Source organism: Nitrosarchaeum koreense MY1, from assembly GCF_000220175.1.
Taxonomy (GTDB): domain Archaea; phylum Thermoproteota; class Nitrososphaeria; order Nitrososphaerales; family Nitrosopumilaceae; genus Nitrosarchaeum; species Nitrosarchaeum koreense.
This window is the reverse complement of sequence record NZ_AFPU01000001.1, coordinates 1549189-1606859: the sequence shown is the minus strand read 5'-3', so window position 1 is coordinate 1606859 and position 57671 is coordinate 1549189. Positions and strand designations below refer to the sequence as shown.

69 protein-coding genes (1 of these 69 running past the window's edge) are annotated in these 57671 nt (G+C 31.8%); 29 read left to right on the top strand and 40 right to left on the bottom strand.

What is annotated here, in order from left to right; translation table 11 throughout:
- The 5 genes from MY1_RS09345 to MY1_RS09325 all read right to left on the bottom strand — a co-directional run.
- Positions 1-58: the 5' end (the start) of a hypothetical protein gene (locus tag MY1_RS09345; protein ID WP_007551784.1), read on the bottom strand. The gene continues 254 nt to the left of window position 1, outside the view; the window shows 58 of its 312 coding nt (coding positions 1-58); the start codon lies at positions 56-58; its stop codon lies off the left edge, out of view.
- Between the two features lie 239 nt (positions 59-297).
- Positions 298-603 (bottom strand): hypothetical protein, encoded by a 306-nt coding sequence (locus MY1_RS09340; protein WP_007551783.1) that lies wholly within the window; start codon positions 601-603, stop codon positions 298-300.
- Positions 587-1009, bottom strand: coding sequence for a hypothetical protein (locus MY1_RS09335; RefSeq protein ID WP_007551782.1), 423 nt, complete (start codon positions 1007-1009; stop codon positions 587-589). The genes MY1_RS09340 and MY1_RS09335 overlap by 17 nt, the downstream gene beginning before the upstream one ends.
- Positions 1010-1070: 61 nt before the next feature.
- Positions 1071-1475: a hypothetical protein gene (locus MY1_RS09330; protein ID WP_007551781.1), complete on the bottom strand. Its 405-nt coding sequence runs from the start codon at positions 1473-1475 to the stop codon at positions 1071-1073.
- A 68-nt stretch (positions 1476-1543) separates the two neighbouring features.
- A complete protein-coding gene (locus MY1_RS09325) occupies positions 1544-1909 on the bottom strand; it encodes a hypothetical protein (RefSeq protein ID WP_007551779.1) in 366 nt (121 codons plus the stop codon).
- 71 nt (positions 1910-1980) lie between these two features.
- On the opposite strand from MY1_RS09325, the gene MY1_RS10135 reads away from it, so the two are divergent.
- On the top strand, positions 1981-2112 hold the full coding sequence (locus MY1_RS10135) for a hypothetical protein (RefSeq protein ID WP_007551777.1): 132 nt from the start codon (positions 1981-1983) through the stop codon (positions 2110-2112).
- Here the strand turns inward: MY1_RS10135 and MY1_RS09320 are convergent.
- The 9 genes from MY1_RS09320 to rqcH all read right to left on the bottom strand — a co-directional run bounded on the left by MY1_RS09320 (position 2107) and on the right by rqcH (position 15038).
- The gene (locus tag MY1_RS09320; protein WP_048110213.1) at positions 2107-2319 is read right to left on the bottom strand and encodes a hypothetical protein; all 213 of its coding nucleotides are present in this window, start codon (positions 2317-2319) and stop codon (positions 2107-2109) included. The two genes, MY1_RS10135 and MY1_RS09320, sit on opposite strands and share 6 nt — an antisense overlap.
- Positions 2320-2351: 32 nt before the next feature.
- Complete coding sequence (locus MY1_RS09315; protein ID WP_131255135.1) at positions 2352-2678, bottom strand: hypothetical protein; 327 nt, start codon at positions 2676-2678, stop codon at positions 2352-2354.
- A 17-nt stretch (positions 2679-2695) separates the two neighbouring features.
- Positions 2696-2878 carry a hypothetical protein gene (locus MY1_RS09310; RefSeq protein WP_007551775.1) on the bottom strand — a complete coding sequence of 61 codons (183 nt, stop codon included), beginning with the start codon at positions 2876-2878 and terminating at the stop codon, positions 2696-2698.
- Positions 2879-3207: 329 nt separating this feature from the next.
- Complete coding sequence (locus MY1_RS09305) at positions 3208-4812, bottom strand: hypothetical protein (RefSeq protein ID WP_007551774.1); 1605 nt, start codon at positions 4810-4812, stop codon at positions 3208-3210.
- A 46-nt stretch (positions 4813-4858) separates the two neighbouring features.
- Positions 4859-10600 carry a LamG-like jellyroll fold domain-containing protein gene (locus MY1_RS09300; protein ID WP_048110209.1) on the bottom strand — a complete coding sequence of 1914 codons (5742 nt, stop codon included), beginning with the start codon at positions 10598-10600 and terminating at the stop codon, positions 4859-4861.
- Positions 10536-11591, bottom strand: coding sequence for a hypothetical protein (locus tag MY1_RS09985; protein ID WP_007551772.1), 1056 nt, complete (start codon positions 11589-11591; stop codon positions 10536-10538). The genes MY1_RS09300 and MY1_RS09985 overlap by 65 nt, the downstream gene beginning before the upstream one ends.
- A gap of 484 nt (positions 11592-12075) precedes the next feature.
- Complete coding sequence (locus MY1_RS09290; protein ID WP_007551770.1) at positions 12076-12651, bottom strand: TIGR00296 family protein; 576 nt, start codon at positions 12649-12651, stop codon at positions 12076-12078.
- A complete protein-coding gene (locus MY1_RS09285; RefSeq protein ID WP_048110208.1) occupies positions 12635-13132 on the bottom strand; it encodes a Mut7-C RNAse domain-containing protein in 498 nt (165 codons plus the stop codon). The genes MY1_RS09290 and MY1_RS09285 overlap by 17 nt, the downstream gene beginning before the upstream one ends.
- Positions 13122-15038 (bottom strand): ribosome rescue protein RqcH, encoded by a 1917-nt coding sequence (gene rqcH, locus MY1_RS09280; RefSeq protein WP_007551767.1) that lies wholly within the window; start codon positions 15036-15038, stop codon positions 13122-13124. Before rqcH ends, MY1_RS09285 begins: the two co-directional genes overlap by 11 nt.
- A 104-nt stretch (positions 15039-15142) precedes the next feature.
- Here rqcH and MY1_RS09275 point away from each other — a divergent pair, with 104 nt between their 5' ends.
- Genes MY1_RS09275 through cobM form a run of 4 tightly spaced genes read left to right on the top strand, consistent with a single transcriptional unit; the run spans position 15143 to position 17739 of the window.
- Positions 15143-15616: a hypothetical protein gene (locus tag MY1_RS09275; protein ID WP_007551766.1), complete on the top strand. Its 474-nt coding sequence runs from the start codon at positions 15143-15145 to the stop codon at positions 15614-15616.
- A 19-nt stretch (positions 15617-15635) separates the two neighbouring features.
- Complete coding sequence (gene cbiT, locus MY1_RS09270) at positions 15636-16223, top strand: precorrin-6Y C5,15-methyltransferase (decarboxylating) subunit CbiT (RefSeq protein WP_007551765.1); 588 nt, start codon at positions 15636-15638, stop codon at positions 16221-16223.
- A 36-nt stretch (positions 16224-16259) separates the two neighbouring features.
- Complete coding sequence (cobI, locus tag MY1_RS09265; protein ID WP_007551764.1) at positions 16260-16982, top strand: precorrin-2 C(20)-methyltransferase; 723 nt, start codon at positions 16260-16262, stop codon at positions 16980-16982.
- Positions 16975-17739 carry a precorrin-4 C(11)-methyltransferase gene (gene cobM / locus MY1_RS09260; RefSeq protein ID WP_007551763.1) on the top strand — a complete coding sequence of 255 codons (765 nt, stop codon included), beginning with the start codon at positions 16975-16977 and terminating at the stop codon, positions 17737-17739. The genes cobI and cobM overlap by 8 nt, the downstream gene beginning before the upstream one ends.
- On the opposite strand, the gene MY1_RS09255 is transcribed toward cobM, so the two are convergent.
- Positions 17732-18493 carry a glutamate racemase gene (locus MY1_RS09255; RefSeq protein ID WP_007551762.1) on the bottom strand — a complete coding sequence of 254 codons (762 nt, stop codon included), beginning with the start codon at positions 18491-18493 and terminating at the stop codon, positions 17732-17734. The genes cobM and MY1_RS09255 overlap by 8 nt on opposite strands.
- A 104-nt stretch (positions 18494-18597) precedes the next feature.
- Here MY1_RS09255 and MY1_RS09250 point away from each other — a divergent pair, with 104 nt between their 5' ends.
- Positions 18598-19245 carry a Snf7 family protein gene (locus tag MY1_RS09250; protein ID WP_048110206.1) on the top strand — a complete coding sequence of 216 codons (648 nt, stop codon included), beginning with the start codon at positions 18598-18600 and terminating at the stop codon, positions 19243-19245.
- A gap of 83 nt (positions 19246-19328) precedes the next feature.
- On the opposite strand, the gene MY1_RS09245 is transcribed toward MY1_RS09250, so the two are convergent.
- Entirely contained in the window at positions 19329-20078 is a 750-nt protein-coding gene (locus tag MY1_RS09245; RefSeq protein WP_007551760.1) for a hypothetical protein, read from the bottom strand.
- A gap of 124 nt (positions 20079-20202) precedes the next feature.
- Here MY1_RS09245 and MY1_RS09240 point away from each other — a divergent pair, with 124 nt between their 5' ends.
- Positions 20203-20394, top strand: a complete 192-nt coding sequence (locus MY1_RS09240) for a hypothetical protein (protein ID WP_007551758.1) — start codon at positions 20203-20205, stop codon at positions 20392-20394.
- A gap of 75 nt (positions 20395-20469) precedes the next feature.
- Positions 20470-21168 carry a hypothetical protein gene (locus MY1_RS09235; protein WP_007551756.1) on the top strand — a complete coding sequence of 233 codons (699 nt, stop codon included), beginning with the start codon at positions 20470-20472 and terminating at the stop codon, positions 21166-21168.
- 37 nt (positions 21169-21205) lie between these two features.
- On the opposite strand, the gene MY1_RS09230 is transcribed toward MY1_RS09235, so the two are convergent.
- Positions 21206-21859 (bottom strand): endonuclease III domain-containing protein, encoded by a 654-nt coding sequence (locus MY1_RS09230; protein WP_007551755.1) that lies wholly within the window; start codon positions 21857-21859, stop codon positions 21206-21208.
- A gap of 48 nt (positions 21860-21907) precedes the next feature.
- Here MY1_RS09230 and MY1_RS09225 point away from each other — a divergent pair, with 48 nt between their 5' ends.
- Positions 21908-23062 (top strand): aconitase X, encoded by a 1155-nt coding sequence (locus MY1_RS09225; protein ID WP_007551754.1) that lies wholly within the window; start codon positions 21908-21910, stop codon positions 23060-23062.
- The gene (locus MY1_RS09220) at positions 23059-23448 is read left to right on the top strand and encodes an aconitase X swivel domain-containing protein (RefSeq protein WP_007551753.1); all 390 of its coding nucleotides are present in this window, start codon (positions 23059-23061) and stop codon (positions 23446-23448) included. The genes MY1_RS09225 and MY1_RS09220 overlap by 4 nt, the downstream gene beginning before the upstream one ends.
- A gap of 108 nt (positions 23449-23556) precedes the next feature.
- Here the strand turns inward: MY1_RS09220 and MY1_RS09215 are convergent, their stop codons facing one another.
- From MY1_RS09215 to MY1_RS09200, 4 genes are all read right to left on the bottom strand, one after another.
- Positions 23557-27549: an Ig-like domain-containing protein gene (locus MY1_RS09215; RefSeq protein ID WP_007551752.1), complete on the bottom strand. Its 3993-nt coding sequence runs from the start codon at positions 27547-27549 to the stop codon at positions 23557-23559.
- A 127-nt stretch (positions 27550-27676) separates the two neighbouring features.
- Positions 27677-28345: a hypothetical protein gene (locus tag MY1_RS09210; RefSeq protein ID WP_007551751.1), complete on the bottom strand. Its 669-nt coding sequence runs from the start codon at positions 28343-28345 to the stop codon at positions 27677-27679.
- 30 nt (positions 28346-28375) lie between these two features.
- Complete coding sequence (gene sat / locus MY1_RS09205; protein WP_007551750.1) at positions 28376-29512, bottom strand: sulfate adenylyltransferase; 1137 nt, start codon at positions 29510-29512, stop codon at positions 28376-28378.
- Between the two features lie 11 nt (positions 29513-29523).
- Positions 29524-30240 carry a phosphoadenylyl-sulfate reductase gene (locus tag MY1_RS09200; RefSeq protein ID WP_007551749.1) on the bottom strand — a complete coding sequence of 239 codons (717 nt, stop codon included), beginning with the start codon at positions 30238-30240 and terminating at the stop codon, positions 29524-29526.
- A gap of 86 nt (positions 30241-30326) precedes the next feature.
- On the opposite strand from MY1_RS09200, the gene MY1_RS09195 reads away from it, so the two are divergent.
- The 4 genes from MY1_RS09195 to MY1_RS09180 all read left to right on the top strand — a co-directional run bounded on the left by MY1_RS09195 (position 30327) and on the right by MY1_RS09180 (position 33635).
- Positions 30327-31439, top strand: a complete 1113-nt coding sequence (locus tag MY1_RS09195) for a THUMP domain-containing protein (protein WP_007551748.1) — start codon at positions 30327-30329, stop codon at positions 31437-31439.
- A 40-nt stretch (positions 31440-31479) separates the two neighbouring features.
- Positions 31480-32715, top strand: a complete 1236-nt coding sequence (locus tag MY1_RS09190) for a hypothetical protein (protein ID WP_007551747.1) — start codon at positions 31480-31482, stop codon at positions 32713-32715.
- Positions 32716-32870: 155 nt separating this feature from the next.
- Positions 32871-33179: a hypothetical protein gene (locus MY1_RS09185; RefSeq protein ID WP_007551746.1), complete on the top strand. Its 309-nt coding sequence runs from the start codon at positions 32871-32873 to the stop codon at positions 33177-33179.
- A gap of 12 nt (positions 33180-33191) precedes the next feature.
- Positions 33192-33635: a hypothetical protein gene (locus MY1_RS09180; protein ID WP_007551745.1), complete on the top strand. Its 444-nt coding sequence runs from the start codon at positions 33192-33194 to the stop codon at positions 33633-33635.
- A 2-nt stretch (positions 33636-33637) separates the two neighbouring features.
- On the opposite strand, the gene MY1_RS09175 is transcribed toward MY1_RS09180, so the two are convergent.
- The 3 genes from MY1_RS09175 to MY1_RS09735 all read right to left on the bottom strand — a co-directional run bounded on the left by MY1_RS09175 (position 33638) and on the right by MY1_RS09735 (position 35742).
- A complete protein-coding gene (locus tag MY1_RS09175) occupies positions 33638-34435 on the bottom strand; it encodes an SDR family NAD(P)-dependent oxidoreductase (protein WP_007551743.1) in 798 nt (265 codons plus the stop codon).
- Positions 34436-34472: 37 nt separating this feature from the next.
- Positions 34473-35486, bottom strand: coding sequence for a lysylphosphatidylglycerol synthase transmembrane domain-containing protein (locus tag MY1_RS09170; protein WP_048110597.1), 1014 nt, complete (start codon positions 35484-35486; stop codon positions 34473-34475).
- Positions 35487-35586: 100 nt separating this feature from the next.
- Positions 35587-35742, bottom strand: coding sequence for a hypothetical protein (locus MY1_RS09735; protein WP_007551741.1), 156 nt, complete (start codon positions 35740-35742; stop codon positions 35587-35589).
- 139 nt (positions 35743-35881) lie between these two features.
- Here MY1_RS09735 and MY1_RS09165 point away from each other — a divergent pair, with 139 nt between their 5' ends.
- Genes MY1_RS09165 through MY1_RS09155 form a run of 3 tightly spaced genes read left to right on the top strand, consistent with a single transcriptional unit; the run spans position 35882 to position 38250 of the window.
- Positions 35882-36640 carry an ATP/GTP-binding protein gene (locus MY1_RS09165; RefSeq protein WP_007551740.1) on the top strand — a complete coding sequence of 253 codons (759 nt, stop codon included), beginning with the start codon at positions 35882-35884 and terminating at the stop codon, positions 36638-36640.
- On the top strand, positions 36641-37564 hold the full coding sequence (locus MY1_RS09160; RefSeq protein ID WP_007551739.1) for a homoserine kinase: 924 nt from the start codon (positions 36641-36643) through the stop codon (positions 37562-37564). It begins immediately after the preceding gene.
- A gap of 11 nt (positions 37565-37575) precedes the next feature.
- Positions 37576-38250, top strand: a complete 675-nt coding sequence (locus tag MY1_RS09155) for a 7-cyano-7-deazaguanine synthase (protein WP_007551738.1) — start codon at positions 37576-37578, stop codon at positions 38248-38250.
- Positions 38251-38252: 2 nt separating this feature from the next.
- On the opposite strand, the gene MY1_RS09150 is transcribed toward MY1_RS09155, so the two are convergent.
- From MY1_RS09150 to MY1_RS09120, 7 genes are all read right to left on the bottom strand, one after another.
- On the bottom strand, positions 38253-38504 hold the full coding sequence (locus MY1_RS09150; RefSeq protein ID WP_007551737.1) for a hypothetical protein: 252 nt from the start codon (positions 38502-38504) through the stop codon (positions 38253-38255).
- A 40-nt stretch (positions 38505-38544) separates the two neighbouring features.
- Positions 38545-39102, bottom strand: a complete 558-nt coding sequence (gene folE / locus MY1_RS09145) for a GTP cyclohydrolase I FolE (protein WP_007551736.1) — start codon at positions 39100-39102, stop codon at positions 38545-38547.
- 64 nt (positions 39103-39166) lie between these two features.
- Positions 39167-39880, bottom strand: a complete 714-nt coding sequence (locus MY1_RS09140; RefSeq protein ID WP_007551735.1) for a 7-carboxy-7-deazaguanine synthase QueE — start codon at positions 39878-39880, stop codon at positions 39167-39169.
- A 44-nt stretch (positions 39881-39924) separates the two neighbouring features.
- Complete coding sequence (locus MY1_RS09135; RefSeq protein WP_007551734.1) at positions 39925-40119, bottom strand: hypothetical protein; 195 nt, start codon at positions 40117-40119, stop codon at positions 39925-39927.
- A 47-nt stretch (positions 40120-40166) separates the two neighbouring features.
- Positions 40167-41165, bottom strand: a complete 999-nt coding sequence (locus tag MY1_RS09130; RefSeq protein WP_007551733.1) for a hypothetical protein — start codon at positions 41163-41165, stop codon at positions 40167-40169.
- Positions 41162-42190: a helix-turn-helix transcriptional regulator gene (locus tag MY1_RS09125; RefSeq protein WP_007551731.1), complete on the bottom strand. Its 1029-nt coding sequence runs from the start codon at positions 42188-42190 to the stop codon at positions 41162-41164. Before MY1_RS09125 ends, MY1_RS09130 begins: the two co-directional genes overlap by 4 nt.
- Positions 42191-42192: 2 nt before the next feature.
- A complete protein-coding gene (locus MY1_RS09120; RefSeq protein WP_179365582.1) occupies positions 42193-42480 on the bottom strand; it encodes a winged helix-turn-helix domain-containing protein in 288 nt (95 codons plus the stop codon).
- 684 nt (positions 42481-43164) lie between these two features.
- Here MY1_RS09120 and MY1_RS09115 point away from each other — a divergent pair.
- Positions 43165-43638 carry an SDR family oxidoreductase gene (locus MY1_RS09115; RefSeq protein ID WP_007551728.1) on the top strand — a complete coding sequence of 158 codons (474 nt, stop codon included), beginning with the start codon at positions 43165-43167 and terminating at the stop codon, positions 43636-43638.
- Here the strand turns inward: MY1_RS09115 and MY1_RS09110 are convergent.
- On the bottom strand, positions 43635-44273 hold the full coding sequence (locus MY1_RS09110) for a Snf7 family protein (RefSeq protein ID WP_007551727.1): 639 nt from the start codon (positions 44271-44273) through the stop codon (positions 43635-43637). The genes MY1_RS09115 and MY1_RS09110 overlap by 4 nt on opposite strands.
- A 311-nt stretch (positions 44274-44584) precedes the next feature.
- Here MY1_RS09110 and MY1_RS09105 point away from each other — a divergent pair, with 311 nt between their 5' ends.
- From MY1_RS09105 to MY1_RS09085, 5 genes are all read left to right on the top strand, one after another.
- Positions 44585-45496 carry a transcription initiation factor IIB gene (locus MY1_RS09105; RefSeq protein ID WP_007551726.1) on the top strand — a complete coding sequence of 304 codons (912 nt, stop codon included), beginning with the start codon at positions 44585-44587 and terminating at the stop codon, positions 45494-45496.
- A 35-nt stretch (positions 45497-45531) separates the two neighbouring features.
- Positions 45532-45960, top strand: a complete 429-nt coding sequence (locus tag MY1_RS09100) for a hypothetical protein (RefSeq protein WP_007551725.1) — start codon at positions 45532-45534, stop codon at positions 45958-45960.
- Between the two features lie 404 nt (positions 45961-46364).
- A complete protein-coding gene (locus tag MY1_RS09095; RefSeq protein ID WP_048110198.1) occupies positions 46365-47108 on the top strand; it encodes an SDR family NAD(P)-dependent oxidoreductase in 744 nt (247 codons plus the stop codon).
- Positions 47109-47150: 42 nt separating this feature from the next.
- Positions 47151-47357 (top strand): hypothetical protein, encoded by a 207-nt coding sequence (locus tag MY1_RS09090; protein ID WP_048110196.1) that lies wholly within the window; start codon positions 47151-47153, stop codon positions 47355-47357.
- 10 nt (positions 47358-47367) lie between these two features.
- On the top strand, positions 47368-48183 hold the full coding sequence (locus MY1_RS09085; RefSeq protein WP_007551722.1) for a 3'(2'),5'-bisphosphate nucleotidase CysQ family protein: 816 nt from the start codon (positions 47368-47370) through the stop codon (positions 48181-48183).
- Here the strand turns inward: MY1_RS09085 and cysC are convergent.
- Entirely contained in the window at positions 48175-48690 is a 516-nt protein-coding gene (gene cysC / locus MY1_RS09080; RefSeq protein WP_007551719.1) for an adenylyl-sulfate kinase, read from the bottom strand. The genes MY1_RS09085 and cysC overlap by 9 nt on opposite strands.
- Positions 48691-48834: 144 nt before the next feature.
- Here cysC and MY1_RS09075 point away from each other — a divergent pair, with 144 nt between their 5' ends.
- Positions 48835-49791, top strand: coding sequence for a COG1361 family protein (locus tag MY1_RS09075; protein WP_007551718.1), 957 nt, complete (start codon positions 48835-48837; stop codon positions 49789-49791).
- On the opposite strand, the gene MY1_RS09070 is transcribed toward MY1_RS09075, so the two are convergent.
- The 3 genes from MY1_RS09070 to MY1_RS09060 form a co-directional block, all read right to left on the bottom strand.
- Positions 49788-50084, bottom strand: a complete 297-nt coding sequence (locus MY1_RS09070; protein ID WP_048110194.1) for a hypothetical protein — start codon at positions 50082-50084, stop codon at positions 49788-49790. The genes MY1_RS09075 and MY1_RS09070 overlap by 4 nt on opposite strands.
- A 193-nt stretch (positions 50085-50277) precedes the next feature.
- A complete protein-coding gene (locus tag MY1_RS09065) occupies positions 50278-50865 on the bottom strand; it encodes a hypothetical protein (RefSeq protein ID WP_007551716.1) in 588 nt (195 codons plus the stop codon).
- A 50-nt stretch (positions 50866-50915) separates the two neighbouring features.
- Positions 50916-52229 carry an ammonium transporter gene (locus MY1_RS09060; RefSeq protein ID WP_007551715.1) on the bottom strand — a complete coding sequence of 438 codons (1314 nt, stop codon included), beginning with the start codon at positions 52227-52229 and terminating at the stop codon, positions 50916-50918.
- A gap of 117 nt (positions 52230-52346) precedes the next feature.
- On the opposite strand from MY1_RS09060, the gene MY1_RS09055 reads away from it, so the two are divergent.
- Positions 52347-52676 (top strand): P-II family nitrogen regulator, encoded by a 330-nt coding sequence (locus MY1_RS09055; protein ID WP_007551714.1) that lies wholly within the window; start codon positions 52347-52349, stop codon positions 52674-52676.
- On the opposite strand, the gene MY1_RS09050 is transcribed toward MY1_RS09055, so the two are convergent.
- Positions 52677-53255 carry a P-II family nitrogen regulator gene (locus MY1_RS09050; protein ID WP_048110192.1) on the bottom strand — a complete coding sequence of 193 codons (579 nt, stop codon included), beginning with the start codon at positions 53253-53255 and terminating at the stop codon, positions 52677-52679.
- A gap of 200 nt (positions 53256-53455) precedes the next feature.
- Here MY1_RS09050 and MY1_RS09045 point away from each other — a divergent pair, with 200 nt between their 5' ends.
- Positions 53456-53728, top strand: a complete 273-nt coding sequence (locus MY1_RS09045; RefSeq protein WP_048110593.1) for a hypothetical protein — start codon at positions 53456-53458, stop codon at positions 53726-53728.
- Between the two features lie 84 nt (positions 53729-53812).
- On the opposite strand, the gene MY1_RS09040 is transcribed toward MY1_RS09045, so the two are convergent.
- Positions 53813-54979, bottom strand: coding sequence for a CBS domain-containing protein (locus MY1_RS09040; RefSeq protein ID WP_007551711.1), 1167 nt, complete (start codon positions 54977-54979; stop codon positions 53813-53815).
- A gap of 122 nt (positions 54980-55101) precedes the next feature.
- Here MY1_RS09040 and MY1_RS09035 point away from each other — a divergent pair, with 122 nt between their 5' ends.
- The 3 genes from MY1_RS09035 to MY1_RS09025 all read left to right on the top strand — a co-directional run bounded on the left by MY1_RS09035 (position 55102) and on the right by MY1_RS09025 (position 56922).
- A complete protein-coding gene (locus MY1_RS09035; RefSeq protein WP_007551710.1) occupies positions 55102-55959 on the top strand; it encodes a CBS domain-containing protein in 858 nt (285 codons plus the stop codon).
- A 64-nt stretch (positions 55960-56023) separates the two neighbouring features.
- Positions 56024-56446 carry a universal stress protein gene (locus tag MY1_RS09030; RefSeq protein ID WP_007551708.1) on the top strand — a complete coding sequence of 141 codons (423 nt, stop codon included), beginning with the start codon at positions 56024-56026 and terminating at the stop codon, positions 56444-56446.
- Between the two features lie 20 nt (positions 56447-56466).
- Positions 56467-56922: a universal stress protein gene (locus MY1_RS09025; RefSeq protein WP_237698831.1), complete on the top strand. Its 456-nt coding sequence runs from the start codon at positions 56467-56469 to the stop codon at positions 56920-56922.
- 3 nt (positions 56923-56925) lie between these two features.
- Here MY1_RS09025 and MY1_RS09020 read toward each other — a convergent pair whose 3' ends face one another.
- Together MY1_RS09020 and MY1_RS09015 are read right to left on the bottom strand one after the other, a co-directional pair.
- Complete coding sequence (locus tag MY1_RS09020) at positions 56926-57156, bottom strand: hypothetical protein (RefSeq protein ID WP_007551705.1); 231 nt, start codon at positions 57154-57156, stop codon at positions 56926-56928.
- An 8-nt stretch (positions 57157-57164) separates the two neighbouring features.
- Positions 57165-57608 carry a CBS domain-containing protein gene (locus MY1_RS09015; protein ID WP_048110591.1) on the bottom strand — a complete coding sequence of 148 codons (444 nt, stop codon included), beginning with the start codon at positions 57606-57608 and terminating at the stop codon, positions 57165-57167.
- Between the last annotated feature and the right edge of the window lie 63 nt (positions 57609-57671).

Genomic DNA, 57671 nt, shown 5'->3' with positions numbered 1-57671 from the left:
CAGTAAACTCCCAAGTTCCACAGATAAAGTTCTCACCAAATAATGTGCCAGATGTCATTGGGAAGAATTGCGTATTATCAGAGAGAGACAGTGATTCTGCAAGGGAGACTGAAGCTGTCTTGGTTATGTTGTCATCAATAGATAGATTCTCTGTGAGCGATACTGTAGCAGCTTGGATAGTGTTTACAGTGTCATCAAGTGATAGTGATTCTGTGAGCGATATTGAAGTTTTTTCTATTAATGTTGTCTTGTAGTGAAAGGTTTTCTGTGAGTGATGAGAAAAATAGTACAGGCACTCTAAAAATGAATTCTCATCTGCACATGATCAATAGCATCATCATCGTTACCACCTCCAGTCATAGCAAATGTTAGTCTAGCACCAAAATCAGGATCAGTAACAGTTGATACAGTTAATCCATCAAAACCATGAAGCGATGTTGAGCCACCAAAGATATGAACTGTTCCAGGTGTGGAATTAAAAATAACATGGGATGTTGTGTTTCCACTTGAATGCAAGTTTCCAAGATCATTATATAGAGTTACATCTGTAACTCCGCCAGCTGGTGCACCATCATTTAAGAATCCTTCAATTTTTAAATTCAATTCCTTCAATGTAAGCATCAGATGGAATTTGTAAACCACCACCAGTGCCAGTTGTAAAGCCAAAATTCTTTAGTACAAGTATTTGATTATCTATACAAGCAGCATTTGAGCCATCATCAGCTGTTACAAGAGTAGGATTTGAACATGTACTACCAGTAGTTGATGAAGGAAATGCATATGCAGTAATATATTGAGATGCAAAACCTGCATCTATTGTTCCATCATTAAATGATAAAGATTCAGTTAAAGAGATCACACTAGGCAAAGCATTTACGGAATCAACAAGAGATAGGGATTCACTTAAAGAAATTCCATTAAATATGTTAGTAAATACTGTTCCATCATTAATCGTAAATGATTCTTTTAATGTGACTTTGTATGCTGCTTTGTCTGTTCTAAAGTCCATGTTTTGTGCAACAAATGATGTTCTGTTGCTAATTGTTAATGCAACATCGTTAGCAGTGTCACTAGTTTTTGTAATTTTTGAGCTTTAGAGTATCGCCGGATTTGAGATCAACATAGCAGCTAGACTCTGCAGCGCTTTCTAGGACGTCATTTCCACCTTGAGCACCTCTTGCATATCCAGATCCAATACAGACTTTCTTTGGTACATCATTGACTAGAATTTCGGATGCAAATTCAAATCTATTATCAACTGCTGCCCTTTCTACAAATGTTGTATATGCAACGTGATAAAGACCATCAGTGTTGATAGTAATGGTATCACTTACTGGCGTAAATGTAAAGTCGCTATCTACTAGATCTGCAGTGTCCCAGAATTGGTTGATATTGGAAAATTCAGCACCAACATCAAGATCATCTCCACCTTCTGCGTCATGTACAATTAATGCTTGAACATCACTGGTGCCCAAAAAATTCTATGTCAAAGTGCATAGCACCGCCATTAACAGTTCTATCAGATGTTGGATTTTGATCAGTATCAATTAAGACAAGTTTGATAGTATCTTGTGCATTTTAGATTCAAGATAGTTGATGCTGCTAGTGCTGCAAAAGTACCACCTGTGGTGGTTCTAAGATATGCAGAACTCCATCCGCTAGTAGCGTTGGTAAATGAACCGCCTTCTGGCTGTATTTGGATTGCACCGCCAGTACCTGTTCTTTGATTAGTACTAGTGTTATGCTCTACGCTGTATGAAACTCTGTACAGTCCATCAAATAGAACTTTGACATCTGATGAGCCAGACTGGTGTTCAAATGGTGTGTCTTTTCTGTCCTCAGTGTCCCATGTAAGGTCAAGTGTTCCACCTTCAGTAGAAAGTGTGTCTCCGCCTGTTGCTTCGTGCAAGATTATTACATTTTGGATTTGTTATTTGCTGTATTTGGAACCAGCTTGATGCTGCATTTAGTTGCGGATTCATGCCAGTTGCTGTTGATGTCCTTCTTGCAGCAATGCTTACAGTATCACCCTCAGAAAGATCCAGCAGACACTCTGCTTTTAGGGCTACATCAAAGGAGCTTGATGCACCTCTAGCATATCCAGAATCATAACATGAACCTGAATTGCCACCGTTTACATTCACATGTGAAAATTGCAGTATATCTGTCTGTACCTGTTGTAGTTATTGAAAGACCATAAGATACCCTGTAAACACCGTCAGCTGGAACGATGATGTCTTTGGTTCCAACTGTATGTTCAAATCCATTTGTTCTGTTTTGTACATTCCATAAAAATGTCAACATCAGAAGTGCTATCAATGTCTACACCTACCTCAGCAGTGTCTGCACCACTAAGGAAAACAAGTTTTTGTAGTATATTTATCAGAGTTGACTGTTCCATCATTAATTAATAATGATTCTTCTAGTAATGCTTTACTAACTAAATTTCTTGCAATAACATCATCATTAAGCGATAGCGATTCATCCAAAAATACATTAAATTCGCCACCAGCTCCAATAATCGTTATAGTAATAATATCATTAAGTGATAGTGATTCTTCTAATAATGCAAATGAATCTCTATCTACAGCAACTGTTCCATCATTAATCGTAAATGATTCTTTTAATGTGACTTTGTATGCTGCTTTGTCTGTTCTAAAGTCCATGTTTTTGTGCAACAAAGGATGTTCTGTTGCTAATTGTTAATGCAACATTTGTTACTTGTGTCACTGGTCTTTGTGATTCTTAGCTTTAAAGTATCGCCTGACTTGAGATCAACATAGCAGCTAGACTCTGCAGCGCTTTCTAGGACATCATTTCCACCTTGAGCACCTCTTGCATATCCAGATCCAATACAGTACTTTCTTTGGTACATCATTAACTAGAATTTCGGATGCAAAATTCAAATCTATTGGCAACTGCTGCTCTTTCTACAAAATGTTGTATATGCAACGTGATAAAGACCATCAGTGTTGATAGTAATGGTATCACTTACTGGCGTAAAATGTAAAGTCGCTATCTACTAGATCTGCAGTGTCCCAGAATTGGTTGATATTGGAAAAATTCAGCACCAACATCAAGATCATCTCCACCTTCTGCGTCATGTACAATTAATGCTTGAACGTTCGCTGGTGCCCAAAAATTCTATGTCAAAGTGCATAGCACCGCCATCAGCAGTTCTAGTAGACCCAATTAGATTGATCAGTATCAATTAAGACAAGTTTGATGGTATCTTTTGAATTTTAGATTCAAGATAGTAGATGCTGCCAGTGCTGCTTCATCTATTCCGCTAGCCATTCGAAGATATGCAGAACTCCATCCGCTAGTAGCGTTTGTAAATGAACCGCCTTCTGGTTGTATTTGGATTGCACCGCCAGTACCTGTTCTAATACTGCCAGAGGCACTATGCTTTACGCTGTATGAAACTCTGTACAGTCCATCAAAGAGAACTTTGACATCTGATGAGCCAGACTGGTGTTCAAATGGTGTGTCTTTTCTGTCCTCAGTGTCCCATGTAAGGTCAAGTGTTCCACCTTCAGTAGAAAGTGTGTCTCCGCCTGTTGCTTCGTGCAAGATTATTACATTTGGATTTGTTATTTGCTGTATTTGGAACCAGCTTGATGCTGCGTTTAATTGCGGATTCATGCCAGTTGCTGTTGATGTTCTTCTTGCGGCAATGCTTACAGTGTCACCCTCAGAAAGATCCAGTAGACATTCTGCTTTTACAGTTGAATCAAAGGAGCTTGATGTACCTCGGTTAAAGCCAGAATCATAACATGAACCTGAATTACTATCATTAACGTTTACGTGTGAAATTGCAGTGTATCTGTCTGTACCTGTTGTCGTTATTGAAAGACCATAAGATACTCTGTAAACACCGTCAGCTGGAACGATGATATCTTTGGTTCCAACTGTATGTTCAAATCCATTTGTTCTGTTTTGTACATTCCATAAAATGTCAACATCAGAAGTGCTATCAATGTCTACACCTACCTCAGCAGTGTCTGCACCGCTAAGGAAAACAAGTTTTGTAGTATATTTATCAGAGTTGACTGTTCCGTCATTAATTAATAATGATTCTTCTAGTAATGCTTTACTAACTAAATTTCTTGCAATAACATCATCATTAAGCGATAGTGATTCATCCAAAAATACATTAAATTCACCAGAAGCTCCAATAATCGTTATAGCAATAACATCATTAAGTGATAGTGATTCTTCTAATAATGCAAATGAGACTCTATCTGCAGTTACTGTTCCATCGTTGATTGGTAAAGTTTCTTTTAGTGTGACTTTGTACGCAGCTTTCTCTGTTCTAAAGTCCATGTTTTGTGCAACAAAGGATGTTCTGTTGCTAATTGTTAATGCAACATTGTTACTTGTGTCACTGGTCTTTGTGATTCTTAGCTTTAAAGTATCGCCTGACTTGAGATCAACATAGCAGCTAGACTCTGCAGCGCTTTCTAGGACATCATTTCCACCTTGAGCACCTCGTGCAAAGCCAGATCCAATACAGACTTTCTTTGGTACATCATTAACTAGAATTTCGGATGCAAATTCAAATCTATTGGCAACTGCTGCCCTTTCTACAAATGTTGTATATGCAACGTGATAAAGACCATCAGTGTTGATAGTAATGGTATCACTTACTGGCGTAAATGTAAAGTCGCTATCTACTAGATCTGCAGTGTCCCAGAATTGGTTGACGTTAGAAAACTCTGTGCCAACATCAAGATCATCTCCACCTTCTGCGTCATGTACAATTAATGCTTGAACGTCGCTGGTGCCCAAAAATTCTATGTCAAAGTGCATAGCACCGCCATCAGCAGTTCTAGTAGACCCAATAGATTGATCAGTATCAATTAAGACAAGTTTGATGGTATCTTTTGAATTTTAGATTCAAGATAGTAGATGCTGCCAGTGCTGCTTCATCTATTCCGCTAGCCATTCGAAGATATGCAGAACTCCATCCGCTAGTAGCGTTTGTAAATGAACCGCCTTCTGGTTGTATTTGGATTGCACCGCCAGTACCTGTTCTAATACTGCCAGAGGCACTATGCTTTACGCTGTATGAAACTCTGTACAGTCCATCAAAGAGAACTTTGACATCTGATGAGCCAGACTGGTGTTCAAATGGTGTGTCTTTTCTGTCCTCAGTGTCCCATGTAAGGTCAAGTGTTCCACCTTCAGTAGAAAGTGTGTCTCCGCCTGTTGCTTCGTGCAAGATTATTACATTTGGATTTGTTATTTGCTGTATTTGGAACCAGCTTGATGCTGCATTTAGTTGCGGATTCATGCCAGTAACGGTAGATTCTCTTCTTGCAGCAATGCTTACAGTATCACCCTGAGAAAGATCCAGTAGACATTCTGCTTTTAGGGCTACATCAAATGAGCTATCTGCACCTCTAGCATATCCAGAGTCATAACATGAACCTGAATTGCCACCGTTTACATTCACATGTGAAATTGCTTCGTATCTGTTTGCACCTGTTGTAGTTATTGAAAGACCATAAGATACCCTGTAAACACCGTCAGCTGGAACGATGATGTCTTTGGTTCCAACTGTATGTTCAAATCCGTTGGTCTTGTTTTGTACATTCCATAAAATGTCAACATCAGAAGTGCTATCAATGTCTACACCTACCTCAGCAGTGTCTGCACCGCTAAGGAAAACAAGCTTTGTTCTAGATTTATCATAGCTAATTGCTCCATCATTTAGCGATAGTGATTCAGTGAAAGAGACGGTACGAGTGCGAGATGCAATGACAGAATCGGCAATACCCAGAGATTCTGTTTTACTGATACTATAGAGTAGAACGTGTGGAATATCAATATAGCTTGCAGTGGATGCTTCAGTTGATCCAGAAGATGGCAGTGTTGTTCCGCCAAAATAAAAGGTTAATGTATCAACATTAGATCGTGCAGTAGTTGCATGAGACCATATTTCAGTAACAAGAACATCTCCTTCTTGTGCAGTAACTGAACTTCCAGAGAAAGTTATTACTTTTCCGTGTTTTGTACTTGCTACATTATTACCAAATTCTGTTGAAAGTGCAGTATCTGAATCATAGACATATCCTACTGTAGAATTGGTGCTAGGTCTCCATACATATACGGATAATGCAAAGAATGCATTGGCACCTGCGTTAGCTTCTGCAGCATTAACACCTATTCTCCAGGTTCCAGCACCTATTGTTTGTGCAGCAAGAGGATATGAGGAGAATCTTGCAATGTAACTATCTGTGTGTCCTGTGGATGTACCATCTCCAATAGTAATTGTTTGTTGAGTAGTTCCAATTTTAGATTGTAATGAACGAGTCTCAGTAGTACCAGAGTTGAGATTTGATGTTCCAACTGGTAATGCTGTAGATTTCTCACCGGCAGTTGGAGTAACTGGTGCTGTTACATCTCTGAAATACAAACGAGTGCCACCATTTTGGAATGTTAATCCTACAGGAGCAGAAAGATAGCTTGCAGTGGATGCTTCAGTTGATCCATTAGTTGGTTCTGTTGTTCCATCATAATAAAATGTGATAAGATCATTGTTAGATCTCTGAGTGTTCTGATGAACCCAGACTTCCAATACAAGAATATCACCCGCTTGTGCAGTAACTGAACTTCCAGAGAAAGTTCCTACTTTTCCAGACTTGGAAGTACCTCCTTCTGCTCCAACTACAGTATGAGAATCGTAAACATATCCTACTACAGAGTTGTTACTTGGTCTCCAGACATAAACAGATAATTCATATTCTGCATTAGCACCAACATTTGCTTCAATTGCATTATATCCAAACGTCCAAGTTCCAGCATCTATTGTTTGTGCATCAAGCGGTAATGAAGAAAATCGTGACATGTAACTATCTCTATGTGTAGTAGTTGACCCATCAAAGTAAGTAGATGTGGTTTCTGAAGTACCGATATCAGGCAATAATGATCGTGTCTCAAAGGCACCTCCATTTGACACTCCGGCAACCACAGGTAATACTGCAGATTTCTCGCCTGCAGTTGGAGTTGGAGATGCAAGTACATTTCTAAGATACAGTTTTGTAAATGAAGGGGCCGGATCTGCAGCTACAAACCATGGTCTTGCTTCAACAAACTTGTCTGAATTAATCTCAAGTGATCCAAGTGAGTAGAGTTGTGGAAATACTAGCGGAATAGAATATGAATATTCCACATATGTCTTGTTTTCTATTAGATTCTTTGTCCATGTCAGGATCTTTGTATCTCCTATTGTTTGTATATCAGCATCAGTAACAACATCAAATACTGCAGGTATTTTCTCTTTGAGTTCTAATGTATCAGCGTCAGTAAATGATTCAACATCAATTCTGACATCAAATAAGTTAGGATTTATTGTTGGATCTATCTTGCTTTGCGCTGTTCGAATAATGTCAAATTCATAGTATTCTTGTGCATCAAATGTTGTACTAAAGTTAGTATTGATTCCAGATGTAGTTGCATGAATATCTACTTTGTATGTGCCATTTACAGATGTAATATACTGAGCATCATAAAGACCACATTCTTCATTTGGCACTATACCATTACTATCCAAGTAATCAATTATTCCAGATGGTGATGTTACATTCATTGAGAGATTTGCATTACAAACAGGATGACCTTCAGAATCCAATACAACAATTACAAAGTCTGCAGTATCACCAGGTTTGTAGATGCTCTTTTTGGTGTTAAGTGAAACCAGACCCCATGCGAATTCATTTTCTGTCTCATGTCTCTGACCATCTACAGTAAAGATAGTTTTGATTTTGTATATTCCTGGTTTGTTGTTGCTATCAATTGAGAGCTTGAGGTTGAATTTTCCTTCCATTACTTTCTCGTATTTTGTTACAGTATTGACTAGGTTACCCTGAGGATCGTAAATTTCCGTAACAATTGTATTTCTAGAGTCCTTCCATTCACCTGTCTGAATAGGTTCAATTCCAGCAGTCTCTTCTATTGTATCTATGATTTCATCTAATCTTTGAGCACTGTCATCAAGATTGTTCTTTTCAAGATTCTTTACTACTGATTTGATTTGTTTTGTTACAATCTTTAATTGTTCTTTAATCTCTTTGAGTTGTTCTTTATCAAGATCATTATTGCGAGATAGTTCTTTTACTTTATCTTTTAAATCTTTAACCTGTATTTTTACTTCGTTAATATCTAATTTAGCAATATCGTTATCACCTAATTTTGCAGCTTCAGCTATTTGTATTGAAAATAGATTTTCAATGTTTGAAATAATGTCAGTTATTGTTGAGTTATTATTGGTTTCAGGGGTTGTTACATCAATTTCATTTTCAATGTCTTTAAGACTTTGCTCAAGTTCGTTGGCAATTAGATCTGTAGCGTTTTCTATTTTTTGTTTTTCATCTACAAGCATTACATCAGAATTATAAAACTCAAATTCAAATTCAACTTCTTCTGTAATTAGATAGCTTTCTTTGACAGATGTTAGTTTTGGAATAATTTCCAAATTTATTTCAGTCGTATTATCTTGATTTATAATTATAGCATTAATTGGTAAAATTTCTGAAAGTTCAATTACATTATCACCATTTAGTGTCGTTGAGATTATATCGGTAAGTGATAATAAATCAGAAATTTCAATTGTTGAATTGTTATTAATGATTGAATTTGCTGGAATTATTATGGCGACGACAACATCTGAAAACGTCATGATTTCAATTGTTGAATTGTTTGAATCGCCTGCTGGACCATTTACTTTGTATGTTACATAATCTGCAAATGAAATGGATTGAATATCTAATGGAACAGTAGAATCAATATCAAGTGGAAGGATATAGATTGATTTAGTTGAATTGTTTAAGAATACTGCAACTTCATCTGTAAATGACAATAAATCAGACTTGAATGGGATTTCATTATTAGTTAAAGGTGTAAGATATCCTGTGTAAATATCGTTAATTTGTGCCTGAGATAAGGCCTTTTTGTAGATTAAGACATCATCAATGACGCCTGAGAAATGATTTGACAAAGTAATTCTGCTTCTAAGTGTATTAAGATATGCACCAATTATCAAGTCAGATTCATTTACTGCAATTTCAGCTGGGATTGGAATGACATCACCTTCAGAGATTGAAAATGAATCCTCAAGTGTTGATTGTGCTTCCAGATTACCATTTACATAAAGTGAAATGTTTGTTCCGTTAATTACTGCAACAAGATTAGTCCAATCAGTAATTTGTGTTGTTCCAGTAATCTTTGTCCATTCAACACCATCAAATACTGCAAATGTTGCAACTTTTTGTGGTGCATAAACATTGTTTATTCCAAGAACAAATGAACTTTCCTTTGATACAACTGCAAATTCTGCAGAACCAGATGAATAATCTGGGTTAATCCATGTAGAGATTGTTAGTCTGTTAAGATCTTGGTTTAATGTTTCTTCTACTATTGGAATGTAACTTTCTGTAGTATTGAATGTAAACATTGAAGTTGCATTAGCATTGTCTACACTTGTTGCATTGATATTGATGTCTGTTGCATTAATGTTAATATTTGTTGTATCAATGTTAATGTTTGTAGAGTTTGTAATTATTTTTGGTGCAAGTATATCAATTGCAGTTACATCTTCCTCGATTATTTCTACTATTGTATTATTGTGTAATGATTGTATCATTGGTAATGTCTGCAAATAAATTTCTGCAATTTGTGCTGCACTAAGATACACACCAAAAATATTGATCTCTTTTATCTGTCCGTGGAATTGTTTTGTTACTTCATCTACTGATCTGTGATTCTCAAGTGATGCACCAACAATTACATCGGAAGTAGAATTTGCAGTCTCAATTGTTTTTATTTCTAGTTGGCCTTTTAGATTCATTGAGATGGTTTGTACAGTTGAAACATTAGACAGCGTACCGTTTGTGTAAATTGAGAGGGTTGTTCCATTAAAGGTGGCAGCAATATGAGACCAGTCATCGCCAATTTGGGAGGTAGATTCTATTGAGTGCCATTTTATACCATCAAATACTGCAAATTTGGCTATATGTGTAGGTGCCAAATTGTTGTTAATGGTCAAGGCAAATGACTTTTCTTTGGAAATTACCGTAAATTCGGCAGATCCGCCTACATAATCAGGGTTTACCCAGGCAGTAATGGAGAGATTTTGGATGTTATTTGTAGAATTTCCGCTATTTGAGAGGTAGCCATCCCCATCTAAAATGAGGCTAGAAGAGGTTTCCTGAATGTGGACATCACCTATGAATCTAGAGCCATTTACGACTTTGTCAAATTTCCAGGATTCAGTGGCATTAGGAATGACTACTGGAACTGTGATGTTGAGTATGCCTGTGCTGTTGAGTATGCCTGTGCTGTTGAGTATGCCTGTGCTGTTGAGTATGCCTGTGCTGTTGAGTATGCCTGTGCTGTTGAGTATGCCTGTGCTGTTGAGTATGCCTGTGCTGTTGAGTATGCCTGTGCTGTTGAGTATGCCTGTGCTGTTTGTGATTAAACTATTGTTTGATGTAGAATTAGTATCAGAAGTTGTAGCCTCAGCAACATTGTCTTCAGCTGGTGTAGAAGAAGATGAAGTGTCTGCTGAGGCAAGTTGTATTAGCGTAATTTGTAACATTAGATGAGGTTGTAGCCTCAGCAACATTGTCTTCAGCTGGTGTAGAAGAAGATGAAGTGTCTGCTGAGGCAGTTGTATTATCAGAAATTGTGTTATCAGAAGTTGTAGCCTCAGCAACATTGTCTTCAGCTGGTGTAGAAGAAGATGAAGTGTCTGCTGAGGCAGTTGTATTATCATTAATCTCGGCATAAGCCATTGGCCAATAAGATGATGAAATTGTATACGGAGTAATTACAATTGATGATAAGATAAGTAATGCAAAAACAAAAGATAACGGTTGACGAAGTTTTCTAATTTTAAATTCAAAATCTTCAAAATATAAAAATAAAAATACAACAAAAGGAACAAAAAGAATTAAAACAAATTGAGATTCAGTTTCAGAAAATGTTAAGTTAAAAAGATTTTCAAAATTAAAAGAAAAATTATTTTCATATTCAACAGATAGAGGATTATTTAATGTAGAAAATTTATCAAGTAAGTTATTTTGATCATGTAATTCTAAAAATGACTCAAAATTAAATATATTAAAAAGATTTTCTAAATTAAATGATTGTAATTGTATGTCAAATGGTTGTGAATTAAAATCATCATCTAAAAATAATTCCAACATTGAATTCTTTTTTCTATCCTTTAGTTTGTCAATTTGAGAAATTCTATCAACGTTTGTTTGTGGTTGTACTACAAACGGTTTCAAATAAATTTGATTTTCTACTAAAGATGATTTAATATCCAAGCTTTCAGAAAAAAATACAAATTTTGTAAAAGAATCTTGTCCATCAATAACATTGGCAGATTCAATTGATTTATCATCAGCTGGTTTGTTAGATTCAAGACCAATGTTTTCATCCAAAGAAACTGAAATAATTTTAGATTGTGTTGATGAAGATTCCGAATTCTGTGGAACTATATCGATATGATGATCAGCAAATCCAAATGGAATGCTTGAAGTGATCAAAAATGCAATTATGAAGAGAGATAAAATTGACTTCAATTAAAAAATCTCCCAACACAAAAAGTTGCAAAAATATCTTGGTGTAGAAATTGATTTGCAAAAATTTGGTGTAGACTGTTGTCTAGGGAATTGAAAAAATCAATAGTACTATCTATAGGATAGTCTAATGTATCCACCTCATCTTCTTCTACACCAAACAAAATTACTTTGGGAAAAACAATAAAGAGGCTGGAAGTGTGATACTAGAAACGATTCCAGTATGGAAATTGGATTAATTTCTAGTTCCTTTTTGGATCATGTATTTTATCCAATTTTTATCAGAAATAAAACATAAAATAATTCATATGAAATTTAAGATCTTAATTTTTTAAAATAATTCATAATAAAATTATTTGAGTAAATTTCATGTGTTTGATTTTCAGGTCATCATAATTTAAAAATTATTATTTGGAATAATGTTAGTTGAATTTTAAAATGTAATTAAACAATCTAAATATTTTTTATTATTGTATAATTAGTTATGTTATTCTTTGAAAATAATTCCTTCAAATGATTCAATGACAGTTGTTGGATCTTTCCATGAATCTTTTGATAGTCCAGCTTTTTCGCAAGTATGTTCAAGAAATTCTTTTGCATTCCAATTGTAATCAACTGGAACTTGTGGTAAAAGTAATCCAGAATGATAACCATTCTTGACAATTAAACCGTCTCTTCCTACTTTGATCTTTGATAAATATTCTTCAGGATTATTTACAATAATTTTTTTTGGTGAAGTTAATACTGTTACTTCAAATATTATTGAATTTAGATCTTTATCTTCAACAGGAGGAAATCTTGGATCTTTTGTTGCAGCAGAAATTGCTGCATCATATAATGCATCATATAATAATTTATTTGGTAATGGATAACCTATGCAACCACGCAATCCTTGTTTGTCATTTAAAGTTACAAATACTCCAGATTTAAATGAAAAATTATTTTTAAATTCATTTTCAAGTTTTAGTTTCGTATTATTTTTAATATATTCAGTAACAATTTTTCTTGCTGTACTTACAAGAAGTTTACCATCTTCTTTTGATAAATTATTGTAATCTTTCATTGATCTTACCTACGAATACTTGCAAATTTTTAATATGTGTACCTTCCCAATAGATCTTCTCACAACTTTTACATCTCCAATAGTTTTCATTGAAATTAAAAACTCCTAAAGGTATTTTTTCTTTGTAATTACTTTTATCAATTGGTTCTGTTAGTGAATTACATTTTGTGCATCGTGCTACATTTCCATTTATTTTAAAATTTTTCAAATGTATTTTATTTATTATTTCAAAAAATTGCTCAATCTGCTTTTGTTTAGTAATGTGAATTATTTGTAGATTATATTTTTGTGCTCGTAAAATTAGTTCTTTATCTTTTGAAATGATTATTATTTTTTCTTTAATTGCTGTATCAATTAATTTTTTATCATCAATATCTGGAAAATATTTAGTGTCATAGCCTAATAGTCTTAATTTTCTAGCAATATTTCCTAACATTGCATCTACAAAAAACAAAGGAGTGTTTTCTGTGTTAAGCAGCATCTCCTAATCCTATTTCTGTAATCTGACTTGCTCCTGCTGGAAGTACACGAACAAAATCATCAATGCTTATTTTCTTTGTAATCTCTTCTTCTAATTTTAAAAACTCTAATCTAATTTTTTTTGCAGCGTCTACCATTTCCAATCCATGTGGTTCAATTATCACATAACAAATAGAATTTTTTTTAATTGTATCAGGCGGTCCGCTAGTCAAAACATAATCATCTCCTTGTGGAATTATTCCAACAGCTAATTTGAGAGTAGATATCTTTACAAAATTTCTTTGTCCTTCTATTGTAAAAGATCCTTTCGGCAAAAATTGTCCACTAGGTGCTGATTTTTTTACTTGTTCTGGATTTACCCAAAATGCACTAACACCATACATACCCTCTCTCCATGCTCTGCTAAAACAAACAGTTGCATGAGCAACTTCGTTTAAGCTAGCTGTAGGCGGATTATCAGCATTCTTTAGAATGAAAAAAGGTGAACCAAAGATGTCACCATGAAATATTTTATCGTTTTTTTCTAAATGTTTTCTTACTACAGCAGAGTTTGAAGGTGCATCTCTACCGCCTATGGCAAGAATCCCATCAGATGTAAAGAACCATCTGTATCTTTCATACCAATTTTTTTTTCTAATCTCTGTAAACGAAATTGAATCTTTTTCAGTTTCAGCTTTATTTTGTAACTTTGATAATTTCTTTTGTGTATTGATTTTAATCTGTTCAATTGACTTTATTGCAGCAGATTTACGTTTTGCTTCATTAAATAATATAGATGCAATTGATTGCAATGAAGACTGTGTGTTTATCTTTATTTTTTCATCATCAATTAAGATAAGAGTCATACCTTTTTCTTTAACCAATTTTGTATTGTGAGCTGATAAAATTTCCTGAGCTCGTATATCTTCAATTGATGTAATACCTTTTGAAATCATTTCAAACAACGAATTAGCAGTATTAGTTATATGACTTGATTTTTCTTTTACTGTATCAATTGCTTTTTCTTGTTCAGAAAGCTGAGTTTCAAGTTCTTTTATTTTTTTATCAGAACCACCAGTTTGAATTGATTTACCAATCTCTACAATATTTTCTGTAAAAACAGTATCTAATCCTTCAATAAAGCTGTTAACAACAGTACATTTGTTATCCAAGTTTCCTAATCTAACTGGAATGATTTCAGTTTTTTCATCTCTAATAATTACTGGTTCATGTTTACCAGTAACAACATTTGTAACAATATTTTTTGTTGTATCATATAGTTTTTTTATTTGCTCAGATGTTAAATTAGTTCCAACACATTTGGAATCAACATTAGACATTTCAAATATTCCTTCAACGTATTTTTTTGGCAATCCCAATGTACGTCCAAGCCATTTTGCAGCAGCTAAATCAGATGTCTTTAATTCTTCAAAGTCATTCTCTGTTACTTTAATTACATCTATGCCATTTAGAGGTGGAGGGGCATATACCAAACCAACACCAAGCTTTCTATGTCTTACATCAATTGAATGTTGTAATGCAAGTATTTTCATTTCATTGTTACATAGTAAGATATTTCCTTCACCAAAAAATTCTGCTACAATTACATATTCCTTATCAAATCCGGCAAATGTAAAATAGGCAATTCGTTCTGATGCTATTTGTTCTATTTTTTTTATCTTTAATCGTAAAAGATCACTTCGCAATCGTTTCAGTAATCTATTTGGTTCCATCTGATCAATTTTAACAGATGTTAACCAAACACCAGACGTAGACAACATCATAAAAAGATCTGATTTTTCAGTATGGTGAAGTTTGAACAATATGCTATCTTTTGTTACACCATAGATATTACTGACATAGTAGTCCTGTGTTGCATCTGAAATTTGATTTACTAAATACCGAAGTTCTATTCCTGCAAGAGTCACAATAATCTATTCAGTATCTGAAATTATACTCTTACTCTCTTTTATGCTCGTTTTATGACCAAAGATTTTAAACAAGGCTTAATGAAGTCAACCTAGAAATTTACTTGGCAAAATTTAAAAAAAAGAAATCTGCACCAACCCCTGATCCTAAAGACTCTAAAAAAGAGTCAACTAATGAGGAAAATAGCAAGATCCCAGAGACAGAATCAAATGATGCTTCAGCATCAGAACCTACCGTAAATCAAGAAGAAAAAAGTGAAAAAGATAAGAAATTAAACAGATTGTTTTGGTTAAGAGTTGCTTGTGCAGTAATTGCTGGTACTATTGCAACTTTTATCTTTGAAGATATTCAAGGAGAAGAGAGAAGATGGGCATCAATTGTATTTATGATCATCGTATTTATTGTAACTATATTTATTGCAAAGTCAATGAATATGCAATTACCATCATCTGATAGAAAGAAAATTGTAACACAGGGAATAGGAAGCTATATTTTCTTATACCTATTTGTTTGGATTCTAACATATACTATTGTACACGCTGGCAGTGTTACAACGGGCATTATTCCAATTTCATAAAAAATGCTGGGATTGGTTTATGTGGAATTATAAAACACCTGGAATTCCAGATGAGTTTTTTGAACGTACAGAAAATGTACCTATTACAAAAGAAGAGGTAAGAGTTGTACAAATTAGTAAAGCAAGACTTTGCCCTGGATATACTGTATATGATATTGGATGTGGGAGTGGTTCTATATCAATTGAAGCAGCTATTCAAGTTGAATCAGGAAAGGTAATTGCAATAGATTATGATCCTAATGCAATTGAATTAACAAAAAGAAATGTAGAAAAGTTTGGATTAACAAATATTTCTTTAATTCTTGGAAATGCGAAAGAAAAGATCATTGAATTAGAACAAGCTGATGCGATATTCATAGGAGGAACTGGTGGAGACACAGAAGATATTGTAAAAATATGTCAAGATAAACTAAAATCTGGTGGAAGAATAGTAATTGGAGTAATATTAATAGAGACATTGTATTCAGTCTTGCAAATTATTGAGAAATTAAAATTTAATTCAATAGATTTGACTCAAATAACTATTTCTAAGAGTAGAAAGACCTCAACAGGTACAATGATGCTTGCTAGAAATCCAGTTACAGTAATTTCTGCAACTAAAGTTTAATCTAGATTTTTAATTGGGGATAAAACTAGAATTTGTATGCCTGAATTAATTGGAATAGGAGTAGGTCCCGGAGATCCTGAACTACTTACAGTAAAGGCAGCTAAAGCAATTCAAAATGCCGACACTATAATGTGTCCTGCATCAGGTGAAGATAGACCAAGCATAGCATTATCTATAGTATCATCATTAATTGATAAATCAAAAAACCAAGAGATAGTAAAATTGATCTTTCCAATGACAAAAGATAAAGATGTACTTGAAGCAACTTGGAAAAAAAATGCAAAAATTATGGCAGAAAAAGTTTTAACAGGAAAAAACGTTGTTTATCTTACAATTGGAGATCCATATCTATACAGCACTTGGATTTACATGCATAAAGATATTGAACAGAATCATCCAGAAATAAAAATCAGTGTCATTCCTGGAATTGTTTCTATGTTTACATTTGCCGCAAAAGTTGGAATAAGTATTGCAGAGGGTTCAGAAAAAGTTGCAATAATTCCATCATGTTATGATTTAAGCACAGTAAAAGAAATTGCTAAAAATTCTGAAACAATGGTTTTTTTAAAAGACGGTAGATATTTTGATAAAGTGATTGATTTGTTAAAAGAATCCGGTTTTCCGGATAATTCTATTTTTGCAATTGGACAAGATCTAGGAACAGAAAACGAAATTATTAGAAAATTAACATTGGGTGAAGTTAATGATGGAACACTAACTACAAAATATTTTTCGATTTTGGTGGTAAAACGTGTCTAGAGTATATTTTGTTGGATGTGGTCCAGGAGATCCAGAACTAATAACGGTTAAAGCCAAAAAATTAATTCAAAAAGCAGACATTGTAGTTTATTCCGGTTCACTGATTCCTCCTCCAATTCTTAAATTATGCAAAAAAGGCAAATTACATGATGCGTCTGGGTTAGTAAGAGAAGAAATTTTTGATCTACTTTACAATAACTCAAAGAACAACAAGCTAGTCGTCAGATTACATGATGGTGATCCATCAATTTATGGAGCAATCAAGGAGCAAATAGATAATTTAGAACAAAAAGGAATTGAATCGATAGTCATTCCAGGTATTACTGCATTTTTAGCATCAGCTGCTGCACTTGGAACACAATTAACACTTCCGGGAGTAACTCAAACAATTATTGTTACAAGAGCAGAGTCTAGAACAAAAGTTCCAAAACGAGAAAAAATTTCAGAGCTTGCAAAACACAAAGCGACTTTGATTTTTTATCTTAGTGTTCATTTACTTTCAAATATTGTAAAAGAATCAATTGCAGGCGGGTACAAGAAATCAACGCCTGTTGCTGTAATTTATAGAGCAAGTTGGGATGATCAAAAAATTATCAAAGGAACACTTGATGATATTGTAAAAAAAGTAAGAGATGAAAAAATAACAAGAACTGCAATTGTAATTATTAGTGATGTAATTGATCCTAAAACATATGAATATTCAAAATTATATGATAAGAAATTTAGTCATGGATATCGAAAGGCTAAAGTCAAGTAGACAAGAAATTAACTTTATTCTTTATCCCAAGTTTAATTAAATTATTCTGGAATTGTTTTACGTTTCCAGACGTAAAAATCTTAAGGGTATTTTTCTTGGAGTTATTGTTTTCAATGTTTGCAAGTACTTTGTGTGCTACGATATAAGAAGGATCAACAAACTTTACTTCTGGAAATTCTAACTCTAATAATGGTTTTAAAAAAGATAAGTGGGTGCTTGATAAAGTAGCTACATCTATTTTGTTTTTTAAAATGTTATTAAGAATTTTTTTAATAATCTTTCTACTGATTAATTTATTTGTGATGAATTTATTTGATTCTACAAGATTAACAAGTAATGAAGAATTTATTTTGTAAATTTTATTAACTTTAGGAAAATTAAATTTTTTTATATAATTTGATAAGCTCTTACTTGCAACAACAGTTTTTGTTCCAAGTAGTGCAATATTTTTTGTCTTAGAAAGATTCATAGCTTCTCTAAGAGGAGGATATACTTTGATTATTTTTTTATTTTTAGTTTTTACCATTAAACTTGGTGTATTTGATGCCATTACAATTAGATCTGGGGAAAATTTTTCTTCTAATAGATTCAAAGTTTTTTTAATTATCAATTCTAATTCTTTTTTAGATTTTTTCCCATAAGGAAAATTTTTCTGGTCTGCAAAGTAGATAATCTCTGATTTGCAGATTTTTTGTATTGCAGTAATTATTGATAACGAGCCTAATCCAGAATCAAAAACTACAATTCTAACCATAATTTGTTAAATATCTATCTAGAATTAGTTTGTTAGCTAAATTTACTCTAATGTTTATCTAAATTTACTCTGTCCATTAAGAGCTAACTTCTAAATCACCTAACATGCCAAACTTCGATAAAACTTGGGCTCGACAAGAGACACCAGGTGTAACCGATAAACTCCGTGAGACTATAAAACCTCAAGGTGCATTAAAACCACGAATCCAAACGGCAGTAAACAAACTACAAGTCCAGATATCAAAAATGGACTCGATGCTTGGAAAACTACGTGAAAGAGACGCGCAACTCTTCCAAAGAGTCGTGACTGCAATGCAACAACATGATACCAGTACAAGCAGAGTTTTGTCAAACGAATTAGCTGAAATTCGTAAGGTTACAAAGATGCTCGGCAATGCAAGAATGTCATTGGAACAAGTCCAATTAAGACTGACAACTATTCATGATCTAGGCGATGCTATGGTAGCAATCGGCCCAGCGATGTCTACAATGAAGGGATTGAAGTCATCACTAGGAAGATTTATGCCTGAAGCAGACTCAGAATTGAATTCCATGACACAGACACTCAATGGTCTAATGATGGACTCCTTGGCAGGAGACTCATTTAGCATGGAGACTGGCGCTTCAAGTGAGGAAACCGAAAGAATTCTTCAAGAAGCATCTGCAGTAGCAGAGCAACAGATTGGAGATAAATTCCCATCTGTACCAACTTCAACTGGACTATCGTCTCAATCTTCAACTTCTACATATTAGAAGTTTGGAAAGACGATTGTCACTTTTTATTTTATTTTAATCAAATAATTAATTATTTAAAAAATAGGTAGACATTGAATATATCAGAATCTGAAAGAACCAAAAATTCTAGTCTTGATTTTTAATTGTATTAGAATAATTGTAAAAATCGATATGGTAAATATCAGAATTGGTAGATTCAATTCTGGAAGCGATTTGTCAGGGGAGACAATATCGCCCCATTGCGATGGAAGTGGAACATCTGATGAATTTTGTTGTGTAGAATTTTTAGGCCATGAATAATATTTATTCAAACTTGCATCATAAACTGAAAGATAGAATCCATAGTTATCAGAACGATTTAGTAATTCAATTGGAATTTTAAATTCATAGCTTGGATGTGGAATCTTTGTATATCGATCATTCTCGTCTGAAATAGAGCTGACTGCAATAAATTCGGAGTTATTTGTAAATTGATACTTTGAATTATCAAGACCTTGTTGAATTGTTCCTTGTTTTTCTCCAAGTAGAACTGAAAAACAATAATCATCTTTATCCGGAATCATATTTTTATTATTTTTTCCATCAAAACAAATCATAGATTTATCCATGTTATAATCTAAAGTATGATCAGTAATTGGATCAACAAATACATAGATAAAATTTTCATGATGAGCAGTTCGTAAATGTATTACTGTTTCATTATTATCATATGAAAACATGTTATCACTTGATGCCTTCCACTCTATTTGGTTTGTCCATTTACCATCAAAGACTACATTTTGTATGTTTGAAGAATATGTGATCAGTATGGGATCAGTAGATGCATAGATTGGAAGAATTGGTAAAGCCATCAATGATGTAATCAAAAAATAAAAAAATTTGTTAAACTTCATTGCTGAATTAATTACGAAGAAATATAAAAAATCAAGCTATATTTTTAGGCATGTTTATAGACATGTGTGAAATAATGTGTTTGTGAATAAATCTGTCATCATTGGAATTATTGTTGGAATTGTCATAATTGGTATTGGGATCACAATATCGTTATCATCAACAAACAATAATGGGCAAATTTCAGAAATTGAGATAGAACCTATTGAAGTGCCTCAAACTGGCAAAAATATCACAATAGAGCTATCGGAATCTATTGGTCTCAAAACACCGTAAATATACCAAATTGGATCATCTAGTGAGCATTTTTTGCCAAGCAACTAATAATATAGTTAAACACATGGTACCTTAATGAATAGATTAAAAACGATCGTGTTGTTTGCAGGCATATTCGGAATAGGCCTGGGAACAATTAGTCTAAGTGGCGTATCTGCAACCTCAATGATGGTTTCAGCTGCTCCACAAACACAAGCAGGATTTGACATGTTAGGTCATGTTGAGTATAAAGTACTAGATGATTCAGGCGCAATCAAACAGTATCTTCAAGGCGATAATATCGTAGTAATTGGAGGTAAAGATTGTGTTGCTCGTCATGTATTTGAAAACTCTACCGGTACTGTATGTCCAGGAGGAAATAATGAATTCCAATACATTGCTATTGGAAACTATACTTCCGCTGGAACACCAGTTAATACATTATCTGCTCTAGAATTAACTGGAGGTTCAGGTTGTGCATCTTCTACAGTTGATGGTGAAATGGCAAGAAAACAAGTAGTACCTAGTTTTACACCAGCAGTTACTGGAACAGGAACAATTGTAGTCTTGGACACAACTAGTGCGCCATTTAATTTTGGTGCTAGTAATGCAACAGGTCCAATTATGCAATCAGGTATCTTTAACGGAGATAATGCAGCAAAAGACGGAAATGGACAATGTACATCACTAGGAACAGCTAGCATGTTTTCAGTACAAGATCTAAACACTGACACAGGAATTACTGTATCAAGTGGTGATAGCTTGTCTGTAAAATGGACAATTACTGTAGGATAAGATTGAATTTTTAAAACCCAATCTTTTTCTTTTATTTTTAAATATTATTTTCTATATAATACTTGCAATTTTTTTTAATTTTACAAACATTACACATTGGATTAATAGGTTTGCAGATATTTTGTCCATACATTACAAAAGTATCATTAATTTTAATCCAGTATTTTTTTGGAATTTTTTTCATTAATACTAGTTCAGTTTCCTCAGGAGATTTTGTATTTACTAATCCCAATCTATTAGATATTCTATGTACATGAATGTCAACAGGAATTGCAGGCTTATCAAATGCGTATACTAATACACAGTTTGCTGTTTTTCTTCCTACTCCAGGAAGTTGGATTAATTCATCAAGTGTATCAGGAACTATTCCACTATACTTTGAATCTATAATTTTTGAGACTTCGATGATTCTTCTGGATTTTACATGATAAAATCCGATGGATCTAATTATTTTTTCAATATCTTTTACTTTGGCATTAGCTAGCTCCTTTGGAGTTTTGTACTTTGAAAATAGCATCTTTACTGCTTTAGTGGTAGTTTCGTCCTTTGTTCGTGCAGATAATATTGTTCCAATTAAAATACTAAAATTTCCTGTTTCGGCCTCATGTAATTCTCGCAAAGCAGTCATTCTTGGTGGTTTTACAGAATTCATAGTAGACATCATTCCATGAATAATTTTTTCCATGTTCATGTAATATTCTACGTACAAGTATTATATCTGTAATAATCAATATGTCGTGTGGAATTAACTAGAGAGGAAGAATCTGCTCTAAAAGGCGAACAAGGTGAAATAATGCAGATGGCATATAGAATTTTGGTAGCTACAGGTGAAGCAGTTGATGCAGAAAAACTAGTACCAATAGAGTGGGCACATCTATCAGGAGTCAACTACAATACGATTGGAGATGCAGGTGAGGAATTTCTCTCAAATATAAGTAAGAATGCCAGAGTTAAAGTAAGAACAACTCTAAACCCTATGGGGTTTGATATTGACAATGTTGAAAATTACAATTTAGATAAAAATTTCATTTCAAAACAATTATCAATTAAAAATTCTTATGAAACAATGGGTGTTACTCCTTCCTTTTCATGTATTCCTTACGAGATTTTTGATATTCCAAAAGAAGGAACTCAAGTAGCGTTTGCAGAAAGTAATGCTGCAATTCATGCAAACTCGTATGACAATCTTAAGACAAACAAAGAAAGTGCGTTTAGTGCACTTGCGAGTGCAATTACAGGAAAAAGTCCATACTCTTCATTACGAAAAGATGATTCTCCAAATATCACTATAAGAATGAAAGTGAAAAATCCAAACGAGTTAACATATGGTATGCTTGGATTTTTTGCTGGAAAGGTTGGTGATACTTCTGTAAATATTTCAGGTCTTGAAGATATGGACAAAAGACAGTGTAAAGCAATGTGTGGAGGAATGGGAACTTCTGGAACTTGCGCCAAGTTTCTTTTTGGAGATGGAGATGCTAATTGTGAAAAAGTTGATTTTGATGAAAAGGAAATGCAAAATATTCATGACGAGTTAAACACATCTGAAAAAGGTGATTTAATTACACTTGGTAGTCCTCAATTAGGTTTAGAAGAAATATCTGATCTTGTTGGTAAGTTAAAAGGTAGATCATTTACAAAAAGATGCATGATTTTCTGTCCAAGAACTGTCAAGGAGCAAGCAAGGAAGATAGGATACATAAATGAATTAGAGCGTGCAGGGTGTGAAATTCTTTCTGATTGTTGTACATGTTTAACTCCACTTATTACCAAAAATGATGTAGATGCTGTAACTACAAATAGTATCAAGGGAGCATTTTATCTAAAAAATTCAAATGGTGTAGATGTAAATCTAAAATCACTGTCACAAATAATTGAAGATGAAACGAATTGAAAATTCTTGTTAAAGGTAAAGTAGAAGGAATCATATTAAAATCAAATATGCCAATTAATTTTTTAGGAACAGTAGACAAGAATACAGGAATTATTAGTGATAAAAATCATGAATTATTTAATAAATCTATTAAAAATTCAATGCTAGTATTTCCATCAGGAGTAGGTAGTAGTGTAGGTGCATATACAATCTATTCAATAAAAACCAACAATACAGCACCTTCTGCAATGATTTGTCAGAAAGCTGATCTTACAGTTGCAAGTGGTTGTGCATTATCAAATATTCCACTTGTGATAGTTTCTGATGAAGAGTTTGCATCATTTCAAAACGGCCAAAGAATTTCTTTAGATACAGAATCTAAAAATCCAATATCAATTATTCAATAATAAAAAATAATGGTTTTATTTGTAAATTTTTATGAATATTTTCAAATAAAAATTTCTTTGATGATTAACAAGATTTTTCTGGTGTTAGTTGTTCAGTGATTGTTTGGATTATTTCTTAGGTGTTTTCTTTTCTGCTTTTTCTTCTGCCTTTTGTGCCTTCTTTTCTGCTTTTTCTTCTGCCTTATCCCATTTTCCTTCAGATTTTAATTTATCAACAAATTCTTTCCATGACATTTTTTCTTTAACTAATTTTTTGGCGTCTTTATCATGTATTATTTTATTCCATGATTGACCAAAGTTTTCAATCATATTGTCATCATATTCTGAAAGATCATCATCAAATTCAGAATTAGTTTCGGCATCAACATATCGTAATGAACTTATGAAGTTTTCTAGAGTTCCTTCACGTAAGTTATGAGTACCAATGTAAGTGTTGATGATTAGCTGTTTGTCAATTCTTAGTAGTTCAATAGTAATTTCTGCTAATTCAGATTTGAATGAATTAGATTCGTGTCCTTTATGGTAAATATTTACTAGATGTTTAATTCCTTGTTTGTCATATTTGAGAGCCTTTATTGCATTCTTTTTATCTAAAAAGCTGTTTCCATCTTGAGAATAAAGTTTTGAATCAGCTCCTTTTCTAAGTTCTTTAATTGTTTTTTTAAGTTCTTTTTTGGTTTTATCATCTTGAGCTGAATTAATCAAATTTTCTAATTGTTCAATTAAGGCTAGTTTTTGTTGAAGAAGTGAGTTTACAACTGTTAGTGTAATATGAATTGGTTCACTTGGTGATGATGTGTTAAAACCGTCAAATGCAGTTGTAGTAACTATGTTTGTTCCTTCAGATAATGATATTTGAGTGGACCAGTTTCCAGCAGAATTAGCTGTTGTTGTACCTGTTGATGCACCATTAACAAACACTTCAATTGTAGAGTTTGGTTCAGAAGTGCCTGTAATTGTTTGGGATGGATCAGATGTGGATGTACCGTCATCAGGAGATGTAATTACTGGCACATTAGGTGCAACAGTGTCAAGTACGATATGAATTGGCTCACTTGGTGATGATGTGTTAAAACCGTCAAATGCAGTTGTAGTAACTATGTTTGTTCCTTCAGATAATGATATTTGAGTGGACCAGTTTCCAGCAGAATTAGCTGTTGTTGTACCTGTTGATGCACCATTAACAAACACTTCAATTGTAGAGTTTGGTTCAGAAGTGCCTGTAATTGTTTGGGATGGATCAGATGTGGATGTACCGTCATCAGGAGATGTAATTACTGGCACATTAGGTGCAACAGTGTCTACAACATGATATGTTCTACTTTGTTGAATTGCAGCATTACCATTGATATCAGTTGAATCATAATAGATTACATAATCACCTATTGTGTTAGTATCTACAGAACCAGTGACAGTTATAGGTGATCCATCGTTTGTGGTTACACCGCTTAAGAGACTGGGTGGAGATGAACCAAGTTCAATGTTAGCAGATATTGGAATTACTATAATGATAGGTGCAACAGTGTCAAGTACGATATGAATTGGCTCACTTGGTGATGATGTGTTAAAACCGTCAAATGCAGTTGTAGTAACTATGTTTGTTCCTTCAGATAATGATATTTGAGTGGACCAGTTTCCAGCAGAATTAGCTGTTGTTGTACCTGTTGATGCACCATTAACAAACACTTCAATTGTAGAGTTTGGTTCAGAAGTGCCTGTAATTGTTTGGGATGGATCAGATGTGGATGTACCGTCATCAGGAGATGTAATTACTGGCACATTAGGTGCAACAGTGTCTACAACATGATATGTTCTACTTTGTTGAATTGCAGCATTACCATTGATATCAGTTGAATCATAATAGATTACATAATCACCTATTGTGTTAGTATCTACAGAACCAGTGACAGTTATAGGTGATCCATCGTTTGTGGTTACACCGCTTAAGAGACTGGGTGGAGATGAACCAAGTTCAATGTTAGCAGATATTGGAATTACTATAATGATAGGTGCAACAGTGTCAAGTACGATATGAATTGGCTCACTTGGTGATGATGTGTTAAAACCGTCAAATGCAGTTGTAGTAACTATGTTTGTTCCTTCAGATAATGATATTTGAGTGGACCAGTTTCCAGCAGAATTAGCTGTTGTTGTACCTGTTGATGCACCATTAACAAACACTTCAATTGTAGAGTTTGGTTCAGAAGTGCCTGTAATTGTTTGGGATGGATCAGATGTGGATGTACCGTCATCAGGAGATGTAATTACTGGCACATTAGGTGCAACAGTGTCTACAACATGATATGTTCTACTTTGTTGAATTGCAGCATTACCATTGATATCAGTTGAATCATAATAGATTACATAATCACCTATTGTGTTAGTATCTACAGAACCAGTGACAGTTATAGGTGATCCATCGTTTGTGGTTACACCGCTTAAGAGACTGGGTGGAGATGAACCAAGTTCAATGTTAGCAGATATTGGAATTACTATAATGATAGGAGGAATTACGTCTATAACTGTAAAAGTAACAACACCTATTCCATATTGATTAATTATACCATCAGAAACAATATACGACATGGTGTCTGTTCCAAAGAAACCAATGTTTGGAGTATAAGTAAAACTACCATCGGAATTAATTATAACAGATCCTGATTGTGGTTGGAGATAAAAAAGTGCAGTGAGAGTATTGCCATCAATATCACTATCGTTAGCTAACAATCCAGGAGCACTGATAGATAATACACTATTTTGATTAAGTGAATAATTATCTGGTAAAGCTACAGGCTTATCATTTTGACCAGTTATTGTCACTGTAACTATAGCAGTTGAAGTCAATTGTCCATCTGAAACAGTATACTCAAATGAATCAGTACCTGTTTGTCCTGATTTAAGATACTCAAATTGTGAATTTGAGTTATAAGTTAATTGACCATTTATAACAGATACAAGTCCCTTAGGAATTGTTGTTAGTCCTGCACTAGTTATTGTTAAAACATCGCCATCAGGATCTGTATCATTACTTAATACGATAGTTTTGATGTTTGTTGCCAATGAATCTTCATTCACAGTTATGCTATCATTATTTGCAACTGGTGGATCATTTGAAGGAATTACATTAATTGTAACAAGTGCTGTAGCAAATCCATCAGTTCCATCATCTACTTTATATGAAAATTTATCAGTTCCAAAAAAGTCAGTTTGTGGAACATATTCAAAACTTCCATCTGAATTAAGATTAACAATGCCGAATTTCGGTAAAATAGTATCCAAGGTAACTAAAAGAGTTGGACTATCTGCATCACTATCATTTTTTAGGACTCCATTTAGTGTAGAGACTAAAAGAATTCCATCTTCATCTACAGAATAATTATCTGGTAAAGCTATTGGTAATGCACAAGTAGTTTTTTTTGCAGGATTTCCTTGAAAAACTCCACCATTTAACGATACAATACCTCTAGAATCAAAATTATCGCATACATTAGTCCATGTTCCAGAATTTACAACTTTACCATTATCCAAAGTTACTAATCCTTGATTTGAGACAGAACCAAAATTATCAATTAATCCAGCTACATAAAGTGTATGCAGTATAATTGCATCTCTACCAACAGGGATTGTTGCATTTTCTCCAATTTGTATGCTAACATCATTACCATCAATAATTATTTTATCTACATTACCCGGACATGCTGAATCTATCACAGTTCCTATTCCAAAATTTGTATAACTAAATGCACTTGTGGGAGCTGGATAAAGTCCACATCGTAAATTTAGTGTACCTGTATTTAACAAATATTGTTTACTATGAAATGGTGTAGTAAACAAAAGTGTTCCATCAATTATGAGTTCACTACCAGGTTTAATCTCTATACTAGATCTTTGCAATGTAATTGTAGTTCCAAATGCAATTTCCAGTTTTGCATTATTTTGAATAATTATTTTAGTGTTAGTTAAAACTTGATCAGTAGCATAAACAGTATCTGTAGAAATTGTAATCGTATCATCGGCATATACATTTTGAAGAGAAGGGAAAAACATAGAACTAACAAGCAAAAGTGTAGATAAAACAAATCCAATATTTCTATTAATCACACACAAATTATCAATTTTTTACATATAACCCTAACATGAATTTCCCATTATTGGAAAATAGAAAATTTTGTATGTCAGAAAATATAACGACACTTTAGGCATAAACTAAAGTGATTTTTTATCAATTTTAAGATCGCTTCTTTGTTAAATAGAGAATTCCAACTAGAATGCCAACAGCTGCAGCTATGTAAAATGGAAAAAATGCAATCGGATTTTTTGCAGGATCTCCTGATATGAATTCAAGAACCATACTTCCAGAATTTATTGCCGGTGGATCTGTAGAACTCTCCATTCCATAAACAGAATATGAACCGATTTTAAAAACTCCAATATCAAGATTAGATACAACTATTCTTGCACCATTGTTAACTGTTAATCCCGCTCTTTCTGTGTATGACACTATTGATTTTGATGATGAAGACCATCCCCTCTCCAAGTCACTATGCACAACAACGTATCCCTCTTTAGGAGTATTTACTGCAATCCAAAATTTTTCATTAGGTTTTGCACCCATTCCTATTTCAACTAATTTTTCAGGATTATCTTTATCATAAATTCTCAAAACTGCATTTCCGTTTGGATTTGCATACAAAAGATTGTTGTCAATTGTAACTTGCCAGCTTACTCCATGTGTCTCTTCCATTTGAATAATATCTGCATCTCTAAGAATTTTATTAAATTCGTATGATGGAACCTCAATTGTATCTATAATTAATGATGGATTCTTTGGTTCTTGGGCAAAAACTGGCGTTATGATTAATCCAGAAAATAAAATTAATACAAAAAGATACTTCACAAGCTAAATCTAGTTTTAGTGAATAAATACCTAATCAACAAATGGATGTGGATAATCTAGAATTACCTTTGAGACTTCAGGTCTTAAGATAAACTCAGATGGAGATTTTCCTTCATCAATCATTTGTCGCAGTTTAGTTCCACTGATTTGCTCTTTTGCATCATCACCATGTGGACAAGCCTTTGGATTTGTGTATGTCAAACATTTTCTACAATAGAAAAATGCTGGGAAAAATACTGGAGTTATTTCTAATTCAGGATAATCTTCAAAGATTTTTTGGGCTGCAAATGGATCATAAAATGTTCCTACTCCAGCATGATCTCTGCCAATTATGATGTGTGTGCATCCATAGTTTTGTCTCATAATGGCATGGTGTATTGCTTCTTTTGGTCCAGCATACTTCATTTCAGTATGCAGTGTTCCAAGTTTGCATCTGTTTTCTGGATAATAATGTTTAATCATTACTTCATAGCATTTTACAATCACTTCATCTACAAAGTCGCCAGACTTTTTCTTACCAATCACAGGATTTACAAATACACCATCTCTTGTTGTAATTGATGTTTTTTGAAGCATCTCATGAGCTACATGCGGTGGATTTCTGGTTTGAAAAGCCACAATTGTCTTCCATCCTGCTTTTGCAAATGCTTCTCTGGTTTGAAGAGGAGTTAATCGATATTTTCTGATTTCAGTTTCTTCAGGTCTTGCAATGCAATCTATTTTTCCACCAACTAGATAGTCTTGCATAGACATTGTCTTTGCAACACCTGGATGAGAAGAGTCGGTTGTTCCATATACTCCCTTTGCAGTTTTTTCTTTATCAAAAGTAAAAGTATCCTTAACATGTAAGATTGCAATCCCTAATCCTTGATGGTTTTGTAGTAAGACTTTACCAGCTTTTTTCATTTTTGCAGCCGTTGATTCATCAACATCTAAAACTATTGGAATTGTCCAAGCCAAACCGTTTGCAAGTCTACCTTTTGATATGACATGTTCAAAGTCTTTTTTCTCTAAAAATCCCTCTAAAGGGCTAAAAATTCCATCTGCAATGTTTTCAACATCATTTGCAAGATCTTCAGAAATTTGTATAGAGTATAATCCAGATGGATCAGATTTGGTAATTCTATTTACCAATTTTCCACCATGTGGTTTAATTGAATCAGACATTACTAAATTGCCTATTTATGGTCTATATGAAGGCCACACTCTTTGTGCTCGCCTTGTTCCCACCACCAACGCCCTGCTCTCAAGTCTTCTCCAGGTTTGATTGCTCTGGTACATGGCTCACACCCAATACTTGGATAGCCCTTGTCAAGAAGTTTATTGTACGGTAAATTATTTTTTTTAATATAATCTTGAATTTGTTCCCAAGTCCAGTCTATAATTGGATTAATTTTTAATATTCCACCATGCCCATGATCAATTTGAAAAATATTAACATCTTTTCTTACTTCAGTTTGATCACGTCTTAATCCAGTAATCCAACCATCCAATGTAGAGAGTATTCTGTTAATTGGATGTACTTTACGGATTTCACAACATAATTTCCTATTTTCCACACTTTCATAGAAAAGATTTATCCCTTTTTCTTTAACCATGTCTTCAACTTCTTTAGTATCAGGAAACAAAACCTCGATTGTAATGTTGTATTTTTTTCGCACAATATCCATAATGTCATAGGTTTCTTGAGGTAATCTCCCAGTATCTAACGTAAAGAATCTAAATTTTGGATTAATCTTGTGCATGATATCCATAATTACTGCATCTTCAGCTCCAAAACTAGATGCTTTAGCAACTCGTGGATGTAAGTTATCAGAAACCCATCGAAGTGCTTCTTCTGTTGTTTTTATTTTAGAGTTGAGTTCATCTACTTGTTCTTGAGTAAATTTTTTCACAAATACACATGAATTGTTTTGTTTTATATTGATTACCCAGATATCTTATCCTAAATTATAAACAGGTACATAACTAAAATGAAAATATGGAAGATGTTTCTTACGTGGTAGTTTTTCCAACAATATTTTCAAAAAATAAAATTCCACAGTTAATTGTAAATATTAAAAAAATTCTAAAAATTCAAAATCAGGAATTTAAATCAGTAAAACGTGACGGAGATATTATTTTAGTAGATGCAAATGATCCGGTATTTGCCTCATCTACTATCAACTTACTTTTCGGTATTAAAAAAATAGCAATTGCAAGACAAATAAAAAATGAATTTCAAAGTATAATCTCAGAAATTACTACGGTGGGGGGAAATTTACTCTTAAAAGGTGAAAAATTTCTTGTCAGAGTTGAAGGAACAACCAAGGGATTTTTTCCAAAAGATATTGAAATTGCAGCAACATCAAGTATTATAGAAAAAAAATCAAACATGGGCGCTCGTCCTGGAACAGATGAAAATTTTGATAAATTACTTTACACATACCTAACAAAAAATTATGCATATGTCTGTATTTTTTCAGATAATGGACAAGGTGGTATACCATCTCAAAATAAAAATACCATATGTTGTGTATATGATGAGATTTCAGCAATCTCTTGTTTTGAAACAATAAAACAGGGATATGATTCAAAAATAATTATTTGCTATAGACAAAAATCAGAATTGATGAATTTAGTTAAGATGATCAATAAATTGATCCCAAGACTTGTAAAACAAGAGATTCAGTTAGAATTTTTTCATTTAAAGATAAATCAAAGTGGAATCAAAAATTATCTTATCTTTATTAATTCATCTTTAGAGATTATGCTTCATGAAGGAAAATCAAATAAGCTAAGTCATGTATCTCTTGCACTATCTCCACTAATTTTTTCTATAAAATTTATTGATTATTCAATAAAACGTGTGTTTCAAAATAATATGATTCCAATAATTCCATTAAGTGGAGTTGATTCAAAACTTTTTGAAGAAGCTAAAGAGATTGGATTAGAAAAACAGATTCCAAGATTGGAAAAATTATTTATGATTAATTCTGATGAGATACCCAAGTTTTCAAGCAAAGATGTAGATTTTGCTATAAAAACAAAGAAAAGTGTTACAGTCAAGATTGGACCAAATAATATACATGATATCCTTGACTCATTAGAATAAAAGCACTGGGAATTTAAACGGCATTTGAGGATTAATTTTTGTGTTAAAAATAGGTCAATTTATCTATCCTTGGGGAAGTGGCCATTATTCTCGAATGATGAGGTTAAATGATGTATTAGGAGATCATATCAAAGAGGAATTTGAAGTTCACTTTTCAAGTAAAGATCATGTTTATCAAAAGTTATTAGAAAAATTTCCAACTCAAAAAGAAAAAATCCATGAGATTTTGATGCCAACTCCAATTGATGGAAAGCTAGGACCAAGTATCTTATTATCAATGATAAATTTTTTACTACCTGTTTCAAAAAATCCTCCCCTTGTAAAACAAGTTACAAGTTATTTGATACAGGAAAGAAAATTGTACGATAAAGAAAAATTTGATCTTGTAATTAATGATGGAGATATGGGTTCAAACATCATTGCAAAAAATCGTAATGTTCCAAGTTTATTTATTACGAATCAATTTAGACCAAAATTGTATAAATCAAGATCTTATTTTTATCCAGCAGTAAATTATATTTCAAAACAAATTGGCAAAGCTTCCAAAATTATTGTTGCGGATTCTCCACCTCCATATACCTTGTGTGAATATAATCTAAATTTTACAAAAGAAATTAAAGATAAAGTATCATATGTAGGTCATTTCACAAATGGTAAAAATATCGAGAAAGGAATAACATCTGATCTTGAGAAATTGATAGAAAGTTCAGAATTTGGGTATTGGATGCGAACAGGAAATAAATCAACTAATGATGGTACGGGTAAAAGGTATGAACAGATATTTAATCAAAATGAAATGAAAAATGAGAAAAGGATAATCTCTCATGCAAGAAGTGATCCAAGTATTGATTATGTTTTAGGTAAGGATGGAAAAAAATATACAGTATCTGATGCTTTGGATAAAAAAATTGATTGGATTCAAATAGACATAGGTTTTCTAACCGAGCAACAAAAAGAAACGGTTTTGAATTTAACTAAATATGCTGTTGTAAACGGTTCTCATACTGTAATGGGTGAGATTCTTGGAGGAAAGGCAAAACCGATCATCGGTATTCCTGTTTATGATGAGCATACAAACAACATCAAATGGGCAGATGATAAAAAATTAGGAGTATTAGCAGTTAGAACAAAGCAAGTAATCGAGGCTATTTCAAAAATTAAAAATAATTATAATAAATTTGAAGAAAATTTAGCTGATTTTTCCAAAAACTTCGTTCCTAATGGTGCTGAAAATACAGCAAAAATAACGGCTGAAATTCTAGAAGAAAAGAAATAATACTTTATTTTGGGTTTGTTTGATATCTGGCACGCGGGATGTTCGATGGGCGAACTGACCGCAAGGGATGACGATAAAATCCGCGTGTCAGATTTTGAGTCGATCAGATAATAACGTGGGAACGCTTTTATGGAAAAAATTAAGCCAAAACATTAGTGCCTAACTGTCCAGAATGTACTGCAAGAGAAAGAAAGAAAATTCAAGCAAAGTATGAAGCTGAAACTGCAGAAGAAAATAGGGGTAGAGATGATTTATTCAAGTTATTTGATGAAGTAGAGATTCCTATGAAATTGGACTCGGCTACAAAACATTTCATTTGTAAGAGATGTGGATTATATGCTACACGAGAACAAGTTTCTGACATCAAATACAGATTAAATCAGAAAGAAAAGACACGTGAAGATAAACAGGATGACTATCTTGAATGGTGGCAGAAAAGTAAGAAAGATAAAGAATTGATCTAGAGTTGTTGTTCTATGGTTAAAAAGACTGACGAAGAAAAATCATCTAAAAAAGAAAAAAAATCATCTAAGAACGATGACATTCCAGATTGGGTTACAGATGAAATTCAAAATGCAAAGTTTGAGAAACCTGAAGAACTGAAAAGAGCTGGATATATTCTAGAAATTTATGATGCTGACAATAAAATCGATGTGCAATTGTATGATCCAGTTGAAGATGGAAGACATATTGTGACACTTGATTTACCAAAAAAAATTAAGACTTCAGATTTAGAAAAAGGAGTAGTTTATGAATTTATTTTTGATCAACATAAAGCACCATTAAGTAAAAAAGTATCTGAATTTCTTCAAAAGGAAAAAGAGATTGATATGAATGCCATTTATCAATTTGATTTAAAGTCAATGGAATTACTTGATGTAGGCTCTAGTGAATCTTCAGACGAAGATTTAGAAGAATAAAACTAGTGTTTTTTAGTATCTAATTGTTTTCTAAAAGCCATGCCTAAAATTGGATTTATGAAATAGGGAAATGTGTTTTTCATCCATACAACACCACGAACTACTGAAGGAACAATAATTTCTAGTCGTGGTGAATTTGAAGCTCTTAAGATTGCTTTTGCAACTGTTTTGTCACTAAGAGATGTTGGAGAATATTTTGGCATATGTTGAAAAGATGGATGATCAAAAAAGTTAGTTCTAACCATGATCGGACTTACAACAGTTATTCCAACACAGGTTCCTTTCAATTCATGTTTCAAGCCTTCCGAAAAACCTAACATAGCAAACTTTGATGCACAGTAAGATGCAATTCCTGGTAAACCAAAACTTGCTGCAACAGAAGCTACATTAACAATATGCCCAGATTTTTTTTTGAGCATTGACGGAAGAAAGTTTTTGATAAAGTAAATCATTCCAAAGTAATTTGTTGCCATTTGAGATTCAATTTCTTCAGTTGTTAAATCAGGAACAGAACCATAAATTGCAAAGCCTGCATTATTTATTAAAATGTCAATAGACCCATATTTTTCTAAAACAAGTTTTGCAGTTTTTTCTACTTGTGATTTATCGGATACATCACATTCACAAACAAGTGTGGATATATTGAATTTTTTTAAATCGTTTGCTATTTCATCTAGTTTTTGTTTTCTTCTTGCAACCAAAATTACATTAGAACCTTTTTTAGCAAATCGAATAGCAGTTTCCCTACCTATTCCAGATGATGCACCAGTGATTAGTACAACTTTACCTTTGAAATCCATAAATCAAAAAATTCATTAAAAGATAAAGTGCTTTCTATTATTTTTCTGTCTTTGGAATTTTACTCAAGGCTAATTTTACCAATAATAACCAAGTAATTGCAATTGGGACATAATATGTAGCGATTCTCCAACCGATTACTGCATCCCATGCAACAGTTCCTTCAGGAATTACAAGATTAAATGGATCCAAATTATTTAGATATGCAATAATTCCAAACTCTGCCAATCCAGAACCGCCTACAGTTATTGGCAAATTAGCAATTGCATTTGCACCCATTACAGCCATGATTGAATCAAAAATACCAACAATGTATCCTGTTCCCATTGCAATTATCATAAAAGAGATTCCATAAAATGACCAAGATGCAAGTGAGAATAGGAAAGATATTGTAAAAACTTTTTTTGATTCTGTTGTTCTAAGATTTTTTCTACTCATTGTACAAACTTCTTCCATCCATGAATTTGTTTGATCAATGTATTTTGCTCCTTTTTCTTTACCAAATCGCTTTGTTAAACTAACAAGTATTTTTGGAACTTGAAAAGTTCTTCTCGATGATAAAAAGAATAAAATCATCCATAATGAAGTTATAGTGATACTAATTCCCAAAATTAGAGCACCTATAACATATGCTCCGTGCATCAATGCGATAATACCTGCTATAATTGACAACAAACCTCCTGCAAAAACTTCAGTAACTATATCCATTATTGCAATCCAAGTTGATTTAGAAGGTGCAACTCCTTTTTTATGCAAATAATAAATTACGATAAATTCTGCACCAACAAACATCGGAGTAGTAAATTTGATAAACTCACTTCCTATTCTAACACCACATAACTTCCAAAATGAATCAAATTTTCCAAGATACTTGTGTGAAATATATGCAAATTTTATTCCTTGAAGACCTAGTTTTATCATCATGGCAATTACAGCTAATACAAAAGGAATAACTCCAATTGCCAAGACATCCTCAAATTTAATATCAAATTGAATTGCTATGATGAAAATAGGAATAAGAGTAGCCGGAATGGCAATTATTCTCCAGTTCATTGATAATTTTTTTTTAGATTCAAATATGAAAGTTGAGTCAATATCATTCAAAAGATTGAATGCCTATTTCTAGGCACAGATTTTGAAAATCTATAAGATATCAACAGGAATTGTTAGCATTTTGTTGAATTTCCTGCTTAACTTCAGCAAATAATGTATCTAAAAGATCATGATCTGAAAAGTTTTTTTCTTTTAATGATTTCATAACTAATTCTTTTAGATATACTTCTTTTTCATCAATTGACGTATTATTCACAAATTTTGTACATTATTTTGGGTTATAGTTAAAGTGGAATTTTAATTGATTATTAATTGCCATTCTGGCATTTATTGTTGGATTTTAATGAAAAGTAACTAGTTTGAAATATAAGCCAAGTGAGATAGTTTAGTCAGTATTGAAAACAATTTTTGTAACGGGAACAGCTGGAGCTGGAAAATCTCTTTTAACATCAAAGCTATATGATTATTACACGAAAAATGGCATATTTGCTTCTGTATTGAATTTGGATCCAGGTGTGAGAGATTTACCATATACATGTGATGTTGATGTTAGAGATTATGTCGACATTATAGACATAATGCAACAATATGAGCTAGGTCCAAATGGTGCTGTAGTTATGGCAAACGATCTGATTGCATCCAAAATTGATGAGATCCAAGAACAGATTGGCAAAGTAAATCCTGATTATCTAATTGTAGATACTCCAGGTCAAATTGAGTTGTTTGCATATCGTTCTAGTGGTCGCTTTGTTACAGAAAATATCTTGTCTGAAGAAAAAATGAACATATTTCTTTTTGATGGTGCACTAATTACCACTCCAGTAAACTTTGTATCAATTGCACTTCTTGCAACATCAATAAGATTACGATTAAACTTGCCAACAATTAACATCATTACAAAAACAGATCTAATAGGCTCTAAACTAAAAGATATTCTTGAATGGTCAGGTAATCTGAAAGTATTAGAAAACGCTATTGCTAAAGAGGCAGATGGAGAGACATATAGTTTAACTACAAATATTCTTAGAGGTCTAAATCTCGGGGGATTTGCCCAAGGATTAATTCCTTTTTCTAATGTCACTGGAGAGGGATTGATAAATCTAGAGGGAGCATTAAGCAGAATTCTTAACTTGGGCGAAGAGGTAGAAGATTAGTTGGCAGCAACGGTAACTGTAAGAGCACCATCATCTACAGCAAATTTAGGACCAGGTTTTGATGTATTTGGATTAGCTGTTGATGCTTTTTTTGACGAAATCACATTAACAAAAAAAAATAGTGGCGTTACCATAGTTACCAAAGACAACATTCCAACAAATCCTGATAATAACACTGCAGGGTTAGTAATTAAAAATATGTTAAAAAAATTTAAAATTAAAGACGGTGTAGAAATTAAAATCAAAAAAGGAGTACCAGCTGGATTTGGGATGGGAAGTAGCGCAGCTTCAGCAGCAGCAGCAGTAATTGCATTTAATCAAATGTTTGAATTAAAATTAGATGATAATGCACTTGTAGAATTTGCGGGGTTTGGAGAAAAAGCTAGTGCAGGTTCTGTTCATTATGATAATGTTGCAGCATCTGTATTGGGAGGATTTGTAATAGTCAGGACAAATCCTCTAGACGTAATAAAGATTGAACCTCCAATGAATCTAAGAATGTGTATTGCAGTTCCAACATTAGAAGTTCCAAAAAAGAAAACAAAAGTATCACGAGGTGTAATACCTAAGAAAGTTAGATTAGGTGACAGTATTGCAAATTTGTCAAATGCTGCAGTAATTGTTGCAGGATTTATGAAAAAAGATTCTGATCTGATAGGTAAATCCATTAAAGATGTAATTGTAGAGCCTGCAAGACAACATATGATTCCAGGATTTAGCAAGGTAAAAGAAAATGCACTCAAAGCAGGAGCACTTGGTGTAACAATAAGTGGAGCAGGCCCTTCAGTGATTGCATTTTCAAAAAGTAATGCCGATTTAAAAAAAATTGCTCTAGCTATGTCAAAAGGATTTGCATCTGCAAATACAAAATGTCAAACTGTAATTTGTAAACCAAGTAAGGGTGCAATAGCAATAAAAAAATAATCTGAAAAATTATGAAAAAAGCTGTTATTGTATTTAGTGGTGGAGTAGATTCAGTTTGTGTAGCTAGTTATTTAAAATCAAAGTATGAACTTTATGGAATTACATTTTCATATGGTCAAAAAGCTAATAGAGAGATTAATGCTGCAAGGACTTTTGCTAAAAAATTTGGATTAAAACAACATAAAATTATTGATATTGGTTTTATGAAAGAATTGTATGGAGATTCTAATGTTTTAACTAGTTCGAAAAGGAAAATTCCAAGTAAGTTTGATTATTCTATTGTTGTTCCAATTAGAAATGCAGTCTTTCTCTCAATAGCTTCTGCATGGGCGTTTACTCTAAATGCATCATTTGTGGCATACGGTGCACATATTGATGATAATCATTATCCTGATTGCAGACCAATATTTGCCAAAAAATTAGAGTCTGCATTTAATCAAGGAGAAATTGATGGAATAAACTTGGGACTACGAAAAAGTATCAAAATATGGTCACCATACAAAGAAGGTCTTTCAAAAAGTGATTTAATACAAAACGGCATGAAAACTTTGGGAGATTCAATCTTTAAAACATGGAGTTGTTATTCTAGTAAAAATAATCACTGTGGTATTTGTGAATCTTGTAATAATAGAAAAACAGCATTTCAAAAAGCGGGAATTATAGATAAAACAAAATATCTAAAATAGCCCTAGTATTTGTTATCAAGAATTTTCTTTTTGAAAACAAAATTTCTAATAATTATATACCAAATAAAGAATATTCCACCAACAATTCCCATAAATACATAATTTTGGATTTCCGGAGTTAATCCTTCTATAGAATTGGTAATTTCTCTTGATACTAGCATTGAAATTGCAATTACAATTCCAAACTCAATTGCATACCATGTCCAATTAGGCCATGATTCTTTTGGAATGTGAACGTTAGGATGTGCACCCATGAGTTTTATCTAAAAGATTGATTATTTAATTTTTCAGAATCTATAGTGATGTCTCAGGAGTACGTCGTCTAATCATAGCCATGATACTCTCTTTTTCTTCCTTATTTTCATAAATTCCTCTATATGCAGATGATGTTAGAGTTGCATCATTTCTAACACCACGCATTTTCATACAAAAGTGCTCTGCATCAGCTAAAACTACTACTCCTTTTACACCTTGAGCAAATAGCTCATCAGCTATATTCTTGGTTAATCGTTCTTGAATTTGTAATCTTTTTGAGTATTTTTCAACTAAACGTACCAGTTTTGAGATTCCAAAAACTCTACCATTAGGAGAATAGGCAATGTGAATCTTTCCAAAAAATGGTAACATATGGTGCTCACACATTGAATAAAACTGAATATTTCGTGCAACGACTACATCAGAATCTTCAGAGAATTGGACTGATAATTCAGAATCAGATTCGTATCCATCAAAAATTTCTTCATACATATTTGCAATTCTTTCTGGAGTATCCTTAAGACCTTCACGAGTAGGATCCTCCCCAATTTCAATAATTAATTCCCGAACAAGTTTTTTTACGCGTTCTTTATCCATCTGATATTTTGAATGATTTTTTCTAGTATTTGAACCTAATCTAGTTTTTAGGCAGGTGCTATGATTATGGTGCTCCAATAAATTTGTGAAGCTGTGGTACAACTTTTACATCAATATAATATGGATAAACTACATCATACAAGTTTAGTAATAATTCCAAAGAAGGTTCTGCAATACCATATGTAGGTTGTATGATAAATCCATCAACATCATGTTTTGAAATATTTTGAAATATTTTATTAACTAAATCTTTAAAATCATCTAATTTAGTTTTAGAGCTTACAACTATTTTGATATATGTAGTTTTTTTAGATGCTACAGATAATTTAAGACACTTCATTGCATTTTCAATTAATCTTTCATAGTGTTTAGAATCTACAAAATCTGAATCTTTAGTTTTAAATTCTATTTTAATAATGTCAAAAAACGGCAATACATGGTTAAATCTATCAGAATCAAAACATGATGATTCTAGATATGTTGGGATTTTTTTAGTTTGAATATATTTTGCAAGTTCAGCTACTGCATTATGTTGAATTAATGGATCACCTCCTGTAAAATTTACTTTATATGTTTGATTTTTAAGATTAGAATCAATTAATCTGCATGCTTCCTCAATTGAATATTCATTACCTGAATCTAATGGAAGAGATTCTTTTGTATCACAATAAAAACAAGTAAATGGACAACCAGCTAATCGAACAAAAAGTGTTTTTGTACCATAAAGAATTCCTTCTCCTTCAACTGACGTAAATATTTCAAATAATCTAACTTTCAAGTAATAATTGTATATTTTTTCATTATTTATTCAATGAGTTTTGATTAATGCATTACTGGTTCTTTTGTATAAAATAAACCAGAAATAAAGAAAACTACACCTAAAATTCCTATTAGACTTCCTACAAATTCTACTGTGTTTTGCATATCGCTTTGAAATGGAGCCCATAACCATGCCATCAAAGCTCCTACTATGATCATTGGAATTCCTACTCCAACAGTAATTGCTTTAGAAGCCATGATAATTTCTGTTTGCAAAATGTATATGAAGTTTATGATAAGATGGATTAGTTTTGAGTCATATTAAGTAAAGATGCTAATGAACGAAGTAATTCATTTGCTTTTTCAAATTCACCTTTAGCTAAATTACGTTTAATTATTTGAATTGTTTTTTTAGCTTCATCAATATCAGATTTGCTTATTTTATCAGAGTTAGATAGTTTTAGTAATGTTTTTTCGATTTGCATGACTCGAGATTCCAATCGATCATTTTTTGTTAATTCAAATTGTTCTTTAATTGATATAATTTCTCTTATTTGTTTGATTATTTCTTGTGGATCTGTTGTTGATGAGAGGTTTTCTTTAGCGGTTTCAAGTTTTTCGATGATATTTTCAGATAATCCTTGACTCTTTGCATTTTCAATCAATCTATCAAGTTGTTCTAGATATGTTTGGGCGTATGCTGTAGCGCGTGATTGTTCTTGTTGGGAAGCATATTCACGGATTTTATTATTCAAATCTATAGTAATTTGTTTAATTTTACCAATTGTTCCTACTGCATCATCAAATTGTTTATCAGAAATTTGTTTTCTTGCAGAGACAAACAGATTGTCTAATTCAGAAAAGTCAATTGACGTACTATATTTTTTAGCAATTATCTTGAGATTATTAGCATAATCTTGCATTCTTTTCAGATCAGCTGAAGGATCTTTAGTTGGAACTTTAAGAGTAGCCATTTCGGGTTGTGCAGATTTAATGTTTGATAGTTGTTGAGAGATTTCTTTGAAAATTCTCATAGTAGAAAGAAATTGTTTTTTGGCTGAATCTGCATCATTATTTTTAATAGATTCTTCTAAATTCTTAATTTCTTGTGTGCCTTCTTTGAATAGTTGTTTTGTTTTATCAGATACGTCATTATTCATTTGATTTTCAAGTTGTCTTTGTGCTTGCTTTGCAATTTTTAGTAGAATTAATGGATCAGTTTCTGCTTGTACATTATGAGTTACGCCACCTAAAACTAAACTAGATACTAAAATCAATAATGCAAATGAGGTTATTTTATTCATTTTTCTTCCTCCAATTCTTTTTTCAGTTTTACTAAATTTTGTAAATCTTTTTTATCAATTTCAATGACACCTAATCGTTCTAATCTTTTTACAGCTCTCCACATAGTAGTTCTTGGTTGAAGAAATTTCTTTCTTAATTCACTTTCCAATGCCTGACCTCCATTATCAGAAATGAATTTTATAATTTCTTTATCATCTTCTCGCATTTCAGGTCTAAAATTGAATATAGTTTCTGTATCAACAAGTGTAGATTCTGATTGTTTTTCAGGAATAGGTTCTGATTGTGTTATGAATGTAGAAGATTTTGATTGTTTTCTTTTTAGGATAATTACTGTGGCAGTAATTGCTGCTATAATTGGACCGGCAATAATTGCAGCTGTAAAAGAACTAAATGATGATTCATTTGGAATTGTTGGATTTGGAGTAGGATTTACGGATGAAAAGATATAGTTTATTTCTGATAATCCTGCAGAAAGTTCAAGTTTTGGTTGGTCATCTACTATTTCCATATTGGTTGGTAAACCACTCATTCCAACTATAACAGAATTTTTTGGCATTAGTAAAGTGTAATCAGATGGGGAATTAAATGAGAATGTCCAAACTCGACCCTCTTTGGAAATTAAATCATGAACATCATAATCAATTGTTATACTTGCAGATCCAAATTTGTCTATGATTGCTTTATTACCGATTATTTCTTCGGATAGTAAAAATCCAGTATCACCTATTGCAACAAAATTATCTATTGATTGACCAAATAGATCAAGCTCAAAGTCAGGCTCTAATGGATCTACATCTATTTGTCTTGATATATGTGTAGAACCATCTGAATAAATGATAAGTTCAAGAGTTCGAGTAGAGCTGAATGAGGTCTGAATAGGCATCACGATTATAGCAATAATTAAGCCAGCAACTATCAAAGGCATCTTAACCATTGTTTCGAGGATACTATCAGTCCTTACAAAAAGCATTCCATCTTCTCGAATAGACTCTTCTATGGGAGTCAGCTCCAATTCTGGGTTCATGGCTAGTACCTCAAATTCATACTTTCGACAAGTCCTTGGAATCTCTTGAATTCCTGGAAAAATTGAAGTCCCTTTTCGGTAATTAAGAAGACTCTATTCCTGTCGTTTTTGACTGACTCGACTAAGCCTGCTTCTACCAGTTTCTCACATTTGTCTAGTACTGCGTAGTGAGATAGGTTGGCTTTGCGAGATATTGCAGATACAATGACTCCAGAACGACCACCATCGGCAGTAACGTCAAGGATATCACCCATTATGCCCATTTCGGACCTGTATTGTTGTTTTGACATGGATTAGTATAGAGTTACTTGGTTAATGAGGAACATTTTGAAACTTTGAAGCGGAACACAAAGCGGAACAGGTAGTTCATCCCATAAAATGAGTAATTTTTGGTAAAATTACTAAAATCAGTGAAAATTTCAATTTTTCTTATGCCTAATAATTTAATATAAAAATTTAATTTTTTTAAAAATTCCAAAAAAAAATTCTTTTTACCATAGTTTTCAATTATTTTTAGGGTTTTTGGAGATTTTTGGCAAATTTTGATATATAAAGAACGGGTACTGAAACATGTTTTTGGCACAAATTAATCACAATAACAAGAATTATTGAGTTTTTTAAGATAAACTCATTAAAAACATGTATGCAATTAAAAAATGAAAGATTGGGTATTTATCAATTCATGTTTTAAACAAAAACAGACTGTCATCAGGATAGATCACCCATAATAAGGCAATAGCTACCTTTCTTTGATATATCTAGAAAATACAATTTATCGAATAATTACAGATCTTTGTATCAATATAGTTCTCAAACCATGTATCTTATTCTATTAAAAAATTACATAAAGTAAATATCGAAATTTGATTTTAATGGAATCAGCATAATTTTTTAAATGAACAAAAAATCATTCACTAGGTCAGCTTTGAGATTCATAGTAACTTTTTATTCCCATTTTGAAAATAGATGGTAAAATGTTTGATAAATTTAAAAAAGATGAGGGCGGGGAATCTACTGAAGAGAGAATTGTAGAACATACAAGTATGAAATCTAATGAGAGTACATCTAATGAAACAGTAGGAGAGATCGGTATCGTAGAACTGATGGATAAGCGTGTCAAATTGGAAGAAGCTATTGATTATGTAGGTCTAATGATTAAAAATTTGAAGGATAAACGAACTGTTTTAGAGAAAGATATTGAAGAAGAGTCAGTTGATATTAAAAATTTAAAGGAAAAATTACAGAAAGTAAGTCAATACATTGAAGAGGAAAATAAAGGAATTAAAGAATTAGCTCATAAAAGACAACAAGTTGAAAACGAAGCAGATGAAGTAGGCTCAATTATCAATAATTTAAGAGATAGATTGGCAGGGATTGATAGGATAATTGATAATGAAGGTAGTAGAGTTAAGAAAATTAAAGAATCCAGAGAATCTATAGAAAATTAATAGAAATTACTTTTTGAAGCCATAGTATTTGTAGGTGTTGAAGGCAATCTAGTTCCAACAGAACTTTCAGCTACTGCTGCAGCTTCTTGTAGAATTTTTTCAGATTCAGAACTAGTTGTTTCATCCATTCCAAATGTAGCATCACTTGAAAAACTATCTGTCATAAATCCACCTAACATTTGAGCCATCTGGGTGATTTCTTTATCAGCACTTGGCATGAATTTTACAAGAGAAGATTTTAGATTTTTCATCAAACCTATTGTAGGCATGATAGTAACTACTGTGTCGCCAAGATCATGATAAGTTGTTAATCTTAATTCGATTTGTTCTAATGCTATTCTGGCATTGCTTAGAATTTTTGTAGTTTTTCTTACCTCAACTAATTCTTTTGATAAAACTCTACTAGTATTCACATCATGTGATTGAGTTGCTTCAACAATTCTTTTGAAAAGTTTACTATCTCTTTCATTTAATTTGACAAGCATTGAATCAAGTTTGGCAATTTGTGCTTGTAATTTTTTAATTCCGTTTTGAATTTTTGGTTTTAAAGCTCCTTTAGGATTAATGGCATCACTAATTTTATCTGTAATTCCAGGTTTTTGTTGCCTATTCCATTTATTTTGTAAGTTTGACAATAGTTTCGATCATATAGTTTGTACTTAATTTCAGGTGTAAATATTGCTTAACAGTAAATAAAATATAACTAACAAGAGTATGCCATACCTAAAGATTTAGGACAGATACTCTTTGTGGATGAATTTTTTGTATGTGATTTTGAATCACAGAATTGCTGTTTAGCGATTCTCCGCATAGAGGACATTTTACCATTATATGCTTGTGTGGATAAAAAAATTGTATTTAAATATTTTTTTTCGGCTAAATTAACAAAAAATACCCAATTTTTCAAATCTTTTTAAGCATAGAATAAAGATGAATTTCTGAATTTATGACTAAAAGTGTTGGTTCTGGAGTCAGATGTCAACGTTGTAACAAGGGAGTTTTTTTAACAGATTCTAATACAGGTGAAATGTTTTGCTCAAAATGTGGCTTTGTTGCTACAGATAGAATTGAGCAAGAAGGACCTGAATGGAGAGCTTTTTCCAAAGATGAAGGAGATAACAGAACTAGAACAGGTACACCTACTTCTTTGGCTATGCACGATATGGGTCTTGCAACAATCATTAATCCTGTAAATAAAGATGCTACAGGAAAACCACTTTCTGCTTCTATGAAGAGTACTATTGAAAGACTTAGGACATGGGATAATAGAAGTCAGGTTCATGAGCCAGCTGATAGAAATTTCAGACAAGCATTTAGCGAATTAGATAGATTAAAAACAAAACTTGCATTATCTGATGCTGTTATTGAAAAAACTGCATATATTTACAGAAAAGCTCTAGACAAAGGTCTAGTTAGAGGACGTTCAATTCCAGGTCTAATAGCAGCATCTCTTTATGCAGCATGTAGAAATACAGAAACTCCTAGAACACTAACTGATGTTTCAAACGGAATTAATATCAAAAGAAAAGATATTGCAAGATGTTATAGATTATTGCTAAGAGAATTAGATTTGAAAATGCCAGTTGTAAATCCTATTAAATGTGTATCAAGAATATCTAGCATTGCAGGTTTGTCTGAAAAAACAAAAAGAAAAGCAGTTGAAATTTTAGATCAAGCTGCAAAAATTGAACTTTCTGCAGGAAAAGATCCGATGGGATTAGCTGCTGCTGCATTGTATTTGTCCTGTGTCATAAATGGTGAAAATAAAACTCAAAAAGATATTGCAGTTTCTGCAGGTGTAACAGAGGTAACAATCAGAAATAGATATAAAGGTTTGAAAGAAGCGTTGGAGTTATAATTTATTTTTATAATGGGTTTGATTATTGAAATTAAATGAATAAAATATTAATTATAATTCCAATAATTTTTATCATAATTGTTATAGGATTATCTTTTAATTCCTCTGATAAGATTAGTAATAATACAGTTTTTCATGTAACTTTAGCGGATCCTAGTTTATACAAAAATGGAATTTATTCTAATACATTTACAATAAATGAAGGAAATTATGTTTTAAAATTTATTCCAAATGGTGATAGTCCTCAATCTCTAAATATTTTATTAAAAGGAGAAAATTATGACTTTTCGGAAAATTTCAAGTTAAATGGAACTTTACATCAAACAGGAATATCTGAATATTATACATGGGATTATGATGGCCAAAAAGAAATTACAATTTCTTCGTCTCAAAAAATACAAATTGAAATTAATCCAAACGGGAATGAATTAGGTTCGGTATCAGTCTATATTATTGAAAATTAAAGGCGTTTACCCCTTTACTGCAGAACTCTGAGAGATTTCCTCTCGTGGACAGGTCGTTAAAACGCCTGAATGCCTTTTCTGTTCTGCGGGGCAACGCAATTTTAGTCGATAGGAATTATATCCTTCGGCATTAATTCTTATAGTTACTTTAACTATTTAAGATTTAACACAAAAATTTATAATAATTTATAGACTTTATAAGATTTTTATCTATATAAGAATGATTTTTTAGAAATTCAGATATAAAAAAAATAATTTAACATTTAGATTTTAAAAAATACAAGACAAATTAACTCTTGAAATAAAATTTGGTATGATTAATGATTAACAAATTTTAAAATTTATAAAAAAAATTTTTTCAAAGTTTATACTGCTATAAATTATGAAATTTATTGAATAAAATATTGAAATTATCTGGAAAAGTTGCTATTGTTACTGGCGGAAGTAGAGGTATTGGTTTTGCTACTGCAAAAATTTTTGTGGAAAATGGTGCAAAAGTAGTGATAACAGCAAAGGATTCAAAACGATTAGAAAAAGCTACTAGTCAACTTGCAAATACAATAGGAATAGTAGCAGATATTAGAAATGAAAATGATGTCAAAAAAGTTGTAGAGCAAACAATTAAAAAATTTGGCAAGTTAGATATTTTGATAAATAATGCAGGAATATTCCCAAAAATAAAACAGTTGCATGAAATTAATGAATCAGAGTGGAATGAAATATTAGATGTGAATCTCACAGGACAGTTTAGATTTACAAAAGAAGCTATACCTCATTTACGAAAAACAGCAGGATCAATAATTAATATTTCATCTGATGCAGGATTAAAAGCCTACCAAGGATTTAATGCTGATGCATATTCAGCATCAAAAGCTGGAATAATTATTCTTACAAAATGTTGGGCATTAGAGTATGCAAAAGACAAAATTCGAGTTAATTGTATTTGTCCTGGTGTTGTAGATACTGATATGACAAAACCATTTTTAAAAACTCAAAAAGATAGAGAGTTTATGGATAACGAGCACCCGATAGGTAGAATAGGTAAGCCAGAAGAAGTAGCTAAAGCAATTTTATATTTTGCGTCTGATGATGCTGCATGGACAACAGGCGCAATTCTTGCAGTTGACGGTGGAGAATCAATCAAATAAAATTCACATGGCTTTAATACTGTTTAATGAGTAATGAAAATGATGTCAGATAGAAAGAAAAAAGCAAAATTAATTATTTTATTAGGAATAATTTGGGTAGTAATTACACTTCCATTACCTTGGATTGTAAACAATCCACAAGTATCAGAATCTCAATTTAATATCATACTTGGAATTATCGGAATAATGTCAATTCCATTTATTGTCCTAGGAGTTGTTTGGACATTAAAACCAGAATTAACAACCTAGGTAATAACCATTGAAAAACATTCCAATTTTAGATAAAATGCCAGAATTAGATGTGGCTATCGAAGCTGCATATGAAGCTGGAAATTCAATTTTAGAGATATACAAAAGCAAATATGAAACATTCACAAAAAGTGATGACTCGCCGATTACCGAAGCCGATTTAAAAAGTAATGAGATCATTAAGACTATTTTATCAAAAACTAATCATAAAATTTTATCAGAGGAAGATAAAGATGATCAAAAACGATTATCAGAAGAAATCATTTGGATAGTTGATCCTCTTGATGGTACATCTGATTTCATAGATAAAACTGGAGAATTTACAGTTATGATTGCATTAATTAAAAATAAAAAACCAATTATTGGCGTTATAGGATGGCCAACAGAAAAAACAATTTTTGCAGCACAAAAAGGATGTGGTGCTTTTAAATTTTCAGAAGGCAAGTGGAAGGAAATATCAGTTACTAAAATATCAGAACTCTCAAAATGCAAAGCAGTTGGTTCAAGACATCATCTTTCAGAAAAAGAAAAAATGTTTATCAAAAAATTAGGAATTAAAAACTTCACTAGTATTGGAAGCTCGTTAAAAGTAGGAAAAATTAGTTCTGGAGAAGCTGAAGCATACATAACTACAACCGATAAAATGAAAGAATGGGATTCAGCTGCATCTTATTGTTTAATTTCTGAAGCAGGTGGAAAAATGACTGACATGTCAGGAAATGACATTACATATAATAACAAAATTGTTAATCATAAAAATGGAATTTTAGTAACTAATGGAATAATTCATGATCAAATTGTTAAAGAATTTAAAAAACTAAATTAGATTTCTCTTCTTTAGAAAATCCTTTATTTTGTTAGTACTATCAGTCAATTGTTCATGTTCTGTATCTATTAGCAAATCCGGATTTTGTGGAGCATCATAGGGATCATCAATTCCTGTAAATCCCTTAATTTCTCCTTTTCTTGCTTTAGCATACATTCCTTTGACATCTCTTTGTTCACATTTTTCAAGGGAACATTTAACGTAACATTCAGCAAATTGATCACCTGAATTAATAATCTCTCGTGCATTATCTCTATTTTCTTTGTATGGAGAAACTAAAGAAACTGCAGAGGGAACCCCATGTTTTAACAATAATTTTGCTAGATGTGCAACTTTTTTGTTGTGTTCATCTCTGCCTGCCTTGGAAAAATCTTTAGGGGAAAACCACTCTCTTAGTTCATCTCCATCAAGCATAGCTAGATTTGGGATGTCTTTTTGGAGTTCTTTTACAATAGTAGTCTTTCCAGAACATGGTAAACCAGTCATCCATAAAACAAAAGGCTTCATAATTAGAATTTTCTCAAATAGGTCTTAAAGAGTTTACGTTAGAAATTGATAGTATTATTCAAGATAATTTCTTATGTATTTTTGTCATGAAGCCTATAATAACATAGAATAGTAATGTTACAATAATAATTTCAGGTGAAAATTATGAAATTCATCAAGGTTATGCCTCTGCTTCTTTTAGGATTTTTTGTTTTAGTATCAAGTGCATATGGAGATACAATAAATCAGAGTATGGAAGGAAGTATGGATATTCAAATAACACATCCAGATGAAGTAATAGTTGGAAGAATAGCATCAATTTCAGTATTAATAAAAAATAATGGTTGGGAAGACAAACAAGATATTTCATTTATCTTTACTAGTCAAGATAATTCAATGATTCCAGTTTTGGATAATAGTATAACAATAAAGAAATTATCTCAAGGTAGTTCATTTGGAGGAAATATAGATTTTAAGATTTCATCAGATGTTAATCCAGGAATACATTTTCTTAATGTAAAATATTCACAGATTTTAGTAAGTAATAATAAAGAACCAAAAGAACCAATCATTTATGATATTGCAATACCAATAGTTGTGAAGAACGAACCAAGTGTAATAATTCATACAATTACACCAGAAGCAATTTTTACAAATGCTGAATTTCCATTTGTTGTAGAGATTACTTCAAAAGATATAGAAATTTCAAATGTAAATATTGAGATAATTCCTCCAAGAGATATACAATTTAGAGGAGAAACATCGCATTCATTTTCAAATATACAAAAAAATTCACCAATAATTATTAATTCAAGAATTATTTCTCCAATTGAAGAAGTAAATACAGAATACAAAATACCATTTAACATCATAGTTAGATATACTGATGACGTGGGCGAAGAAAAAATAGAATCTCAAGCTATTTCGATCATATTACGTCCTAGAACATTTATGGAGTTAACAACAGATGGAGGAATATGGATTGGTGATTTCTTTATAGCTCCATATGTAAGCATTGGAACAATAATTGGAATTCCAGCAGGAACAATTATTTCACTATTAATTCGAAAAAGTCAAAAATCTACAAAAAAGAAATTGAAAAAGAAAAAAGAACAAAATTAAGAGTATAATTTTTCAGTGATGATTTGTATGTATTTTTGATTATATTCTGTAAATAATCGAATTTTGTCGTGTGCTAAGGCCATAGCGCCAGGTCTACTATTGATTTGTTTATTTGCACTTTGTTGTTGTTCTAATAATTTTTTTAAATCATTTTTAGTTTGAAATTCAAGTTGGTTAATCAAATTTTGATATTCATTTTCTAATAATTTTTTTGTATCAATAGCAGGAGGAAATGCTCCTATGATTTCTTTTGTAGTGATTTTTCCAAATACTTTCAAATTTAAATCAGTCAAAAGTAAAAACTCCAGTTAACATCATAACAATAATTTGGAATTATGTAGAATTAATGTTTTTTTAAAGGCTAATTTGAAATTATTAATTATAATTATCGCATAAAAACATAATAAAAAGTATTTTTTCTAAATTTGAAAATTACATTAAAATTTAAAAAATTAAGTGAAATGTTTTTTATTCTATAAATGATGTTCAATAATCGTGTTCATTAAAATCCGAACCCAGTGATATTGTTGCAATTACTGTATTTTTTGTAGTTTGAAATTTAATATTTTTGTTAGGCATGAATTGATTAAAAATTTCTTTTAGTAATTGTTCGGTGAAAAATGACCAATTCATTCCTAATTCATGTTGAATAATAAAATGATGTAATTCTCCTTCAATTCGATGATCTGATTTCATTCCAGATGCACGCATGTAGTCTTCTAATGTTTCAATACAACGCTTCAAATCATACTTTCCTTTCATAAAAAGAACAGAATCTTTGATAATTGGTAAAACTGATTTAATGATTTCGTTAATATCATCTCCGTTCATTTCAGCACCAAGAGAATCTAAGATTGCTCTTGGAATTGGAATCATTCCAATTTTATTACCAAATCGATCCCAGTTTACATATTTTTCAAGAATTTGTTTTACCAAAACATTTTGTGAAATTTTGTTATTCATTGCTTCTGTTTCTAATTCATGAACAAGATTAGATGGTAGCCGATAAGTAATACTACGAGTTGTTTCTTTTTTTTGAATATCAGATTTATTTTTTGATGGAATAGATTTCATATAGTTTTAATTGAATATGAGTATATAAGATAGATTTGAAATATTACATTTTATTTATTTTTTTTATTAAAGAAAAATTCTTTTTTGTCTTCTAAATCATCTACATATGTATCCATATCTAACTTGAATTCTTCCTCATCTGCATATGCCCGTTCTGCATGTTCACTAATATCTAATCCAGCATCTTCAACTTCTGGCGATACTCTAACTCCTATTAAGAAATCCAAAATTTTCATAATTATCCATGTTCCACAAAAACCAAGAACTGCTGCTACACCAACTCCTATTGCTTGAATTCCTAATTGATCAGGATTTCCAAATAGCAGTCCATTTGGTCCGGCTGGATTAACTAATTTACTAGCAAAGAGTCCAATTGAAAGAGAACCAATAATTCCTGCAACACCGTGAACTGAACTAACGTCTAATGCATCATCTATCTTTAGTTTCTCTTTGAAGATTATAATTCCAGAATAGGATGCAATACCAATTGCTATACCAATAACGAAAGAATGTTCTACACTTACAAATCCTGATGCAGGTGTAATTCCTGCAAGACCTGCAATAGCTCCATTAACTGCTGCAACAACAGAAGGTTTACCTGTTCTCATCCACGATAATCCAACCCAAATTAGTGCAGATACAGAAGATGCCATGTGAGTTACAATAACAGTATTACCTGCTAGAGAACCAGAAGCTAATGCACTACCTGCATTAAATCCAAACCAACCTAACCAAAGGAGTGATGAGCCCACTACCGCCAAAGGTATACTATGAGGAATTTCAATTGCAGGACCAAAGAATCTTCTACGACCAAGTACTATAGCTGCAGCTAGTGCACCCATTCCAACACTTGTATGAATAACTATTCCGCCTGCAAAATCAACAACACCAAGTTCTGCTAACCAACCACCTCCCCATACCCAATGAACAAGTGGATAGTAGATCAGAATAGACCAAGAAGCTATGAAGATGATAAATGAGCTAAATTTCATTCTTTCTGCAATAGTACCAGTTAGAAGTAATGGTGTAATTGCAGCAAACATCAATTGGAATTTTACAAACAATACGCCTGGAATAGTTGGTGCATAATCAAGTGCTTCATCCCATGGAACTCCTTTTAGAAATACCCAATCCATATTTCCAATAAATCCGCCTGATTCATCAGGGCCAAATGATAAACTAAATCCAAAAACAAACCACATTACACTAAGTAAAGCTAATCCAAAGAAGATTTGCATAAAAACAGATACAGCATTTTTCTTTCTCAATAATCCTGATTCAAAAAGTCCAAGGGCAGGTATCATTAAAAGAACTAAACTTCCAGCTACAAGCATCCATGCGGTATCACCTGTATCTATTGGCATGCTAATTTTCAAGTTCTAAAACTAAATAATAATAACGAAATTAGCTAACCATTTGATTATCACTTGATTATCAAAATCTGAAACTATTATTTGTGAAAAACCTTTTAGAAATATCAAATGCTAAGAATTGAAGCACTATTAGGAAATAATGACGTAATGGCGATAAGTGAGGCTTTAAGAAAAATTGAGATTGGGGGTTTAACGGTGGGTAAAGTCAGAGGTAGAGGAAAAAATCCACCTGCAGAAATTCATGCATCTAAAGGAAGTGCCATATTTCAGCCTCAATTCAGTGAAAAATACGTCATAGTAGTAATTATTCCAGAAAGTAAGGAAGAGGAAGTTATCAATATTATTAAAACAAAAGGAAGTGTTGGAAAGATCTTTGTTTCTCCAATATTACGTGCTATAGATATTGGAACTGGAAAGGAAGGAGAAGAAACAATTTAACTAAAAATCATGAAAATTATTTTCATAAATAATTGTAGTGTGTTTTAGCTGTTTTTCAATAGTTGGAAGATATCCCATAATACAATAATTAACAAAACCACTAAATGATTTAATTCTATAATCTGACTGTAATTTTTCTTTATTATCTTCATATATTTTTTCAAGTTTTATTAATGTAAACTTGTGAAGTGGAACTAATCTGCTTCTCTTAGTTTTTGTTTTGGAAGAGAAAAAGATTTTATCAGATTCAAGATCATGTTGTGCACTAAGTGTATTCATATCTACAACTTCTTCCATTTCTGAAATGAAGATTTTTCCTCCTTGATTTTCAGAAAAACCAGATTTCTTAGAAATTAAATTAATAACTTGTCTTGCATCTTTTTCTAAAACAACCAATTCTATTTTGGAAAGTGGAATTGCTTTAACATTAGTTGAACCAGCTTTTGCACCTGATTGTTTATCAAAAATTTTGTTATCTTCTAAATTTCGTTTATCAATAATTGAATATCCCATACTGCTTAGTTCACTAATAATTATAGGATATGTTGAACGCTTGATTATCGCTTCAATTTTTTTCATAAAAAAAATTTGAAAATAGGTTATTTATGTATCTATTTAATTATTATTCATGATTTTCAAAACTATTATCTATGGAGTGACTAAAAACATCAAGAATAATTGAATAATCTGAATAAAATTTGTTTATTGGAATAGAAAAAGGGCTTTATTTACAGATTGAATTAATAAAACATTATAAGAAATCACTACAAGTAAACAATATGGCAATTCCAGAAGATGTTCAAGAATATGTAGAAAAAAATGTCAAATTAATGATATCTCAGACTGAAACTTATCTTCCTTTTATTAAAATAGCATTTCCATATTCACAAAATTTGGCAGATGGTGTTTACAATCTAATTATAGGGAGTGCATTATCTGTCTTTGTAAATCAATATGCAATGAGGATGAAGTACCCATCAGCAGAAGATTTTGCAGATTTTGGAAGATTAACTTTCAAGTATAGGGAACAAATAGATAAATTCTTCAAATAATTATTTTAGAATCTTAATTTAGTAAAGATAAAAAATTATGTAATTATCCAAAATTTAAGAGAGTAATTAAGAAATATTCTATACTTAGAATATAGGTAATCCAATTTTTCGAATACTATCTTTAGATCTATTTTTTGCTCGTTTAGATAATGTTCGTAATAATTTTTGGCTCAAATCTTCTAAAACTTCACTCAAATCAAACCCAATTGATTTGAAAATGAGTGGAGTATGATGTAAAATTATAATCATTACTGTTACTTCAAATTTTCCTTCTTTTTTATTTCCAGTTCTTTGTTGTTTTATTGTAACTCTAGCTTCATGTATTTCAGAGTATACATTCTGTAATCTTTTTAGAATTTTTGCAAATTTTGAATTAATTAATTCTATATTTTCTTGATCATCAGGCATTCCAACAATGTATAACGGAATTTGAGTTTCGAGTTTAGATGCTAGTAAAACAAGTATGTCTCGATAAGTGATAATACCTTGAAGATTATCCCAGAGATTAACTAGACAGCATGTGGTATCTGTTTTTAGCATTAAATTGATAATTTTATTTAAATCATCGTTAGCAGAACATTGTGGAATTCTAGTACTTCCTAAATTACCAATATTAGATTCTAATGCATGAAGAGTTTTTGGGATCATGGATTTTCGTCCTTGTTTTTCAGATGGAATAATTGATTGAAGTATATGGTAGGATGTAAGAACTTGTTTAATTTTTCCCTGATTCAAAACTGGTAAATGATCTATTCTTTTATTAATCATGATTCGTTTTGCGTTGCTAATAGATTCACTAGAAGAGATTATTATGGGATTTTTAGTATAAATCAAGTTAGCTTTAATCCATTTGTTATCCTTTGATGATAGTAATTTGATAATTTGTTTAGACGTCACAACACCGATTATTTGATTTTTATCTACTACAGGTACTTCTTTTATTCTATAATGTGACATAATATTTGCTACTTTCTGGATAGATTCATTTTGTGTAACGTGAGGTATAGGATAAAGAAAGGATTCAATTTTCATTTTATTAATATTTTTAGAATTTAGAAGTGATCTAATATTTGTAGAAAGTACATTTTTATCTTTAAGATAAAAAACATCATAGCAATTATTCTTGGTAATTTTATTGATTACATTTGAAATGGTATCAGTAGGATCTATAGTTGTTGCTTTTGAAATTAGGGATTTCACTTTAATCATTTGAATGTTTTTCATATGTTCATGAATTGTATCGCTAATCATTTTGTTAATCTTATGTAAAAATAATTTAATAGTAAATTAAAGGTATTGTTATATTTTCATCGTTGATATTCATAAATGATTTTTTAGTTGGTGTATTTAACTAATAATATTAATACAAAATTATGAGACTAAAAAATACAGATCTAAATAAAATAATTAAAAAAACCATTACAATTAGTCCAAATGCAAGTATATTAGATGCAAGAGAAATTTTACTTAGACATAACTTAAAACGACTTGTGGTAATAGATTCAAAAAAATGCCCTATCGGAATAATTACAGAAAAAGATATTGCAAAAACTATCTATGCTCTTGGTGACAAACCAATTAAATCTGTCAAAGTCTCTGGTTTTATGTCTAAAAAATTAATCACAGTAAAGAAAACAGATTCAATTTATGATTGTGCTAGATTAATGAAAAAAAATCGTATAGGATCCATCATTGTATTAGGCAATAATGGTATTCTGGAGGGTTTAATTACAAAAACAGATCTTGCATCTATCTTTTTGACACATGCAATTTCACCTCTAAAAGTTTCAAAGATCATGACTAGAAATGTGATCACTGCTATGCCTGGAGATTCATTATTGTATGTAGAAAGTTTGTTAATTCATAATAGAATTTCAAGAATTGTAATTCAGCGAAATAGAATTCCTGTTGGAATTATCACATACAGAGATTTTGTTCCAGCAAAATTACCCTATTGGTTATCTCAATCAGCTGATCCAAAAGAAGTTGAAAATTATAAAATGAATAATCCTAATGAGTTTCAAGTAAATCAAATGAATCATCTTCTTCATTTCAAAGCTGTTGATATAATGTCGTCAAATCCAATTACAATTGAAGCTGGTGAGGATGTTGGAGTAGCTGTATTATTAATGATTAGAAATGGAATTAGCGGATTACCAGTTGTTAAAAAAACAAAACTAGTTGGAATTATCACGAAAGCAGATATCGTAAATGCTATTGCACAAGCCTAGTTTGATTATTATGATTGATAATCTTGATTTGGTGTTAAATCATAAAAATATAGGTTAAAAGTCAATGATTAGAAAAAATATTAAAAAAATACTTGTTCCTATTGATGGTTCTAAAAATTCTATGAGGGGATTGGATGAGGCAATTTATCTTGCAAGACAATGTCATGCAACAATTACAGGATTGTATGTAATTCCAATATATCCAAGAAATTTTAGTGATGCGATAATGCCATATCAGATGCACCTTACAAAATCAGCAAAAAAATTTATGCAATCTTCAAAGACTAGATGTGCAGAAAAAGGAATTGTGTTTAAATCTAAAATAATTTTTGGAAGTCCAAGTATAGAAATTAATGAAATGGCAAAAGGATTTGATATTATTGTTATCGGATCTAGAGGTCAAAGTGGATTAAAAGAAATTTTCTTAGGTAGTGTTGCAAATGCTGTGGTACACAAATCAAAAATTCCGGTATTAGTCATAAAGTAGTGATCATAATGTTTTCAAAAATGCTAACCAAAATCCTTGTTCCATATGATGGTTCTAAATATTCAATAAAAGCATTAACTAGAGTTATAGAGCTTGCACATAATCTTGATTCAGAGATTTTTCTATTTTCTGTCATTTATCTAGATTATATTTCACCACCTGGAATGTTAGGATTAACTAAACTAAAATCTGAAAAAGAGACTATAAAAAAATGGAGAGAGTCGGTTATGGCATATTCAGAAAAAATGCTAAAAATAGCAATTAAAAGATGCAATGAGAAAGGGATTTCTGCATCATATCATATTACATGTGGTAATGTCACAAATGAAATTTTGAAATTTGCAAAAAGAAAGAATATTTCATTAATAGTAATTGGTAGTCATGGTTTACATGGAATTGGTAAATTAAAAACATTAGGAAGTACTAGTAGAAAAGTTTCAGAATTAGCTAAATGCCCAGTATTATTAGTTAGATAATTCTTAGACTAATTCTCCAAGAAAATGAACAACTTTGTTTACAACAATTACTGTTCTATCTTTAGGAACATGAAATAATTTTTCTGAATTGTCCGATGTTTCAATTATCAATTTAGAATAAGGATCTTTAAGTGATTTGTATAAAACTCCTTTATCTCCTACTGATTGAGACCAATTTGTACCTTGTAAAAACGAAATTGATTCAAATTTAATAACATGATATGAAAAAACCATGTTTAAACTCAAAAATTCTCTTTTTCCATTCTAGTAATAATTTGATCACAGATTCTCCTCATTTCTGAATCAGAACCAACACTACAAATTTTTACTAAGTCTGTAGTTGTAACAATTCCAATAATGTGGTTATCTTTTTTGACAGGTAATTTGTGAATATTATTTATTTTCATAATTTGGGCAGCTTCCCATACTGTTTCATTTGAGTCTATTTCAATCAACGGTGAAGACATTACTTCTTCTAATACTGTAGATAGTGGTTTTTCTTTAGCAGTTATGCGTTTAACGAAATCTCTTTCGGTTAAAATTCCTACAGGTAACTGATTTTTAGTTACAATTATGCAACCAATGTTCTTTTCATCCATTAATTTTGCAGCATCTTTAATTGAAGTAGACACGTCTAGTGTGGCTAAATCATTAATCATTACATCTTTTACAAATGTATGTGCCATGTTATTTTCTATGATTTTCTTTTTATAAATAAGATCCTTATTTTCATGCAAGAAAGTAACTGA

Coding starts and splice junctions, on each gene's coding strand:
- MY1_RS09030 (WP_007551708.1), top strand. CDS start 56,024: ATGATTAGAAAAAATATTAAAAAAATACTTGTTCCTATTGATGGTTCT.
- MY1_RS09255 (WP_007551762.1), bottom strand. CDS start 18,493: ATGGTTAGAATTGTAGTTTTTGATTCTGGATTAGGCTCGTTATCAATA.
- MY1_RS09250 (WP_048110206.1), top strand. CDS start 18,598: ATGCCAAACTTCGATAAAACTTGGGCTCGACAAGAGACACCAGGTGTA.
- MY1_RS09090 (WP_048110196.1), top strand. CDS start 47,151: ATGTCAGATAGAAAGAAAAAAGCAAAATTAATTATTTTATTAGGAATA.
- folE (WP_007551736.1), bottom strand. CDS start 39,102: ATGGATAAAGAACGCGTAAAAAAACTTGTTCGGGAATTAATTATTGAA.
- MY1_RS09075 (WP_007551718.1), top strand. CDS start 48,835: ATGAAATTCATCAAGGTTATGCCTCTGCTTCTTTTAGGATTTTTTGTT.
- MY1_RS09120 (WP_179365582.1), bottom strand. CDS start 42,480: ATGTCAAAACAACAATACAGGTCCGAAATGGGCATAATGGGTGATATC.
- MY1_RS09300 (WP_048110209.1), bottom strand. CDS start 10,600: ATGTTACAAATTACGCTAATACAACTTGCCTCAGCAGACACTTCATCT.
- MY1_RS09115 (WP_007551728.1), top strand. CDS start 43,165: ATGTTTGATAAATTTAAAAAAGATGAGGGCGGGGAATCTACTGAAGAG.
- MY1_RS09045 (WP_048110593.1), top strand. CDS start 53,456: ATGGCAATTCCAGAAGATGTTCAAGAATATGTAGAAAAAAATGTCAAA.
- MY1_RS09125 (WP_007551731.1), bottom strand. CDS start 42,190: ATGAACCCAGAATTGGAGCTGACTCCCATAGAAGAGTCTATTCGAGAA.
- MY1_RS09035 (WP_007551710.1), top strand. CDS start 55,102: ATGAGACTAAAAAATACAGATCTAAATAAAATAATTAAAAAAACCATT.
- MY1_RS09285 (WP_048110208.1), bottom strand. CDS start 13,132: ATGCTGCTTAACACAGAAAACACTCCTTTGTTTTTTGTAGATGCAATG.
- MY1_RS09065 (WP_007551716.1), bottom strand. CDS start 50,865: ATGAAATCTATTCCATCAAAAAATAAATCTGATATTCAAAAAAAAGAA.
- MY1_RS09015 (WP_048110591.1), bottom strand. CDS start 57,608: ATGGCACATACATTTGTAAAAGATGTAATGATTAATGATTTAGCCACA.
- cysC (WP_007551719.1), bottom strand. CDS start 48,690: ATGAAGCCTTTTGTTTTATGGATGACTGGTTTACCATGTTCTGGAAAG.
- MY1_RS09195 (WP_007551748.1), top strand. CDS start 30,327: ATGGAAGATGTTTCTTACGTGGTAGTTTTTCCAACAATATTTTCAAAA.
- MY1_RS09105 (WP_007551726.1), top strand. CDS start 44,585: ATGACTAAAAGTGTTGGTTCTGGAGTCAGATGTCAACGTTGTAACAAG.
- MY1_RS09130 (WP_007551733.1), bottom strand. CDS start 41,165: ATGAATAAAATAACCTCATTTGCATTATTGATTTTAGTATCTAGTTTA.
- MY1_RS09245 (WP_007551760.1), bottom strand. CDS start 20,078: ATGGCTTTACCAATTCTTCCAATCTATGCATCTACTGATCCCATACTG.
- MY1_RS09290 (WP_007551770.1), bottom strand. CDS start 12,651: ATGAAAGATTACAATAATTTATCAAAAGAAGATGGTAAACTTCTTGTA.
- MY1_RS09040 (WP_007551711.1), bottom strand. CDS start 54,979: ATGATTAGCGATACAATTCATGAACATATGAAAAACATTCAAATGATT.
- MY1_RS09230 (WP_007551755.1), bottom strand. CDS start 21,859: ATGAACATGGAAAAAATTATTCATGGAATGATGTCTACTATGAATTCT.
- cobI (WP_007551764.1), top strand. CDS start 16,260: ATGCCTGAATTAATTGGAATAGGAGTAGGTCCCGGAGATCCTGAACTA.
- MY1_RS09100 (WP_007551725.1), top strand. CDS start 45,532: ATGAATAAAATATTAATTATAATTCCAATAATTTTTATCATAATTGTT.
- MY1_RS09050 (WP_048110192.1), bottom strand. CDS start 53,255: ATGAAAAAAATTGAAGCGATAATCAAGCGTTCAACATATCCTATAATT.
- MY1_RS09175 (WP_007551743.1), bottom strand. CDS start 34,435: ATGGATTTCAAAGGTAAAGTTGTACTAATCACTGGTGCATCATCTGGA.
- MY1_RS09020 (WP_007551705.1), bottom strand. CDS start 57,156: ATGGTTTTTTCATATCATGTTATTAAATTTGAATCAATTTCGTTTTTA.
- MY1_RS09310 (WP_007551775.1), bottom strand. CDS start 2,878: ATGATGTACCAAAGAAAGTACTGTATTGGATCTGGATATGCAAGAGGT.
- MY1_RS09060 (WP_007551715.1), bottom strand. CDS start 52,229: ATGCCAATAGATACAGGTGATACCGCATGGATGCTTGTAGCTGGAAGT.
- MY1_RS09305 (WP_007551774.1), bottom strand. CDS start 4,812: ATGCACTTTGACATAGAATTTTTGGGCACCAGCGACGTTCAAGCATTA.
- MY1_RS09055 (WP_007551714.1), top strand. CDS start 52,347: ATGCTAAGAATTGAAGCACTATTAGGAAATAATGACGTAATGGCGATA.
- cbiT (WP_007551765.1), top strand. CDS start 15,636: ATGTGGAATTATAAAACACCTGGAATTCCAGATGAGTTTTTTGAACGT.
- MY1_RS09170 (WP_048110597.1), bottom strand. CDS start 35,486: ATGAACTGGAGAATAATTGCCATTCCGGCTACTCTTATTCCTATTTTC.
- MY1_RS09180 (WP_007551745.1), top strand. CDS start 33,192: ATGGTTAAAAAGACTGACGAAGAAAAATCATCTAAAAAAGAAAAAAAA.
- MY1_RS09150 (WP_007551737.1), bottom strand. CDS start 38,504: ATGGGTGCACATCCTAACGTTCACATTCCAAAAGAATCATGGCCTAAT.
- MY1_RS09135 (WP_007551734.1), bottom strand. CDS start 40,119: ATGGCTTCTAAAGCAATTACTGTTGGAGTAGGAATTCCAATGATCATA.
- MY1_RS09335 (WP_007551782.1), bottom strand. CDS start 1,009: ATGGACTTTAGAACAGACAAAGCAGCATACAAAGTCACATTAAAAGAA.
- MY1_RS09235 (WP_007551756.1), top strand. CDS start 20,470: ATGAATAGATTAAAAACGATCGTGTTGTTTGCAGGCATATTCGGAATA.
- sat (WP_007551750.1), bottom strand. CDS start 29,512: ATGTCTGATTCAATTAAACCACATGGTGGAAAATTGGTAAATAGAATT.
- MY1_RS09025 (WP_237698831.1), top strand. CDS start 56,467: ATGCTAACCAAAATCCTTGTTCCATATGATGGTTCTAAATATTCAATA.
- MY1_RS09155 (WP_007551738.1), top strand. CDS start 37,576: ATGAAAAAAGCTGTTATTGTATTTAGTGGTGGAGTAGATTCAGTTTGT.
- MY1_RS10135 (WP_007551777.1), top strand. CDS start 1,981: ATGCCAGTTGCTGTTGATGTCCTTCTTGCAGCAATGCTTACAGTATCA.